This is a genomic window from Arenibacter sp. S6351L (assembly GCF_023016025.1).
GTDB classification, from domain to species: domain Bacteria; phylum Bacteroidota; class Bacteroidia; order Flavobacteriales; family Flavobacteriaceae; genus Arenibacter; species Arenibacter algicola_B.
Genome location: NZ_JALKBB010000006.1, coordinates 1 through 57,671, shown reverse-complemented (window position 1 = coordinate 57,671; position 57,671 = coordinate 1). Strand labels below are relative to the sequence as shown.

General features: G+C 39.3%; 57 protein-coding genes and 1 tRNA gene (1 of these 58 running past the window's edge). 47 read left to right on the top strand and 11 right to left on the bottom strand.

Features of this window, described 5'->3' with window-relative positions:
• The 29 genes from MWU82_RS06700 to MWU82_RS06560 all read left to right on the top strand — a co-directional run.
• Positions 1-502, top strand: partial view of a lipid A biosynthesis acyltransferase gene (locus MWU82_RS06700; RefSeq protein WP_215946440.1) — the 3' portion only. 380 nt of this gene lie to the left of the window's left edge; only the last 502 of its 882 coding nucleotides appear in the window; its start codon lies off the left edge, out of view; its stop codon occupies positions 500-502.
• Positions 503-667: 165 nt separating this feature from the next.
• Positions 668-1,594, top strand: a complete 927-nt coding sequence (locus tag MWU82_RS06695) for a dialkylrecorsinol condensing enzyme DarA (protein ID WP_247095771.1) — start codon at positions 668-670, stop codon at positions 1,592-1,594.
• Positions 1,594-2,724, top strand: coding sequence for a beta-ketoacyl-ACP synthase III (locus MWU82_RS06690; protein WP_215946438.1), 1,131 nt, complete (start codon positions 1,594-1,596; stop codon positions 2,722-2,724). The genes MWU82_RS06695 and MWU82_RS06690 overlap by 1 nt, the downstream gene beginning before the upstream one ends.
• Positions 2,725-3,162 carry a hypothetical protein gene (locus MWU82_RS06685; RefSeq protein ID WP_215946437.1) on the top strand — a complete coding sequence of 146 codons (438 nt, stop codon included), beginning with the start codon at positions 2,725-2,727 and terminating at the stop codon, positions 3,160-3,162.
• 5 nt (positions 3,163-3,167) lie between these two features.
• Positions 3,168-3,623 (top strand): ABC transporter permease, encoded by a 456-nt coding sequence (locus MWU82_RS06680; RefSeq protein ID WP_247095769.1) that lies wholly within the window; start codon positions 3,168-3,170, stop codon positions 3,621-3,623.
• Between the two features lie 84 nt (positions 3,624-3,707).
• Positions 3,708-4,109 carry a hypothetical protein gene (locus MWU82_RS06675; protein WP_215946435.1) on the top strand — a complete coding sequence of 134 codons (402 nt, stop codon included), beginning with the start codon at positions 3,708-3,710 and terminating at the stop codon, positions 4,107-4,109.
• A gap of 3 nt (positions 4,110-4,112) precedes the next feature.
• Complete coding sequence (locus tag MWU82_RS06670) at positions 4,113-5,114, top strand: BtrH N-terminal domain-containing protein (RefSeq protein WP_215946434.1); 1,002 nt, start codon at positions 4,113-4,115, stop codon at positions 5,112-5,114.
• A gap of 8 nt (positions 5,115-5,122) precedes the next feature.
• Positions 5,123-5,866, top strand: a complete 744-nt coding sequence (locus MWU82_RS06665) for an ABC transporter ATP-binding protein (RefSeq protein WP_215946433.1) — start codon at positions 5,123-5,125, stop codon at positions 5,864-5,866.
• Positions 5,859-7,127 carry an ABC transporter permease gene (locus tag MWU82_RS06660; RefSeq protein ID WP_215946432.1) on the top strand — a complete coding sequence of 423 codons (1,269 nt, stop codon included), beginning with the start codon at positions 5,859-5,861 and terminating at the stop codon, positions 7,125-7,127. Before MWU82_RS06665 ends, MWU82_RS06660 begins: the two co-directional genes overlap by 8 nt.
• Positions 7,117-7,554, top strand: coding sequence for a thioesterase family protein (locus MWU82_RS06655; RefSeq protein WP_247095768.1), 438 nt, complete (start codon positions 7,117-7,119; stop codon positions 7,552-7,554). The genes MWU82_RS06660 and MWU82_RS06655 overlap by 11 nt, the downstream gene beginning before the upstream one ends.
• On the top strand, positions 7,547-8,695 hold the full coding sequence (locus MWU82_RS06650) for a beta-ketoacyl synthase N-terminal-like domain-containing protein (protein ID WP_247095766.1): 1,149 nt from the start codon (positions 7,547-7,549) through the stop codon (positions 8,693-8,695). The genes MWU82_RS06655 and MWU82_RS06650 overlap by 8 nt, the downstream gene beginning before the upstream one ends.
• Positions 8,692-9,315, top strand: coding sequence for a 3-oxoacyl-ACP synthase (locus MWU82_RS06645; protein ID WP_215946429.1), 624 nt, complete (start codon positions 8,692-8,694; stop codon positions 9,313-9,315). The genes MWU82_RS06650 and MWU82_RS06645 overlap by 4 nt, the downstream gene beginning before the upstream one ends.
• Positions 9,312-9,569: a phosphopantetheine-binding protein gene (locus MWU82_RS06640; RefSeq protein WP_215946428.1), complete on the top strand. Its 258-nt coding sequence runs from the start codon at positions 9,312-9,314 to the stop codon at positions 9,567-9,569. Before MWU82_RS06645 ends, MWU82_RS06640 begins: the two co-directional genes overlap by 4 nt.
• Before the next feature lie 97 nt (positions 9,570-9,666).
• Positions 9,667-10,863, top strand: a complete 1,197-nt coding sequence (locus tag MWU82_RS06635) for a beta-ketoacyl-[acyl-carrier-protein] synthase family protein (RefSeq protein ID WP_215946427.1) — start codon at positions 9,667-9,669, stop codon at positions 10,861-10,863.
• An 84-nt stretch (positions 10,864-10,947) separates the two neighbouring features.
• Positions 10,948-12,012 carry a beta-ketoacyl synthase N-terminal-like domain-containing protein gene (locus tag MWU82_RS06630; RefSeq protein WP_247095764.1) on the top strand — a complete coding sequence of 355 codons (1,065 nt, stop codon included), beginning with the start codon at positions 10,948-10,950 and terminating at the stop codon, positions 12,010-12,012.
• Positions 12,006-12,782, top strand: coding sequence for a polysaccharide deacetylase family protein (locus tag MWU82_RS06625; RefSeq protein ID WP_215946426.1), 777 nt, complete (start codon positions 12,006-12,008; stop codon positions 12,780-12,782). The genes MWU82_RS06630 and MWU82_RS06625 overlap by 7 nt, the downstream gene beginning before the upstream one ends.
• Positions 12,775-13,404: an outer membrane lipoprotein carrier protein LolA gene (locus tag MWU82_RS06620; protein ID WP_247095763.1), complete on the top strand. Its 630-nt coding sequence runs from the start codon at positions 12,775-12,777 to the stop codon at positions 13,402-13,404. Before MWU82_RS06625 ends, MWU82_RS06620 begins: the two co-directional genes overlap by 8 nt.
• Entirely contained in the window at positions 13,385-13,993 is a 609-nt protein-coding gene (locus MWU82_RS06615; protein WP_247095761.1) for a hypothetical protein, read from the top strand. Before MWU82_RS06620 ends, MWU82_RS06615 begins: the two co-directional genes overlap by 20 nt.
• Before the next feature lie 2 nt (positions 13,994-13,995).
• A complete protein-coding gene (locus tag MWU82_RS06610) occupies positions 13,996-14,589 on the top strand; it encodes a porin family protein (protein WP_247095759.1) in 594 nt (197 codons plus the stop codon).
• A 5-nt stretch (positions 14,590-14,594) separates the two neighbouring features.
• On the top strand, positions 14,595-14,963 hold the full coding sequence (locus MWU82_RS06605; RefSeq protein ID WP_247095758.1) for a 3-hydroxyacyl-ACP dehydratase: 369 nt from the start codon (positions 14,595-14,597) through the stop codon (positions 14,961-14,963).
• Positions 14,964-15,452 carry a hypothetical protein gene (locus MWU82_RS06600; protein ID WP_215946422.1) on the top strand — a complete coding sequence of 163 codons (489 nt, stop codon included), beginning with the start codon at positions 14,964-14,966 and terminating at the stop codon, positions 15,450-15,452.
• Positions 15,453-15,561: 109 nt separating this feature from the next.
• Positions 15,562-16,731 carry a DUF2062 domain-containing protein gene (locus tag MWU82_RS06595; protein ID WP_247095756.1) on the top strand — a complete coding sequence of 390 codons (1,170 nt, stop codon included), beginning with the start codon at positions 15,562-15,564 and terminating at the stop codon, positions 16,729-16,731.
• Positions 16,724-20,419: an MMPL family transporter gene (locus MWU82_RS06590; protein WP_247095755.1), complete on the top strand. Its 3,696-nt coding sequence runs from the start codon at positions 16,724-16,726 to the stop codon at positions 20,417-20,419. Before MWU82_RS06595 ends, MWU82_RS06590 begins: the two co-directional genes overlap by 8 nt.
• 130 nt (positions 20,420-20,549) lie before the next feature.
• Complete coding sequence (locus MWU82_RS06585; protein ID WP_215946420.1) at positions 20,550-22,085, top strand: NAD(P)/FAD-dependent oxidoreductase; 1,536 nt, start codon at positions 20,550-20,552, stop codon at positions 22,083-22,085.
• Position 22,086: 1 nt separating this feature from the next.
• Positions 22,087-22,959 (top strand): cupin-like domain-containing protein, encoded by an 873-nt coding sequence (locus tag MWU82_RS06580; protein ID WP_215946419.1) that lies wholly within the window; start codon positions 22,087-22,089, stop codon positions 22,957-22,959.
• 14 nt (positions 22,960-22,973) lie between these two features.
• Complete coding sequence (locus MWU82_RS06575) at positions 22,974-24,644, top strand: C45 family peptidase (protein ID WP_247095754.1); 1,671 nt, start codon at positions 22,974-22,976, stop codon at positions 24,642-24,644.
• The gene (locus tag MWU82_RS06570) at positions 24,644-25,933 is read left to right on the top strand and encodes an AMP-binding protein (protein WP_215946417.1); all 1,290 of its coding nucleotides are present in this window, start codon (positions 24,644-24,646) and stop codon (positions 25,931-25,933) included. Before MWU82_RS06575 ends, MWU82_RS06570 begins: the two co-directional genes overlap by 1 nt.
• Before the next feature lie 221 nt (positions 25,934-26,154).
• Positions 26,155-29,061 (top strand): PEP/pyruvate-binding domain-containing protein, encoded by a 2,907-nt coding sequence (locus MWU82_RS06565; RefSeq protein WP_247095752.1) that lies wholly within the window; start codon positions 26,155-26,157, stop codon positions 29,059-29,061.
• A gap of 1 nt (position 29,062) precedes the next feature.
• Entirely contained in the window at positions 29,063-30,322 is a 1,260-nt protein-coding gene (locus tag MWU82_RS06560) for a serine hydrolase (RefSeq protein ID WP_215946415.1), read from the top strand.
• Here the strand turns inward: MWU82_RS06560 and MWU82_RS06555 are convergent.
• Both MWU82_RS06555 and MWU82_RS06550 read right to left on the bottom strand, forming a co-directional pair.
• The gene (locus MWU82_RS06555; RefSeq protein ID WP_247095750.1) at positions 30,312-33,167 is read right to left on the bottom strand and encodes an Npt1/Npt2 family nucleotide transporter; all 2,856 of its coding nucleotides are present in this window, start codon (positions 33,165-33,167) and stop codon (positions 30,312-30,314) included. The genes MWU82_RS06560 and MWU82_RS06555 overlap by 11 nt on opposite strands.
• Before the next feature lie 126 nt (positions 33,168-33,293).
• A complete protein-coding gene (locus MWU82_RS06550) occupies positions 33,294-34,238 on the bottom strand; it encodes a serine hydrolase (protein WP_247095748.1) in 945 nt (314 codons plus the stop codon).
• Between the two features lie 369 nt (positions 34,239-34,607).
• On the opposite strand from MWU82_RS06550, the gene udk reads away from it, so the two are divergent.
• From udk to MWU82_RS06485, 13 genes are all read left to right on the top strand, one after another.
• Positions 34,608-35,216, top strand: a complete 609-nt coding sequence (udk, locus tag MWU82_RS06545; protein ID WP_247095746.1) for a uridine kinase — start codon at positions 34,608-34,610, stop codon at positions 35,214-35,216.
• Between the two features lie 6 nt (positions 35,217-35,222).
• Positions 35,223-35,555: a septum formation initiator family protein gene (locus tag MWU82_RS06540; RefSeq protein WP_215946413.1), complete on the top strand. Its 333-nt coding sequence runs from the start codon at positions 35,223-35,225 to the stop codon at positions 35,553-35,555.
• Positions 35,548-36,930, top strand: a complete 1,383-nt coding sequence (locus tag MWU82_RS06535) for a methylmalonyl-CoA mutase subunit beta (RefSeq protein WP_247095744.1) — start codon at positions 35,548-35,550, stop codon at positions 36,928-36,930. The genes MWU82_RS06540 and MWU82_RS06535 overlap by 8 nt, the downstream gene beginning before the upstream one ends.
• A gap of 77 nt (positions 36,931-37,007) precedes the next feature.
• On the top strand, positions 37,008-39,182 hold the full coding sequence (scpA, locus tag MWU82_RS06530; protein WP_247095742.1) for a methylmalonyl-CoA mutase: 2,175 nt from the start codon (positions 37,008-37,010) through the stop codon (positions 39,180-39,182).
• Positions 39,183-39,536: 354 nt separating this feature from the next.
• Positions 39,537-40,310 carry an AAA family ATPase gene (locus tag MWU82_RS06525; protein ID WP_215946410.1) on the top strand — a complete coding sequence of 258 codons (774 nt, stop codon included), beginning with the start codon at positions 39,537-39,539 and terminating at the stop codon, positions 40,308-40,310.
• On the top strand, positions 40,310-41,236 hold the full coding sequence (locus MWU82_RS06520; protein ID WP_247095741.1) for a ParB/RepB/Spo0J family partition protein: 927 nt from the start codon (positions 40,310-40,312) through the stop codon (positions 41,234-41,236). Before MWU82_RS06525 ends, MWU82_RS06520 begins: the two co-directional genes overlap by 1 nt.
• A complete protein-coding gene (locus MWU82_RS06515) occupies positions 41,229-41,876 on the top strand; it encodes a DUF5683 domain-containing protein (RefSeq protein ID WP_247095739.1) in 648 nt (215 codons plus the stop codon). The genes MWU82_RS06520 and MWU82_RS06515 overlap by 8 nt, the downstream gene beginning before the upstream one ends.
• Positions 41,877-41,879: 3 nt before the next feature.
• Positions 41,880-42,581: a 4-hydroxy-tetrahydrodipicolinate reductase gene (dapB, locus tag MWU82_RS06510; protein WP_215946408.1), complete on the top strand. Its 702-nt coding sequence runs from the start codon at positions 41,880-41,882 to the stop codon at positions 42,579-42,581.
• Positions 42,582-42,666: 85 nt separating this feature from the next.
• The gene (gene lepB, locus MWU82_RS06505) at positions 42,667-44,397 is read left to right on the top strand and encodes a signal peptidase I (RefSeq protein WP_215946407.1); all 1,731 of its coding nucleotides are present in this window, start codon (positions 42,667-42,669) and stop codon (positions 44,395-44,397) included.
• 104 nt (positions 44,398-44,501) lie between these two features.
• Positions 44,502-45,134 (top strand): WbqC family protein, encoded by a 633-nt coding sequence (locus MWU82_RS06500; protein WP_247095738.1) that lies wholly within the window; start codon positions 44,502-44,504, stop codon positions 45,132-45,134.
• Positions 45,127-45,435, top strand: coding sequence for a DUF6122 family protein (locus MWU82_RS06495; RefSeq protein WP_247095737.1), 309 nt, complete (start codon positions 45,127-45,129; stop codon positions 45,433-45,435). Before MWU82_RS06500 ends, MWU82_RS06495 begins: the two co-directional genes overlap by 8 nt.
• A gap of 222 nt (positions 45,436-45,657) precedes the next feature.
• Complete coding sequence (locus tag MWU82_RS06490; protein ID WP_247095735.1) at positions 45,658-46,971, top strand: Gfo/Idh/MocA family oxidoreductase; 1,314 nt, start codon at positions 45,658-45,660, stop codon at positions 46,969-46,971.
• A gap of 90 nt (positions 46,972-47,061) precedes the next feature.
• Positions 47,062-47,811 (top strand): DUF1080 domain-containing protein, encoded by a 750-nt coding sequence (locus MWU82_RS06485; protein ID WP_215946404.1) that lies wholly within the window; start codon positions 47,062-47,064, stop codon positions 47,809-47,811.
• 95 nt (positions 47,812-47,906) lie between these two features.
• Here MWU82_RS06485 and MWU82_RS06480 read toward each other — a convergent pair whose 3' ends face one another.
• From MWU82_RS06480 to MWU82_RS06450, 7 genes are all read right to left on the bottom strand, one after another.
• The gene (locus MWU82_RS06480) at positions 47,907-48,941 is read right to left on the bottom strand and encodes an endonuclease/exonuclease/phosphatase family protein (protein ID WP_247095733.1); all 1,035 of its coding nucleotides are present in this window, start codon (positions 48,939-48,941) and stop codon (positions 47,907-47,909) included.
• A 3-nt stretch (positions 48,942-48,944) separates the two neighbouring features.
• The gene (locus tag MWU82_RS06475; RefSeq protein ID WP_215946402.1) at positions 48,945-49,817 is read right to left on the bottom strand and encodes a rhomboid family intramembrane serine protease; all 873 of its coding nucleotides are present in this window, start codon (positions 49,815-49,817) and stop codon (positions 48,945-48,947) included.
• Positions 49,817-50,563 (bottom strand): rhomboid family intramembrane serine protease, encoded by a 747-nt coding sequence (locus MWU82_RS06470; RefSeq protein WP_215946401.1) that lies wholly within the window; start codon positions 50,561-50,563, stop codon positions 49,817-49,819. Before MWU82_RS06470 ends, MWU82_RS06475 begins: the two co-directional genes overlap by 1 nt.
• Positions 50,564-52,417: a DNA mismatch repair endonuclease MutL gene (mutL, locus tag MWU82_RS06465; protein WP_247095732.1), complete on the bottom strand. Its 1,854-nt coding sequence runs from the start codon at positions 52,415-52,417 to the stop codon at positions 50,564-50,566.
• Positions 52,417-52,707 carry a riboflavin synthase subunit beta gene (locus MWU82_RS06460; protein WP_215946399.1) on the bottom strand — a complete coding sequence of 97 codons (291 nt, stop codon included), beginning with the start codon at positions 52,705-52,707 and terminating at the stop codon, positions 52,417-52,419. The genes mutL and MWU82_RS06460 overlap by 1 nt, the downstream gene beginning before the upstream one ends.
• Before the next feature lie 135 nt (positions 52,708-52,842).
• Positions 52,843-53,322, bottom strand: coding sequence for a 6,7-dimethyl-8-ribityllumazine synthase (gene ribH, locus MWU82_RS06455; protein ID WP_215946398.1), 480 nt, complete (start codon positions 53,320-53,322; stop codon positions 52,843-52,845).
• Position 53,323: 1 nt separating this feature from the next.
• A complete protein-coding gene (locus tag MWU82_RS06450) occupies positions 53,324-54,088 on the bottom strand; it encodes a tetratricopeptide repeat protein (protein ID WP_215946397.1) in 765 nt (254 codons plus the stop codon).
• Positions 54,089-54,212: 124 nt separating this feature from the next.
• On the opposite strand from MWU82_RS06450, the gene MWU82_RS06445 reads away from it, so the two are divergent.
• From MWU82_RS06445 to MWU82_RS06435, 3 genes are read left to right on the top strand one after another with little or no spacing between them, the layout of a single operon-like run.
• A complete protein-coding gene (locus tag MWU82_RS06445; RefSeq protein WP_215946396.1) occupies positions 54,213-55,292 on the top strand; it encodes a DNA replication/repair protein RecF in 1,080 nt (359 codons plus the stop codon).
• A 1-nt stretch (position 55,293) separates the two neighbouring features.
• Positions 55,294-55,710 (top strand): lipocalin family protein, encoded by a 417-nt coding sequence (locus tag MWU82_RS06440; protein WP_215946395.1) that lies wholly within the window; start codon positions 55,294-55,296, stop codon positions 55,708-55,710.
• 2 nt (positions 55,711-55,712) lie between these two features.
• Positions 55,713-56,009 (top strand): DUF721 domain-containing protein, encoded by a 297-nt coding sequence (locus MWU82_RS06435; RefSeq protein WP_215946394.1) that lies wholly within the window; start codon positions 55,713-55,715, stop codon positions 56,007-56,009.
• A 71-nt stretch (positions 56,010-56,080) separates the two neighbouring features.
• On the opposite strand, the gene MWU82_RS06430 is transcribed toward MWU82_RS06435, so the two are convergent.
• Positions 56,081-56,500 carry a nucleoside-diphosphate kinase gene (locus tag MWU82_RS06430; protein ID WP_031442810.1) on the bottom strand — a complete coding sequence of 140 codons (420 nt, stop codon included), beginning with the start codon at positions 56,498-56,500 and terminating at the stop codon, positions 56,081-56,083.
• 226 nt (positions 56,501-56,726) lie between these two features.
• On the opposite strand from MWU82_RS06430, the gene MWU82_RS06425 reads away from it, so the two are divergent.
• The gene (locus MWU82_RS06425; protein ID WP_247095730.1) at positions 56,727-56,879 is read left to right on the top strand and encodes an SsrA-binding protein; all 153 of its coding nucleotides are present in this window, start codon (positions 56,727-56,729) and stop codon (positions 56,877-56,879) included.
• Here MWU82_RS06425 and MWU82_RS06420 read toward each other — a convergent pair.
• The gene (locus MWU82_RS06420; RefSeq protein WP_247095729.1) at positions 56,876-57,388 is read right to left on the bottom strand and encodes an adenine phosphoribosyltransferase; all 513 of its coding nucleotides are present in this window, start codon (positions 57,386-57,388) and stop codon (positions 56,876-56,878) included. The genes MWU82_RS06425 and MWU82_RS06420 overlap by 4 nt on opposite strands.
• Before the next feature lie 85 nt (positions 57,389-57,473).
• Between MWU82_RS06420 and MWU82_RS06415 the strand changes: the two genes are divergently transcribed.
• Positions 57,474-57,550: transfer RNA gene (locus MWU82_RS06415), tRNA-Arg, on the top strand.
• Positions 57,551-57,671: the final 121 nt, after the last annotated feature.

Genomic DNA, 57,671 nt, shown 5'->3' with positions numbered 1-57,671 from the left:
CGAAATAGCTGAGTTTTTCCTGGACGAACTGGAAGGGAATGCCACTATTAATCTACTTACCACGGATGCCGAACATAAAGCAATAAAGGAATACCTCGATCGATATATTAAGAAATCGGCAACCAAATTTATTATCCTCCAGGAAGATCTTTCCCATATCTTTGAAATGAATGCGGCCCTGGCAAAAAATGAGATAATTTGCATGACCGGAGATAGATATGCAACAACGGCCAAGTTGATGACCGCACCTATTTTAGGTGAAAAAGCACAATTTCCTTCCGGTCCTTTTTTGATGGGATCTAGATTAAACGTACCGGTCCTCTTTGTATATGTAATGAAGGAAACCAATAAACACTATCATCTTTACGCCAGAAAAGCAGATTTTAAGAAAAGGGATGCCGAAGGATTATTAGCCAATTATATTAAAAGCATGGAATGGATAATAGAACAATATCCATTACAGTGGTTTAACTATTTTGATTTTTGGGGCTCAAAAAACTAATTTCGGTTAGGATAACACTAAGTTTTGGTTACATTTTCCAAATCTGGTGCCGATCTCTAAATTAAAATTAAATTTGAACCAATTTAAAAGTCATAGGAAAGACCATTTAATTATTAATAAAATGGTAATCTTGGCGGTATTATAAAGAAGATTAATAGCTTACCCATGAAAGAAGTTCTTATAATTTATTACTCCCAATCCGGGCAGTTGTTGGATATTGTTCAAAATTTGGCAACTTCCATAGACGGGGAGAACGTAAACATTACTTATTATAGGATAGAACCCGAAAATGATTATAAATTTCCTTGGAAACAAGATGATTTTTATGATGCGTTTCCTGAATCCTTTTTACAAATCCCATGTAAGCTAAAGCCGCCAAAGGCCGAAATCCTTGAAAAGAAATATGATCTCATAATTCTAGGGTACCAAGTCTGGTACCTAACTCCCTCTATACCCATCAATTCTTTTCTAAAATCTGATGTTGCCAAGAAAATCCTGGACAAGACACCCGTAGTAACAGTTATTGCCTGTAGAAACATGTGGCTAATGGCACAGGAAAAAATGAAACGCCTACTAGTTTCCTGTAATGCCCGGTTAGTGGGCAATATAGCTTTGGTAGACCGTCACATAAATCACATAAGCGTTATTACCATAGTGCATTGGATGTTAGGAGGAAAAAAAACAAAGTACCTTGGCATTTTTCCAAAACCGGGGGTTTCCGACGAAGATATCAAAGCGTCTGAAAAATTTGGAACACCTATCAGAAAGGCGCTATTAACCAATGAATTCGGCAACTTACAAGATGATTTATTAAAACTCGATGCCGTTAAAGTAAAACCCTTGCTGATACAGACAGACATTAGAGGCAATGTTTTGTTTACTAAATGGGCAAACCTTATTATAAAGAAAGGACCTACAGGTAATCCAAAACGAAAGAAATTGCTGGTTTTGTTCAAATATTATTTGTTATTTGCAATTTGGGCTATAGCTCCAATAGTTTTTATTGTATTTTTGGCGACTTACATACCCCGGTACAATAAAATTAAAAGGGATAAAGCATACTATTCATCCGTTAGATTAAAGAACAATTAATGAAAGACGTTTATATTACCAGGATTGCCAAGTTCTTACCTAATGAACCTATTGACAATGAACAAATGGAAGAAAAATTGGGCATTATCAATGGTAAGAATTCTAAGGCTAGACGTATAGTCCTGCGAAACAATCAAATTAAGACCAGATATTACGCCATAGACGATAATGGAAACATTACCCATAACAATGCCCAACTAACCAAGGAGGCCATTGAGCTATTATGTGATGACACTTTTACCACCAAGGATATTGAACTTCTTTCATGTGGCACCAGTAGTCCGGACCAAATATTGCCATCACACGCCTCTATGGTGCACGGCTTTTTAAAAAACGGAAATTTAGAGGTTAATTCCCCTTCTGGGGCCTGTTGTTCTGGGATGAACGCCCTGAAATACGGTTTCTTGGCCATAAAGGCGGGACAGGTATCCAATGCAGTATGCACGGGGTCGGAAAGAACCTCAACTTGGATGAAATCCGATATTTTTGAAAATGAGGTAGAACACCTGAAAGAGTTGGAAGACAACCCTATATTGGCCTTTAACAAAGAATTTTTGCGCTGGATGCTTTCCGATGGCTCCGGAGCCGTTTTACTGGAAAGCGAACCTAAAGGCATTGCTTTAAAAATTGAATGGATGGAAGGGTATTCCTATGCCTTTGAAATGGAAACATGTATGTATGCCGGTGCCGATAAATTGGAAAATGGCCATTTAAAACCTTGGAGCGAATATCCTGCCGAAGATTGGGCAAAAAAATCACTTTTCGCCATGAAACAAGATGTTAAACTCTTGGGTGAAAATATATTGGGAAAAGGAGTGGATAGTCTAAAAATGGCTATGGCAAAACACAATATTACTACAGCCGATTTTGACTATTATTTACCACATATCTCCTCCTATTATTTTAAGGAAAATTTATATGAGGAATTGAAACGACAGGGCGTGGAAGTACCTTGGGAGAAATGGTTTATGAATTTGAGCAAGGTTGGTAATGTTGGTGCAGCTTCAATTTTTGTTATGCTTGAAGAATTGGTAAGTTCAGGACAATTAAAAAAGGGAGAAAAGATATTGTTGCACGTACCGGAAAGTGCTAGGTTTTCCTATTCCTATGCCTACCTAACGGTCTGTTAAATGAATTTATTGAAACAAACAATAGACGATAAAGGGCTAATTGAAAATCTGATCCCCCAAAAAGCGCCTTTTGTAATGGTGGACAAGTTACTTTACTTTTCCGAAGAAAAGGTGGTTGCTGGTTTTACACCGCCACCAACCAATTTGTTTGTGTACAATAATAAATTTATGGCTGCCGGATTAATTGAACACATGGCACAGTCCGTGGCCCTTCATACCGGGTACCAATATTTCCTAAAGAATGAGCCTGCGCCCACGGGATATATTGGGGCCATTAAATTGGCTGAAATACTTGAGTTGCCAACCGTAGATCAGGAATTAATAACAACAGTTACCATTCTACATGAGATCTTAGGTGTTACCTTAGTAAAGATTCAAGTAACCTGCAATGACAAAATTATGGCAAACAGTGAAATGAAAACCGTATTGGCAAACTAAACTAATTGAATACAGCGCGTTCACATATAAATATACACAAATTTTTGCCCCATAGAGCGCCAATGCTCTTGGTCACGAAAATAATTGATCTTAACAAAGAAACGGTAACCACTGAATTCAAAGTAACCGAAGATTGTATCTTTGTAAAGGACAATAGGTTTAGTGAATCGGGCATTATAGAAAATGCAGCCCAATCCTGTTCTGCAATTGTTGGCCAAGATTTCTTTGCAGCGGATGATCTTGAAGGTGAAGGAAATAGTGTTATTGGTTTTATTAGCGGTATTAAAAAGGCTAACATTTTTTTGTTACCCAAGACAGGAGACACCTTAACCACCAAGGCCAATCTCGTATCCAATTACAATTCGGGAAATTTTAGTATATGCACTATGGAATGCAAAATATATACAGAGAAAGAATTAGTGGCAGATTGTATCCTGAATTTTCTGATACAGGAAGTTTAGCTACATCTGCGGATCGAATATGAAATTGTATTAATAACTTTATAAGCCAGCAACCTTGGCCTATAATGTATAATGACCTTAGGCATGAAAAAGAATGAAGTACCACAGGACAAAAGCAATCTTGAATCTGCCAATTTTAAAGAACTGTGTTATGCCGTTGATGAAAACGGGGAATACACCACAGAATTAAGTACAGGATGGAACCCTAAGACCATTGCCCTGAACAATGCCATAGAGGCTTTAAATGAGCGTATTTCAGCTTCAAAACAAAGGGTTAAGGATCTTAAGGTGAGCCCCTTGGAATACTATATGGAACTCCATAAAATGGATCTCCCCATCTTAGCGAGCTACGTGGGAATTTGGAAGTGGAGGGTTAAAAGACATTTTCGACCTGCCGTATTTAAAAATCTAAATAACAAAACATTACAAAAATATGCAGATGTCTTCGATATTACGATCGAAGAGCTACAGCGTACCGATCTCTAAACAATGGAAATAGATTTTAAACACAAGCAAGCTGCACACTGCGAGAACGGTGTAGTAGCCAACTTAATGACGTATAACGGGTTTACCGTAAGTGAGCCTATGGTTTTTGGAATAGGCTCTGGGCTCTTGTTTACCTATATTCCCTTTTTAAAGGTCAATCATGCACCTGTAGTATCCTATAGGGCAATGCCAGGAATTATCTTTACCCGATTTGCCACACGGGTCGGAATTAAAATAAAACGTGAAAAATTTCGAAATGCCCAAACCGCCAAGGCCAGGTTGGATGAAAACCTACAAAGAAATAATCCGGTAGGACTTCAGGTAGGCGTGTACAATCTACCTTACTTTCCTGATGAATATCGCTTCCATTTCAACGCCCACAACATGGTGGTCTATGGTAAAAAAGATGGTATTTATCTAATAAGTGACCCCGTAATGGAAACCGTTACCTCGCTTACCGAAAAGGAACTGGAAAAAGTAAGATTTGCCAAAGGCGCCTTTGCCCCCAAAGGACATATTTATTATCCTACCGCTTTCCCGGAACAGCTACAGCTCGAAAAAGCCATTATTAAGGGCATAAAGCACACCTGTAGGGATATGTTGGCGCCCGTCCCGGTTGTTGGGGTAAAGGGAATACGGAAAATTGCCAAACTTATTCGCAAATGGCCAAAGGCCAAAGGCATTAAAATTGCCAATCATTATTTGGGGCAAATTGTGCGTATGCAAGAAGAAATAGGTACCGGAGGTGGTGGTTTCCGATATATTTATGCCGCATTTTTACAAGAAGCGGGAAAATTATTGACCAACAATCAACTCTTGGAGCTTTCCAAAGAAATGACCTTGATAGGTGACCAGTGGCGCGATTTTGCAGTGGAGGCATCACGCATATACAAAAACAGGAGCAATGCCGTAGCCGTTGACCAATACGATCATGTAGCCACCCTTCTTGAAGATATCGCCAACAAAGAGGAAGTTTTTTTTAAAAAACTGAAAAAGGCAATATAAAGTAGCCCATGATCCAAATATCCCATCTCTCCAAAAAATATAAAAATAACGCGGATTATTCGGTGGTGGACCTCGATCTAAAAATAGACGAAGGGGAAATTTTTGGGCTTTTAGGACCCAACGGAGCTGGAAAAACAACACTGATCTCCATGTTAAGTTCTTTGATAAAACCCACCTCTGGCAGTTTTTCCATCAACGGACTAACCTTTCAGAAGAATGCTAACCAACTTAAACAACTAATTGGTATAGTACCCCAAGAATATGCCCTTTACCCTACCCTAACCGCATATGAAAATTTGTATTACCTGGGCAGCATGTACGGTCTAAAAGGGAAGCTTTTAAAGGAAAAGATCAATTTTCATTTGGAAGTTTTAGGGTTGGAAAAATTTTCCAACAAAAAATTGGATACTTTTTCTGGCGGAATGAAAAGACGTGTCAACTTAATTGCCAGTATCCTGCACAACCCAAAAGTTCTGTTCTTGGACGAACCCACAGTTGGTGTGGACGTACAATCCAAAAATGTAATTATTGAAAATTTAAAAAAATTGAACGCCCAGGGAACCACCATTATCTATACGTCCCATCATTTGAACGAAGCAGAACAATTTTGTACAAAAGTGGCTATTATTGACCACGGAAGGATCATCATTGAAGGAGCTCCTAAAAATCTTATTTCCCAATACCCGGAATCACACAATCTGGAAGACGTCTTCTTAACCTTGACCGGAAAAGCCCTAAGAGATCATGCATAAACTTTGGGCTTCAACATATAAGGAATTACTACTCCTATCCAGAGATATAGGTGGATTGGCCATCTTATTTGTAATGCCTTTGGTATTGGTGGTCACCATTACCCTAATTCAGGATAGCACTTTTAGGTCTATCAATGACAACAAAATACCTATCCTTTGGGTGGATTATGACAAGGGTGAGGTTTCCAAAAATATTTACGATGGGCTGGCCGAGTCCAAATCCTTTAATATTATTGGGAAAGAATCGGACAGCGAAGCCAAGGAACTGGTTTTCAAAGGCAAGTATCAACTGGCCATTGTAATTCCGGCCAACCTTAGTTCGGAACTGGAAAAAAAAGTGAATCTTAATGTGGAAGGTCTGCTTTCCAAATTTGGTTTGGAAGAAGAAACGCCTCAATCCGAAAAAGCGGATTTAGAAAAAAAAGAGGTCATACTTTATTTCGACCCCGCTACACAGATGGCCTTTAAAAACTCCATTAAGAATGGGATAGACAAGATGATCTTTAAAATAGAGACCCAAACTATTTACAAGGCATTCCAATCCCAAATAACGGATGATGAAACCGAAGCAATATTTGACACCGAAAGTTTTATCACCTTTAAGGAAGTTACTCCTAGTATTGGCAAAAATGAAATAATCCCCAATTCGGTACAGCACAATGTACCCGCCTGGACCTTGTTCGCTATATTTTTTATCATTGTTCCCTTGTCCATCAATATGGTCAAGGAAAAAAGCCAGGGCACCTTTGTTCGTCTAAGGACAAATCCCGTTTCCTATCTAACGGTTTTAGGAGGAAAAACTGTGATTTACCTTGCTGTATGTCTCATACAGTTTGGACTAATGTTGGGAATAGGGGTTTATCTATTCCCTATCTTAGGCCTTCCCAGCCTTGACGTCTCGGGAAAAATACCACTATTGTTCCTTGTAGCTTTATTTGCGGGACTTGCGGCCATTGGCCTTGGACTGCTATTGGGAACCGTGGCAAAGACCCAGGAACAATCTGCCCCCTTCGGCGCTACTTTTGTGGTTATATTGGCAGCATTGGGAGGTGTTTGGGTGCCCGTATTTATAATGCCTAAGTTTATGCAGACACTTTCAAATTTATCGCCCATGAATTGGGGCTTAAATGCCTTTTATGATGTTTTTTTAAGAGATGTGGGGCTAATGGATCTTGTACCTGAACTAACCCTATTATTTTTATTTTTTGTAATAACTACCGCCATTTCCATTGTGTATAATGAAAGAAAAAATGCCGTCTAAGAACAAATCAGAGATTAGCTTTACCAGTGAAATTAGGGTTCGCTTTGCTGAAACAGACCCTTTGGGCATTGTGTGGCACGGAAATTATATCCAATATTTTGAGGATGGCAGGGAAGCCTTTGGCAGGCACCATGGGATTGCCTATCTAGATCACAAAGCAGCCGGCTACACCACCCCGATTGTTAAATCGTCCTGTGAACACAAACTTCCGTTACGCTATGGCGATGTTGCCACTATTAAAACAATTTTTGTAGATTCACCAGCAGCTAAAATGGTTTTTAAATACGAAATTTATGATCCACAAAACAAATTGGTATGCACCGGGGAAACCATACAGGTTTTTGTGGAAGACGAAGGCGGTTTATCCCTGACCATGCCAACATTTTTTTTGGATTGGAAACTAAAAGTTGGATTATTGAATGAATAAGACCTATCTCTCATATAACAATATTGTGTCTTCCATAGGCTTTGATAGTCCTACGGTGGTGAAAAATATTCATGAGGGCTTATCGGGGATAACATTAATTGAAGATGAAAACCTATTTCCCAACCCATTTTATGCTTCTGTTATCGATTCCGATTACCTAGGAAAGGCCTTCGAAAAATTACACCCGAATGGCGACTATACCCGCTTGGAGAAAATGATGATCCTATCCCTGGATAAAATCATTAAAGCATCCGGAGTAGAATTAACGGATAGGGTAGGCTTAATTCTGTCCACAACCAAAGGAAATATAGATACCTTGGATCCCAGGAGCCCTATGCCAACAGAAAGGGCCTATTTGGGAACTTTAGGGCATATTATCAAAAACTATTTTGGGTTTACCACAGAACCTATTGTGCTTTCCAACGCCTGTGTTTCAGGAATATTGGCTATTTCAATAGCTAAAAGATTTATTTCCCAGGGCACCTTCGATCAGGTATTTATAGTTGGAGGCGATATTGTTTCCAATTTTATTCTTTCTGGCTTCAATTCCTTCCAAGCCATGAGTTCCCAGCCCTGCAAACCCTATTGCAAGCAGAGATCAGGTATTAATATAGGGGAGGTGGCCGCCAGTGTATTGGTAAACAAGGACCAGAACAATTTAGTCCCCGAGGCCGCGGAAGTATTGGGCGAAGCTTCCTGTAATGATGCCAATCATATTTCCGGCCCATCAAGAACAGGGGAAGGCCTTTATCGCAGTATACTTTCGGCTTTTAAAGAAGCCAATGTAGGCCCTCAGGATATAGACTATATTTCCGCCCATGGCACTGCAACCAATTTCAATGACGAAATGGAATCAATAGCCCTGAACAGATTAGGCCTGGGCACGGTGCCATTAAACAGCCTCAAAGGCTATTTTGGACATACCCTTGGGGCATCGGGCCTTTTGGAAACTATTGTTGGTATGCATTCCCTTTACCACAATACCTTATATACCTCCAAAGGGTTCACCGAATTGGGCGTATCACAACCCCTCAATATAATTACTGCACCTACGGTCAAGAATTTAAATTACTTCTTAAAGACTGCCTCTGGCTTTGGAGGCTGCAATACAGCTGCCGTATTTAAAAAGGTTCAATCATGAAGGCCCAAGATCTTAAAATAAAGGAATATTGTAGAATATCCAACAACAGGGTACTGTTGAATGCTCAGTTGCTCTTTGAAGACCTAGGGGGCGATTTCACCACTTTTATAAAAATGGCCTATAAAAAGATGGACACCAATTATCCCAAGTTTTTTAAAATGGATGACCTAAGCAAACTTGGGTTTCTGGCCTCCGATATTTTACTAAAGCCAATAACCCAAGATTCAGAAAAACCCAAAAACATTGCCTTGGTGTTTTCAAATAGTGCTTCGAGCCTGAAAACTGACAGAAAGCACCAAGAGTCTATAGTGGACAAAGAAAACTACTTTCCGAGTCCCGCTGTTTTCGTCTATACCTTGCCCAATATTTGCCTTGGAGAGATAAGTATTAAGCATAGGCTATATTCTGAAAATAGTTTTTTTATCTTTAACCACTTTAATGCAGGTTATCTGCACGACTACGCAAGCAGTTTAATTAAGACTGAAAAAGCGGACGAAGTGTTGTGCGGGTGGATAAACTGTGACGTAGAGGACTATGAAGCATTTTTATACCTAGTTTCTACGGAAGGAAGCATTGCACACAATAAAGAAGAAATAATAAAATTGTACACAACCAAATGAGCGATTTAAAACAAGAACTTAAGGAAAAAATTATTACTCAATTAAACTTGGAGGATATTGCAATTGATGAAATTGCAGATAACGATTCCTTGTTTGGTGATGGTCTTGGACTGGACTCCATAGACGCATTGGAACTCATAGTAATGTTGGACAAGGATTATGGAATTAAACTTACCGACCCAAAAGAGGGAAAAAAAATATTTGAATCCATTGAAGTAATGGCAAATTATATTGCTCAGCATCGCACAAAATAATTCGGTTACATTCAACAGTACAAAACCAAGGTGTTTATTCACTGAATGAACACCTTGGTTATATCCAAGGAAATCTATACCTTAAAATAAAAAATTCATGTCCACAGGAGTAGCTATAACGGGAATGGGTATAATTTCGGCTATTGGAAACAATGTGGCCGAGAATTACAGTTCACTTTTGGAGGGTAGAACAGGAATTTCCCATATTTCCAAAATAGATACCGTGCACAAAGGCAGTATTATGGTAGGTGAAATTGAATTCACCAACGCGGAATTGGAAGCAAAATTGGGTTTAAGCACTAACAACAATTACTCCAGAACGGCCTTATTGGGAGCCATTGCAGCTAAGGAAGCCATTGCTGATGCCAAAATAACCAACATAAAAGCCTACAGGACGGGCCTTATTTCATCCACCAGTGTTGGCGGCATGGATATGACCGAAAAATTTTATTACGATTACTTGGAAAGTGAGGACAATAGAAGGTACATTGAAGGCCACCATGCCGGAGACTCTACGGAAAAAATAGCGGAACAATTGGGCATTGACCAAAGTTTGGTCACGACCATCAGTACTGCCTGTTCCTCTGCTGCGAATGCAATAATGTTCGGGGCCAGATTAATTAAAACAGGAAAATTGGATAGGGTAATTGTGGGTGGTGCCGACTGTTTGTCCAAATTCACTATTAATGGTTTTAAAACCTTAATGATCTTGTCCGACTCCTACAATACACCTTTTGACGAAAATAGAAAAGGACTCAATTTAGGGGAAGCTGCTGCTTATTTAGTGTTGGAATCTGAATTCCTAGTAAAAAAGGAAAAGAAAAAAGTGTTGGGATATGTGGTTGGATATGGTAATGCCAACGATGCATATCACCAAACGGCCTCTTCCGAAAATGGGGATGGTGCCACTTTGGCCATGGAGAAGGCTCTTGCCGTTGCAGGATTGGAGCCAAAGGACATAGATTACATCAATGCCCATGGGACCGCCACCGGCAACAACGATCTATCCGAGGGACGGGCCCTTATCCGTGTTTTTGGTGAAGATGTACCAGAATTTAGTTCCACGAAAGCCTATACCGGGCATACCTTGGCCGCAGCAGGCGCAATTGAAGCGGTGTATGCAATACTATCACTTCAAAACAACATTATCTACCCCAATTTAAATTTTAAAACTCCAATGAAAGAGTTTTCCCTTATCCCGCAAACCACCTTAAAAGAAAAAGCATTAAACACCGTTCTGTCCAACTCCCTAGGGTTTGGAGGAAATTGCTCCACACTTATTTTTTCAAAATAGGCTTAAGAAGGAATTGTTATATTTACATTTGGACCATTTGATCCTTTTAGATATTATATTAGAAATCGGCATTCCCAACAACTAATGGAAAAAGTTTATATTAACAGTATCGGTTCCATATCTGCCCAAAAAACATTTGACAACAATGATTTTTTGGAGGAAATAACTACCTATGAAGACAACATCATACCGGTAATAGAGCCCAACTATAAGGATTTTATTCCGCCGGCAGCAGCTAGAAGAATGGCAAAGGGTATAAAAATGGGGGTAGTTGCCTCTAAAATAGCCTTGGAGGAAGCAAATCTAACAGATATAGATGCCATTATTACCGGAACGGGAATGGGATGCGTTCGGGATTCCGAAAAATTTGTAACCGCCATTTTGGACAACAATGAGCAGTTCCTTACCCCTACTTCGTTTATACAGTCTACCCATAATACAGTTGCAGGCCAGATAGCATTGGGCATTGGGTGCAAGGGATATAATTTCACCTACGTACATAGCAGTGTTTCCTTTGAATCGGCCCTCATCGATGCCTTAATGCAATTAGAACTTAAGGAAGCGGAAAACATACTTGTAGGTGGAGTTGATGAATCCGGGGAACACACCAACGCCATACATAAACTAATACAACATATAAAACCGGAAAAAATAAATTCCAACGAGTTGCTGAATTCCAAAACCGCTGGCGCCGTATTTGGGGAAGGTGCCAATTTCTTTGTGTTGTCCAACAAAAAACAAGATTCCAGTTATGCCCAGGTATTGGGAGTAAAGACCTTTAATACCCTTGCTATATCAGATCTATTGGCCAATCTTGAGGCATATTTAAAGGAAAATAATCTATCCGCAACCGACATTGATATGCTGATCAGTGGAAATAATGGAGACATTGACTACGACAATTATTATACTGAGCTTACCAATGGACCTTTTAAAAACACCCAGCAAGTGGTTTACAAACATCTAAGTGGTGAATTTAACACAGCTTCGGCATTTGGATTTTGGCTGGGAGCCAAAATTCTTAAGACCCAGCAGATACCAAGTGCCGTTGCCATAAACACAATTAAAACCAAGGGCTTTGAAATTGTTTTACTGTACAATCAATACAGAGGTAAAAACCATAATTTCACCCTTCTTCGCCGATGTTGAAGTATCCTATAATAAATAGCCTTTTTAGCATTGCTTTGGCCGCCCTTCTTGTATTGGATGTTTTTTGGGAAATCAAGTGGTGGGCCTATATACTATTGGGTGCTGTTTGGGTTACTTTTACTATTATTGGCTCCTTCCACATCCGCTGGAATTATCATCTCCCTGCCCTGCATTTCAACAATAAAATTCCCGATAATCTGGTTGCCATTACCTTTGATGATGGTCCCCACCCCAACTTTACGCCCAAAGTTTTGGAACTACTTCAAAAATATAATGCCAGAGCATCTTTTTTTTGTGTGGGACAACAAGTAAACTTATTTGGTGGAATTGCACAGAAAATAGTGGATAACGGGCATACTATTGGGAACCATACCTACACACATTCCAACAAATTTGGATTCTTTGGGACACAAAAAGTAATATTGGAACTCCAAAAAACAAATGCTACCATAAAAGAAGTAACCGGTCTTAACCCCAAATTATATAGACCGGCCTTTGGGGTAACAAATCCCAGTATAAGAAGAGCAGTTAAAAAATTGGAACTAAAAACGGTGGGCTGGAACATTCGATCTTTGGACACTACCAAAAGATCAAAAAAAGTAATCCTGAAACGCATCACCAATAAAATAAAGAAAGGCGACATTATACTACTACATGACAGTAGTGAAAAAACAGTTGAAGTATTGGAACAGTTATTGCTATTTTTACAGCAGCACAAAATGCAATCTGTAACTGTAGACCAATTGTTAGATATTGAAGCCTATGCGTAACCTATTATTTTTAATTGTCCTAATTGCCCGTACAACCCTATTGTTCGCCCAAGAAAGCAATATGAACAATGCCGAAATTGCAGAGCTCAAGGCCATGATAAACGAGACGTCCAAGGCCACGAACACTATACAAAGCAATTTTACACAGTATAAGCATCTGGACTTTTTATCCAATGATATTACTACACAGGGCAGAATGGCTTTTAAGGCTCCCAACATGGTAAAATGGGAGTATACAGAACCCTTTAAATACAGTATCATTTTTAAGGACGACAAATTAACAATAAACGATTCCGGAACCAAAAGCAATATGGATCTGGGAAATAGTGCCCTGTTTAAAAAGCTAAATCAATTAATTGTCAATAGTGTAAAGGGCAACTTGTTCCAAGATTCGGATTTCACTATGAGCTACTTTAAAAGCCCAAATTATTACAAGGTCATCTTTATCCCTAAAGACGAAAAAATAAAAAGTTATATCGCCTCTTTTATTTTGTTTTTCGATAAGAAAAAGGCCGATGTTATGGAGGTTAAAATGGTGGAACCCACCAATGATTTCACTAGAATTGTCTTTAACGACCGACTGATCAACAAACCATTGTACAATGAGGTATTTACTAATTAGCTTGACCCTCTTGCTGTTTGCCTGTGCTTCCTTTCCAAAAAAAAATAATCTAGAAAGAATAAACGGCAATAGGCCAACTGTAATCAATCCTTACTTTTCCGACCTTTCCAAGGATTATATCTACAAGGCCAAAATTAATTTCGCTGAGAAATCCTTTGGCGGAATATTTGCTATAAAAAAGCTGGGACAAGAACACTATAGGGTTGTATTCACAACCGAAATGGGAAATAAACTATTTGATTTTTCGTTCATCAAAAACGAATTCAAAATTAATTTTATTCTTAGTGAAATGAATAAAAAGATTCTTATTAACCTGCTTAAGAAGGATTTATTTGTTCTGACCAGTGAAAATCCCAACATTTTGAACCATTACCACAAAATGGGAGATAGCATGTTCTTTGAGACCAAGATAAAGAATAACACTTACTTTTACATCACGGCAGATGAACGCCTACATAAAATACTGGAAACAAAAGGAAACAAAGAGAAATCGGACTATATTTTTACAGAAATAGAAAACGATCATGCAAGGGAAATTAAAATACGGCACAAAAACATTAAGCTAACTATTGATTTAAAAGCCATTTAAAAATGAAAAAATTACTATTTACCAGCCTTTTCCTCACAATTTCCTACACCTTGTTTGCACAAAGCAAGTCGCAACTAGGGGTAAGATTGGGATTGAACAACGCCAAGATCCTGAATTCCGAACTGGATAACAAATCCGGATTATACACAGGGTTGTTTTTGGCGGTCAAATTTACGGATAGTTACACTATGCAACCAGAAATAATATATTCCAACCAGGGAGGTAATGCCAGCTATAGAAATGGGGAAGACATAAATATTAATTATGTATCCATTGCCCTGGCAAATAAATTTTTTGTCAGTAAAAATCAGGGGTTCCACTTTATTTTGGGCCCTAGTATAGACATTAATTTTGATGACAATTTTATAAACCTTATCAATGACAACGGTGAAAATCTAGAAATAACGCCTATAGATCTGGCCGTGTTTGGAGGGATTGGATATGAGTTTGATTTTGGATTGGCATTGGAATTGAGATATAAACAAGGATTGATAGATCTGGATTTCAATGACTCCGGAGACTATGGAGTCAATTCTGAGGAGAATCAATTGAACAGGGTATTCCAAATTGGACTCGCCTACAAATTTAATATGTGAGCAAAATGTTAATAGAAGGACTATATACTACAGAAACTTTTAATAAAAACGAGGAAGGCATATCGGCCCAAATCAAGTTGAACCCCAAGCATGAAATTTTTAAAGGCCATTTCCCAGGAAAGCCTATTATGCCAGGGGTATGTATGATTCAAATCATAAAGGAATTAACGGAAAAAAGTCTTGGGCATGATTTATTTCTATCTGTCGCCACCAATGTAAAATTCATGGCCATTATAAATCCTGAAACGGATCCGACACTTTTAATAGACATCAACCTTTCTGAAATAGACGGTCTGATCAAGGTAAAAAGTACAACCACCTTTGGGGAAACAGTTGCCCTAAAACTAAGTGCAACCTTTAAAAGCGCGGTGTAAATGAAACTTATCTGTTTTCTTCTATTCGTGATTTCCATTTCTCCTTTCACACCCGATCTAGACCAGGTTCGAAAAGATTTTAGCCTGGCCACAAACGACCGTGAATCGGCCCTGGCCTTAAGGGATAAACTGGAAACTGTTTCCAAGGAAGATAACACTGTATTGGTAGCTTACAAGGGTGCAGTTTCTGCATTGACGGCAAAATACACAAAGGATAATGCGGAAAGGAAAGACCTTTTTAAAAGTGGGGTTTTACTACTGGAATTTGCGGTATCCCAAAAACCGGAAAACATAGAAATTAGGTGCCTAAGATTGAGTATACAGGAAAATTCCCCAAAGTTTTTGAAATACAGATCCAACATCGCAGAGGACAAAACTTTCATTTTAAACCACTACGAAAAGACCAATTCTAAAGCGGTCAAGGATTTTGTGAAATCGTATATATTACAATCCACAGGATTTAATACTGAAGAAAAGCAACGGTTTTAACTTCAGTAATTGCTATTTTTGCGAACCATATCTTGTATTTTTCTACAAGATGGAACAACCAAATTACGTTAAAACCGTGTCACAACATACTACATCCACAACTAAAGCTATGGATCAGCTTAAATGCTGTGTGATAATACCTACCTACAACAATCATAAAACCCTAAAAAAAGTCCTTGAAGGGGTGCTGCTATACACCCAAAATGTTATAGTAGTAAATGATGGTTCAACCGATACCACTTCGGATATATTGGATAAATTTTCCAATATCCGTACTATTTCCCTTCCACATAACATAGGCAAAGGATATGCTCTGAGAAAAGGTTTTGAATTGGCTCTGGAACTAGGTTTCCACTTTGCCATCACTATTGATTCCGACGGTCAACACTTTCCGGATGATATACCTGTACTTATTGGCAACCTAAGCCAGGAAACGTCCAAAGACGTACTGTATATAGGAGCGAGAAATATGGGACAAAAAGGCGTTCCTAAAAAAAGTAGTTTTGGCAACAAATTTTCCAATTTCTGGTTTTGGGTCGAAACTGGAATTAAACTACAGGACACCCAATCCGGATATAGACTATATCCCATACTGGCTTTAAAGGATATCAAATTCTTTACAAAAAAATTCGAGTTTGAAATCGAAGCAATCGTGAAGGCTGCATGGAACGGAATAGAAGTGAAGAATATTCCCATAAAAGTAACCTATGATGTTACCGAAAGGGTATCCCATTTTAGACCCTTTACCGATTTTTCAAGAATTAGCCTGTTAAACACCTACTTGGTAATTCTGACCCTTCTCTATATTTTTCCACGTGATTTAATTCGAAAAATAAAAAAAAAAGGAATTAAAAGATTTTTCCATGAAGACTTTCTAGGCAGTAATGATTCCCATGAAAAAAAGGCGCTTTCCATAGCATTGGGAGTGCTTATTGGTCTATCGCCTTTATGGGGCTTCCAGACCTTGATAGTTATTTTCTTGGCGGTTTTATTTAAACTGAACAAGACCATTGCCTTCGCTTTTTCCAACGTAAGCTTCGCTCCTTTTATACCCTTTGTGCTATTTATCAGCCTTAAAATTGGCCACTGGGTCCTGGGTACCGAGTTCAATTTTACGTTTGAGGAGGCAGGCGCCAATTTTGAAGTAATAAAACATCTAAAATCCTATATAATCGGTAGCATAACCCTTTCCCTTATTGGATCTTTTACCGCAGGAATATGCGGTTATATTATTTTGAATATTTTTGATAGGAAAAAAATTGCACTTAAAAATGGGTAGTTTTTTATATAGGGTTTATCAATATGTGGCCAAGAAAAGACTGCTTAGCGGCATTGGTCTCTTGGTTCTTTTTTTAATCCTTATATATTTTGCTTTCAAAATTGAATTCGAGGAAGACATAACCAAGCTTATCCCCAGTAATAGCAAGACAGAAGAAGTTCAAAAAGTATTAAAATCGGTAAATTTTTCAGATAAGATCATCGTCAATATTGTGCGCCAACCAGGGGCGCCTATTGAAGAACTAACAAGGTATGCAAATGATTTCCTGGATAGTATAGCCAAAAAATCTTCTTCACATATAAAAAAAATCCAGGGCAAAATAGATGACGGAGATCTGGGAAACACCATGGGGTTTGTCTATGACAATGCTCCTCTGCTTTTGGACAGGGAGGATTACAATACCATTTCAAAAAAACTTGACAAGGACAGCATTGCCAAAATCACACAAAAAAACTACAGAACATTAATTTCCCCTTCCGGAATCGTTGCCAAGGAAATGATTCTGAAAGACCCCCTCGGCATTTCTTTTATCGCCTTAAAAAAATTAAGTCGCTTGGGCATAGGGGATCAGTTTACCCTAAAGGATGGTTTTCTTCTGAGCAAGGATCTTCAAAATATATTATTATTTATTACTCCTGCCCACCCTTCCAGCGAAACCGTGGAAAACACCAAATTTGTGACGGAACTTTATGAAACCCAGGATCAATTGGACCAGTTGTTTCAAGACAGGGTTAAAAGTGAATATTATGGGGCCACCCTAATAGCTGTTGCCAACGCACAACAGATCAAAAAGGATATTCGCCTTACGGTCACTATTGCCTTATCTATTTTAATGGGAATCCTTATCCTATTTTACAGAAAATTAACCATTCCCATTATACTATTCGCCCCTACCCTTTTTGGTGCAACACTATCCGTTGCCGTACTGTATTTGACCAGGGGGAAGATTTCTGCCATTTCCTTGGGGATAGGTTCCGTACTGCTAGGGGTTACCTTGGATTATTCCTTGCACATACTAACCCAAATAAGAAATAACCCCTCTATAAAGACACTCTACTCAGATGTGGCCCAGCCCGTTATTATGAGTAGTATTACCACTGCCCTAGCCTTTTTGTGCCTTCTTTTCCTAGACTCGCAAGCCCTACAGGACCTTGGTATATTTGCTGCTGTCAGCGTAATTGGCTCCTGTATTTTCGCACTCCTTATCATACCCCATGTCTATAGGAATACTGACAATCTTAAAGTAAAGTACACCCTCTTGGATAAAATAGCCTCCTACAACCTTCATAAAAACAAATGGAGCATATCTATCCTTGTAGGTCTCTTGATTGCCAGTATATTTTTTCATGATAAGGTGATTTTCAATAAGGATATTGCCAAACTCAACTATGAGCCTGCAGCCTTGGTACAAGCTAGGGAAAGACTGGATGCCCTTACCAATATGTCTTCCAAATCCATTTATTTGGCCTCCTATGGAGAAGATGGCGAAAAGGTCCTTCAAAACAACAATACTATATCCCATGAATTGGACAGCCTAAAAAATAATGGAGAAATACTAAGTTTTAGCTCTATAGGTAACCTAGTCCTGTCCCAAAAAAATCAGCAAGAAAAAATTGAGCTTTGGAAGGAATTTTGGAACAAGGAAATCATTGAAAATACTAAGAAAAATCTTGTGGAAAGTGGCACTGAATTAGGATTTAAGCCCAGCTCTTTCGATCAATTCTATTCCTTTCTCAACAAAGATTTTAGACTGTTGAATATTGAAGATTACAGTAGTGTAGCTGCCTTGCCAATTGATGACTACCTGGTTACCGACAATAATTTTACCACTGTTACCTCACTGATTAAATTAAAGGAGGGAAATGAGGAAAAATTAAAGCAAATTTTTAGAGCTTACCCCAAAACATTGGTAATAGACAGGCAGGAAATGAACGAGATGTTTTTAGGCAATCTCAAAAATGATTTCAATAAACTAATTGGTTACTCCCTTGGTATAGTAGTACTGATCCTGTTCTTTTTCTTTAGGAGCTTTTCCCTGGTTTTGGTTACCAGCATCCCCATACTGCTGACCTGGTGGCTGACCATTGGCATTATGGGGATGTTCCATATAGAATTCAACATCTTTAACATCATTATCTCAACCTTTATATTTGGCTTGGGAATAGATTACAGCATATTCATAACAACCGGACTGCTCAAGGAGTATGGTAAAGGGGAAAAAGTACTCAGAACACACAGAACCTCTATTCTTCTTTCGGCCATTACTACAGTGTTGGGAATTGGCGTGCTAATTTTTGCCAAACACCCTGCCTTACATTCCATTAGCCTCGTATCCCTCATAGGTATCCTATCTGCGGTTTTTGTAGCTTTCACCATACAACCACTGTTATTTTTACTCTTTATTGGGAGTAAGGAAAAACGTCCTATTAGCCTTCGTTTACTTATTCATTCCGTCCTTTCCTTTGGTTATTATGGTTCCGGCGGACTACTCTTGTCCATATGGAGTGTTACCTTTATGAAAATACTGCCCTTTAAGAAAAAAGTCAAAATGAAATGGTTCCATAGGACCATTTCTAAATTCATGAAATCGGTACTGTATACCAATCCCTTTGTTAGTAAAAAAATTATCAATACATCAGGGGAGGATTTTAATAAACCTGCCATAATCATAGCAAACCACACCTCCTTTTTAGATATTTTGGCCGTAGGTATGTTGTATCCGAAGATTATTTATTTGGTAAACGACTGGGTGTATAAATCACCCATTTTTGGAAAGGCCGTGCAACTGGCCGGATTTTATCCGGTGTCCGAAGGGATAGATAATGGCCTTGAACATTTAAGAAACAAGGTTGCCCAAGGATACTCATTAATGGCTTTCCCTGAAGGCACAAGGTCTCGGACCAACAAAATAAGACGATTCCATAAAGGAGCCTTTTATTTGGCGGAGAAGTTTAACATGGATATTGTTCCTGTTTTGATACACGGAAATTCGGAAGTGCTTCCCAAAGGAAGTTTTGTTATAAAAAATGGCAGTATAACCGTAAAGATCTTGGATAGAATTTCACCCGAGCAACTAGACTACGGCAAAACTTACAGGGAGCGCAATAAAAAAATCGCAGCCCATTTCAGGTCCGAATTCCAGACACTAAGGAATGATGTGGAAGGGGATACCTATTTCATGAGAACAATTCTTGAGGATTATCGATACAAAGGGGATAATATCTACCGTGCAGTAAAAAAAGATTTAAAAATAAACTCAAAAATTTACGCCCTCCTCTCAAAACGTATTGGAACCTCTGATTCTATAATTCATCTTTCAAAAGATTACGGGCAACTGGATTTTCTATTATCTTTAAATGCCGTAGATCGCAAAATTTACGCCTATTTGGAGGATGAGGAGATAAGGCCTATTGTAGAGAACAGTTTTATTTACCAACAAATAGCCAAGTTAAACCTGGCAGAATCCATTGATGAGGCTGTGGCACAGCCAGCGGATATAATGATCATTGATTTGGAAATACAGGACCCGGATAGCCTGGCACCAACAATAAAAAATAATATCAGGCTACTGATATTGGTAAAGGACGGAGCAAAATTGTTGGAAAGAATTATATTGTCCACAGACTTTAAAAATGTCTTTGAAAATGATAATCTTATTATCTTAGAAAAAAACAAGGACCTGGAATAAGCTGTATTTGGAGGATTCCAAAAAAATCCCCGTATTGAATCAGGGAGTTATATTAATTATTATATGGGTGTAACACCCAACAAAACCAAGTATTGAACATTGGTTTTGAAAATTGTAAAGAATACCATTTATGAAAGAACATTACGACATTGTAATTGTTGGAAGCGGATTAGGGGGATTGGTTTCTGCCCTAATAATGGCCAAAGAAGGTTATAGTGTCTGTGTCTTGGAAAAAAACAATCAATTTGGAGGCAACCTACAAACCTTTGTCCGGGACAAAACCATCTTTGATACAGGGGTGCATTATATTGGCGGACTTTCGGAAGGACAAAACCTGAACCAATATTTTAAGTATCTGGGTATAATGGACCAATTGAAGCTTAAAAAATTGGATGAAGACGGTTTTGATGTAATCACGTTTGAAGGGGACCCAAAGGAGTACAAACACGCCCAAGGCTATGAGCGTTTTGAAAAAAGTCTACTGAGCCAATTTCCGGAAGAGGAAAAGGCGATAAAAACATACAGTAAAAAATTAAGGGAAACTTGTTCCAAGTTCCCCCTTTACAATTTGAACAAGGGCAATCCTTCCTATGGACAAGATGAGGTTTTTAAGCTGAATGCCAAAACCTATATCAATTCCCTTACCAACAATAAGAAATTACAAGCCGTGTTTGCGGGGACCAATTTTCTCTATGCCGGCGACGGGGAACGTTCCCCTTTTTATGTTCATGCCCTTTCCGTAAATTCCTATATAGAAAGTGCCTACAGATGTGTTAACGGGGGAAGTCAGATAACCAAAGTACTTATTAGACAATTAAAGAAATTTGGGGGCGACACCTTCAAACATCATGAGGTTTCCAAATTTAATGTCGAAAATGGTGAAATCACTTCGGTGGAAACAAAAAATGGAAAGCAGATAAACGGTGATATATTCATTTCGAATATAGAACCCAAGCTTACTTTAAAAATGGTCGGTGAGGAAAATTTTAGAAAATCCTACACCAACAGAATAAATAACATTGAAAGTGTTATTTCGGCCTTTAGCGTTTACATTGTCCTAAAACCCAAATCCTTTAAATATCACAATAAGAATTTTTATCATTTTAAATATGGAGATCGTGTTTGGGATGCACAGAATTATACTCAGGAAAGTTGGCCAGAGGGGTATATGGTCTCTATGGGTATTAATAAAAAGGATGATGGATGGGGAGATAGTTTAATAGCTATGACCTATATGAATTTTGATGAGGTTAAGTACTGGGAGAACACTTTTAATACAGTTGCCTCCAAAAATGATAGAGGACAAACATATGAAGAGTTCAAGGCATACAAAACAGAAATTTTTATTGCGGAATTGGAAAAAAAATTCCCCAACCTAAGAGATTGCATTCAAACCGTATATGCCTCCACCCCATTGTCCTACAGGGATTATATAGGGTCCCATAATGGATCTATGTACGGTTATGTTAAAGACGTAAACAATCCCCTACACTCATTTGTTTCTCCCAGAACAAAAATCAAAAACCTGCTATTTACGGGCCAAAGTTTAAATATGCACGGAATCTTGGGAGTGACCATTGGTGCAATTATTACCTGTTCCGAGTTAGTAGGAAAGGATTATTTATTGGAAAAAATTTTGGAAGTCAATAAAGCTCAAGAAGTTTAATATGGGACAGATTAAAACAATTCCTATTACAAGGGTCAGTTCTATTAGCAAAGAGGATTTTATTAATCAGTATTACAAAACCCAACGCCCAGTTTTAATTGAAAACCTCACCTCGGATTGGCCTGCACGCAAGAAATGGAATATAGATTACATACAGAAAAAGGCGGGCGACCAAGTGGTTCCACTGTACAACAATGAACCTACCAAAGGGAAACAAAACTCCGCTGCCCCGGTAACGGAAATGAAACTGTACGACTACCTGGAAATCCTTAAAACCAAACCAACGGACCTTCGTATTTTTTTCTATAATATCCTGGATAAAATGCCAGAACTAATTAAGGATATTAGTTACCCGGATATTGGATTAAAATTTTTTAAACGTCTGCCTGTCATGTTTTTTGGGGGTGAAGGTTCTGTAGTACTGCCCCATTATGACATGGATTTATCAGACCTACTTCATTTTCATTTTCACGGACACAAAAGTGTGCTTTTATTCCCACCCGAACAGACGAAATACCTGTACAAGGTTCCCTTTTCCGTACATAATTTAGAATCCATAAATATGGATGATCCCGATTTTGATCGCTATCCGGCCTTAAAAAAAGCAGAAGGATTATATGTAGAAATGAAACATGGGGAAGCCCTCTACATGCCCAGTGGATACTGGCACTATATTAAATATCTGGATGGGGGGTTTTCCATTACCTTAAGGGCCCTGCCAAAACATCCTGTATTGTTGTCCAAAATGTTTGGAAATCTATTTTTTATGAGACCTTTTGAGAATACCATGAGGAAAATTTGGGGTCAGAAGTGGGTAGACTTTAAAGAAAAAAGGATGCTGGTTAAAACCAATAATAGGTTTGGAAAAGAATAAATTAAACAATTAGGATGTACCGGATAAAATGGATTGTATGTGTTGTTGTTTTGCTTGGACTTTTTGGTTCTTGTGGAGTTTCAAAATCCCTAAAGGATAGGCCTAATTTAAGTAACTACAACCATCAAATTCCAGAAATAACAAAAACCTCTGATACTTCCTATATTTATTCCAATAACTCCCTGACCAAAAACAAACAAGGGCTTTGGGAACTTTATGTATCAGGAGACCCATTGCAAAGGGGTTTAATAACCGGAGCCCTTACGGAAGACCTGTTTCAAAAACAGGAAGCAATATTTTTATCCAAGGTAGAGGAATTGGTCCCTTCCAAAACAAAGAGATATTTCCTGAGAAAATTCTTGGCCTGGTATAATAGAAAAATGTACAAAAACATTCCCGAGGAAATTAAAGCAGAAATTTGGGGGCTTTCCCGTTACGCGTCCCAAAACTTTAACGACATAGCAGATCCATATTCAAGAGTACTTTACCTTCATGGCGCCCACGATATAGGGCATGCTCTTCAAGATCTGGCCCTTGTTGGCTGTTCTTCCTTTGCTGTATGGGGCAATAAATCCGAAGACGGAAGTTTGATAATTGGCAGGAATTTTGACTTTTACGCCGGGGATGATTTTGCCAAAAACAAAATAATTTCCTTCCTGGACCCTACAGAGGGCCACAAATTTATGTCCGTGACCTGGGCTGGAATGACGGGAGTGGTCTCTGGAATGAACGAGCATGGATTAACGGTTACCATCAATGCAGGAAAATCCAAAATTCCCTTGGTTGCAAAAACGCCCATCAGTATCCTTACCAGAGAAATTTTACAGTATGCATCTACTTTGGAGGAGGCCGTTACCATCGCAAAAAAACGACAGGTTTTTGTATCCGAATCTATTCTGGTTGGCAGTGCCAGGGATAAAAAGGCGATCGTAATCGAAGTCTCTCCCGATAATTTTGGGGTATATGAAGTTCCCAATTCCAATGAATTGATCTGCTCCAATCACTTTCAAAGTAATGCCTATACCGAAGACAAAAACAACCAAAAACACATATTTGAAAGTCATTCCAAATACAGATATGAGCGTATGGAAGAACTTTTGGGAGATCATAATAAAATAACCCCAACGATTGCAGTGGACATACTTAGAAATAAGCAAGGTCTTGAGGATAACGACATTGGTTACGGCAATGAAAAGGCGTTAAACCAATTATTGGCACATCACGGCATTGTTTTTAAGCCAGAGCAGCGATTGGTTTGGGTTTCTTCAAATCCGTACCAATTAGGAGAATTTGTGGCCTATGATCTAAACAAAATTTTCAAGGACAGTTTAAATCATAGCATTGGATCAACGCTTTCCATCCCTAGTAAAAATATTGAAAAGGATAGTTTTCTTTATACCCAAGCCTATCACAACTATGAAAAGTACCGTGTAGAAATTCATCAAATAAAACAAGCCGTTGCAGATAATAAGCACTTGAATCCCGAATTTCTTGAGGAATTTAAAAGATTGAATCCCGAATTTTGGGAAACGCATTATTGGCTAGGCCTTTACAACTACAATAGAAAATATTATAGAGCAGCCTTAAACAACTTTATAGAAGCAAGCACAAAAGAAATTACCACAGTTCCCGAGAAAGCTGTGGTACATTCGTATATTCGAAGACTAAAACGTAAATTAAAATAATGATCCCTGAAATCGAAAAAGCATCGGCAGAGGCAATTCAACAGTTACAAGAACAGCGTTTAAGGGAGATTATAGAATATACTACCCAAAACTCTGCCTATTATAAAAGAATTTTCAAGGAAAATAATCTACAGGCCAGTGATATAAAGACCTTGGACGACCTGACCAAACTCCCCACAACCTCCAAAGAGGATCTACAACAATATAATGATGATTTCTTATGCGTAGATAGGAAAAAGATAATAGATTACGTAACTACCTCCGGTACCTTGGGTGAACCTGTAACCTTTGCCCTTACAGATAATGACCTTGATCGTTTGGCATATAACGAGGCCATCTCCTTTGACTGTGCCGGTGTTACCGCAGACGATATTTTACAATTAACGACCACTATAGATAGACGGTTTATGGCCGGTTTGGCCTATTTTCTGGGAGCCCGAAAACTGGGTGCTGGAATTATAAGGGTTGGTGCCGGAATTCCTGAACTTCAATGGGATTCCATCCTTAAGTTTAAACCAACTTACCTTATTGTGGTTCCGTCTTTTTTATTAAAACTCATAGAATACGCCCATCAACATGGAATAGACCCCAATAAAGCCGGGATAAAAGGGGCTATTTGCATAGGGGAATCACTGCGGAACGAAGATTTTTCATTGAACACCCTCGCTGCCAAAATAAAGAAGGATTGGAACATTCCCCTTTATTCCACCTATGCCTCCACAGAAATGAGTACGGCCTTTACCGAATGTGCCGCAAGGCAAGGCGGTCACCATCACCCCGAATTGATCATCATCGAAATTCTGGACGATGAGGAAAAACAAGTTGAAGATGGAATGCCGGGAGAACTTACCATTACTACTTTGGGTGTTGAAGGTATGCCACTGCTGAGATTTAAAACCGGTGATATTGTCCAGGCACATACCTCCAAATGTTCCTGTGGAAGAAATACCCCGCGCTTAGGCCCTGTTATTGGTAGGAAGAAACAAATGATAAAATACAAGGGCACTACCCTATATCCTCCGGCCATGTACAACGTACTTAACTATTTTAATGAAATAGACGCCTTTGTAATCGAAATTGACCATAACGACATAGGTACCGATGAAATATGTATTAAAATAGCTACTTCCAACCCTACAAATGACTTATTGCAGACCATCAAGGATCACTTTAGGGCAAAACTAAGGGTACTCCCTAAAATTGAATTCCACGATGTTAAAACCCTTCAGGAATTGCGATTTCCCAAAATGAGCAGAAAACCCGTTATTGTGATAGACCACCGACTCTAAACTGATACTTGGACACAGTAACCCCAAAAAATGCATTTGTAAATCTTCCTTCAATTGCTTACATTCTAAGGCCATACAGGCTATATTGCCAGGGCAGTTACCATTTCCCGCCTTTATAGCAAGGTTTTTATGATTATGCCATCGAAACTAGGCTTAAATATATATTTGCATTAAAATTGGTATTACATTTGATTACACTTTGGAACTACCATTACAACCCTATGAAAAAACATATATTTATATATATCCTAATATTTTTCTTTCCATTAATAAGTCCTGGACAAAAATTAAGCAATCAGGAAATAAAGGATTTGATCAACTCCTACAAAAAGGATATCCGCGGACCTTACAAAGAAATTCGCTGGTTCTGTACGGATGGAAGCATACGCCAACCCAAAGATCCTTGTCCCGATAATATTGGTCCTGGAGTACAGCATGCTACCTATAAAAGCTCTGTTATAGATTTAGGAAAGAGCAACCACCTCTTTTTGGGTCAAATTTTGTCTTACACCTCCAAAGAGGAATTATGGGACGCCGAAAACAATCATTCCCGTCTTAAACAGTACCAATTGGACAAATATTTAAGAACTGTTGATAATGGCTGGATCCTTGAAAGGGGGCAGTACTATCGTGGGGCTACACAGGCAGAGGACGAAGAGGCCTGGGGCGTAGATTTTTATAAATGGCTGTTATCCAACACCGAAAATTTAACCAAAAACTTTTACCTCATTAGACAGTCCTTAAAGGATATTCCACATAATGGCGATGACAATCTGGCCCAAAAAATAAGGAGCGATTCTAAGGTAATATCGGACATGGTCCCAGAATTCATGGATTTAAGGGTTAAAATCCATAGTCAGCCAGATGCCGGGGATATTAATAAAGTAAAGGACTTTAAGTCTAAAAACAGTAACAAACTGACCAACGAGGCAAAAGCAAAAATAGATGCCTTGGTGTCTACCATGGCCAATTTCTACAAACCGGTTGATATTGCTCAAATACAAAAAAATACACCTCTTGTACAGGATAGCCCTATAGGGGTTTCCATAAAAGCCTTTGCGGCCAGTTACAGTGGAGAAACAAATGCAGCAGTGCTTATTCCCGCTACGGCCGAATTGCTTTTGGAGATAAGGCAGGCCGTCCTAAAGGAGGAAAATGCAACCGCCCGTCTTCAGCTATTGGACGCCTCCCTAAAGTTGGAAGAAGTAATATTTAAAAATTCTCCCCAATGGCAGCCGGAAGATCTAAACGGCTTGTTGGACAAGGTTTGCTATTTAGGAATGGCGAATGCCGGTGCAGGATATATAGAGCTGGCAGAATGGGAACAACTTAATCTATCGTTAAAGGGATCCAACAGCCATGCCATGTCCCTTGGTCAACTTACCACAGTATTGGAAAATGCACGCAGGGAAGTGGAATGGAGCTCTTCCATGGTAAAGGCCAACTATCAGGAGATCGTGGACATTTATACCGGTTTTGAACCTAAGGCATATGGATTTATAGATGATAAAATTCGAGGTTCCATTGCCCTCTATTTAGGCCAAACCGTGGGAGAGCTAGGCGATATCATCGCCCAGGAATCTGCCTTGACCAATAAGGTCATGGACATAGACAATCAAAGTGGCCTGCGGGGTCTAAATCCTGGTTATGCCCTTGGCGAATTGGTTGTCATCGGTGGCTCCCCTGATGAAATAGAGGTATCCTCCGACAAGATTTATATTTTTCAGCGCCCCCCGTCCGATCTTAAACCGGTTGCAGGTATTGCGACGGTATCCGAAGGAAATATGGTGTCTCACGTACAATTGCTGGCACGGAATATGGGCATCCCCAATGCTGCCCTAGGCGATGAAAATCTTAAAAGTCTTCAAAAATATAATGGGGAAAAAGTATTCTATGCGGTGTCCAACAAGGGCAACGTTATTATGAAGTTGGAAAAAGACATGTCCGAGGAGGAACGCAATTTATTTATTAAGATAGAACGTAAAGAAGAAAGAATTGAAGTGCCAATAGAAAATATACGTTTGGACGAAAATGCCATATTAAATTTAAGGGCAGTGGACGCCGAAGATTCAGGAAAACTTTGTGGTCCAAAGGCGGCCAATTTGGGACAGTTAAAAAAAATGTTCCCGGATATGGTGGTCGAAGGTCTGGTGATTCCCTTCGGAATCTTTAGGGACCATATGGACCAACGTATGCCCGATCAGCAGGGCAGCTATTGGGAATTTTTAAATTCCACCTTCAAGGAGGCAGAGACTATGCGCGCCCAAGGTATTGCGGAAGGCGAGGTAGAAAACTACCAATTGAGGCAATTGGAAATCTTAAGGGAGGCCATAAAGAAAATGCCAATGAAACCCCAATTCATTACACAATTGGAAAAAGGGTTCAAAGATGTACTAGGGAAGGAAATTGGCGAAATCCCGGTTTTTCTAAGAAGTGACACCAACATGGAAGATTTGAAGAATTTCACAGGGGCCGGATTAAACCTCACTATATTCAATGTTGCCGCCAAGGAAAAAATTATATCAGGAATTAAGGATGTTTGGGCTTCCCCCTATTCCGAACGCAGTTTTAAGTGGCGTCAAAAGTACCTCCTAAACCCCGAAAATGTATTCCCCTCCATTTTGGTAATCCCCAGTGTGGATGTGGATTATTCCGGGGTATTGATCACCAAGGGCATCAGTTCCGGCAATCCGGCTGATCTTACCATTGCCTTTAGCAGGGGTGCCGGCGGCGCTGTAGATGGCCAATCGGCAGAAACTTATCTGGTTAAGGATATTGGTGGCATTCAACTTTTGGCACCCGCCAGGGAAATGTACCACAATCGACTTCCGGCTGCTGGGGGAACAGAAAAAAGAATGTCCACCTTTGAGAATTTCATCCTAAACCAAAAAAACATTGATGAAATAAGGGCATTTGCCAAAACAATTCGTGAAACTATGGCTACCGAAACCAAATCGGATTACGAAGGGGCCTATGATGTGGAATTGGGATTCCAAAACAACAAGTTGTGGCTGTTTCAAATACGCCCTTTTGTAGAGAATAAAAAAGCCTTGAGTTCCAATTATTTGGAATCTATTACGCCAAAAATCGATTTGGACAAAAGCATTCCCCTTTCTAAAAAAATATAAGATGCGAAAGAATATTAAATATATTGTTTTATTACTAATATGTTCGGCCTTTACCACCATGAGCTATTACCCCATTGATGGTTATTTGCATACAGGGATTAAACGGCTGAAGTATCTGGAGCTCGTTAAAAGCGGGGAACTTAAGTCGACCACTGTTATCCCTCCAGGGGCACAAAAGTCCTACATGGATATTGAACTGAACCTAATATCAAAAAAAGAGGACAGCACTAGCGCCTTCCTAAGTGTGGATGAGCAATTCCAAAAGGACATCAACGCTCTTTTTAGAGGGTTGGACAAGAGTTACTCCATAGCCGTATTGGATATTTCGGATATTGACAGTGTTAGATATGCCAAGCGAAACGAAACCGCTGGTTATCAACCTGGAAGTGTAGGCAAGCTGGCCGTAATGGCAGCTTTGTTTACCCAATTGAAAAATATATATCCGGATTCCTTTGAAAAGCGTTTGGAGCTTTTACGATCCAAATCCGTGAAATCGGGCGTTTGGGGATTGACAGATGAACACACTGTTCCCATTTTCAATCTGGAAACGAATAAATTGCTTAAAAGGCAAGTTATAGCCAGTGATGTTTTTACCTTGTTTGAATGGGCAGACCATATGCTATCCGTTAGTAACAACGGAGCAGCGAGTATTGTATGGCGGGAAGCCTTATTGATGGCCGCCTTCGGAGAATCCTACCCCACCTTGACCCAGGAGGAAGCGGATACCTACTTCACCACAACCCCAAAAAAGGAATTGACAGATTTGGCCAATGACGTGGTAAACCTGCCCCTACGGGAACTGGGAATTACAACAGACGAATGGCGCTTAGGGAGCTTTTTTACTTCAGGTCCCAACCGCTATGTAGGCGATAAAGGGGGCAGTATAGGGTCTCCATTAGGACTGATGAAATTCTTGATACAGTTGGAGCAGGGCAAGGTGGTGGATGAAGCCTCCAGCTTGGAAATGAAGCGACTTATGTATATGACGGACCGAAGGATAAGATATGCACAATCCCCGGCCCTGAAGCCGGCTGCCGTTTATTTTAAATCGGGGAGTTTGTATAAATGTGATAGAAGTACAGGTGAAGCCTGTGGAAAATATATGGGCAATGTTACCAACTATATGAATTCTGTGGCCATTGTAGAACATCCGGACAATTGCAAATATATGGTGGTACTTATGACCAATGTACTGCGAAAGAATTCCGCAACGGACCACATGACCTTGGCCAGCAGTATCGACAAAATTATTAAACGCTAAATTTTTTAAAGTTACTCAAGATTTCGGCCGCCTTTGTTCTGGCCTTCTCATTGGAATCCTCCAAAACCATTTCCAAAAGGGGGGTAAATTTGGGATCCTTTGTTTTCTCAATTAAGTAAAGTACCGCCAGTTTCAGCTTAATATCCTTTCGTTTTAATAGGGCCAAATAACTTTCGGATTCACTAAGGACCTTTACGTTCAGATTTTTTAGATTTTCTTCGGAAATAACACCAACTTGTATAATGGATTCGGCAACAGGAATCAATTCCTTTTTGAGTTGAATGTCCAGAATATTATCCAAAAATTCAATGGCATGTATACGTTGCTCCTCCTGACCTTTAAGTATGGCATTTAAGATAGGATCCACATCCTGGGGCGGGTATTTTACCCCCAAAAATTGAAAAATTCGTTTTAATTGCCTGTCCAGCCTCAGTTCCAGCAAATGGATTAGGCCATTTCTGGCTTCATTTTCCTCCTTGGTCTCCAGTTTCTCGGGGTTCTTTTTATACTGCAGTACTATTTGGGTATGGATTACGGACAGGGTACTTTGGTACAGGTGACACTCGTCCAAGATCTTATCCACAATAAACTGATCCCTAATTTTAAGGTGGGGATACTTCCACTTGAGGTGTTTTAAAGCTTCAATAGCTTCAATTTTCACCGTATGTTCCATATCCTCTGTAAGTTTCATCAAGATATTGATGGCCTTTTGCGAATCGAACTTTCCAATAACCATAACCACGTAGGCGCTATCGTCCGGGTCAATGTTTTCACTTCTTAATCCCTCAAACAAAATATCAATAATGGGCTCCCCATAAAAGTAGAGGGCCTCCATTGCCGATTTTCTGGTATCCTTACCGGATAGCCTGGAAACAATTAGATCTATAAACTGTTTGTCCAATGTTTTTGATGCCGCCAAAATAGCCATATTTGTAATTAGAACATTATCGGAATATATATGTGTCTTTATTACAGGGTAAAAGGTTTCAACCTTGGCATTCCCAATGGTTTCAAGAATTGCAAGTATCTTATTGGTCCTTTCCTGCTCTGTATTGGTTTGCGATAATTGGGCAAGGGAATTATCAATTCTTTGTTCCAAACTAAATCGGTCCTGCATTACCCTATTATTTCGCAATTCCATGGACAAGCCAATCAGGGTCGCATTAGCAATGGTATTGTCCTCTACCGATAAATACTTGTCCAAAAGTTCCACAGGGTTTTGTTGATAGCGCTTCAACAAATACCGAAAGGCAGAGGTGGTCACTTGTTGATCCTTATCATAGATCATGGGCTCTACAGCTGGACATAAATTTTCCGTATTCAAAAAATAGAGATTTTCGATGGCCAAAGCCCTCACCTTGGCAGACGGATTGTTCAACAAGCCTTTAATGGCAAAAAAGAAACGCTCATCCTTTACTTCCAATGTTTTGTTCAACATATGCAATATCTGATTCTCGTTCCCTGTTTCAAATACCCTGATTACCGTTTCTATAATGGATGTGACCTTTATTTCCGATTTGGTGGCCTTCTCTTTTCTTGTGGGGTTATTTTCCAACAAGCTCTTAAAGGAAATTATATATTCATTCCTCAAATGATATATAAAGTACAACCAGATCAAAATTAGCCCTATAATAATTATACTAATGTAGGTAGATGATATATCCAGTCCATTAATAAAAAAGATCAGAATAAAACCCGCCATCCCTGTAGCTATGCTGTCTACGACCACATCCGTAAATGTCTTGGTCTTCTTTTTAATCTCTATGGGGATAGGTATGGAAAGTAATTCCGTGGCTGCCTTATTAACCGATTGCTTTAAACTTCCGTCCACAATTTTAATAAATACCACCACCCAAAGTTGCGGCACTATCAATAACAGAAAAGACCCCAACAATATGCCCGAAGGCAACCATAATAAGGATTTACCAACACCAAAAGTACCTACTATACGTTTGGTAAGGAACAACTGAATCAAAAGTGAAATAACGCTCAAGGTAGAAAACCAAAAGCCGAAAAAGGATGTTAATTCATCCTGATCTTTAATGAACCTAGAGGCGTAATCACTATACTGGTAATCGACCAATTTGGCCACCAAAACGCTTATTCCGATGACTACCGCAATTAGGCTAAGCAATTTGGATTGTTTTATCAACCTAAAAGGGGACTCGGCTTTGGGATTGGAGCGACTGGAAACTTGAAAAGGGTTGAGTTTCAACACTTCGTTCTTCCAGATATAACGGGTAATGGGCAAACAGCACATTAAGAGAGTTGCAGCAACAAACAATAAATCCTCAGTGTTAAGAATAGTGGTCAATAAAGAGGTTAAGTACCCCCCAAATATTCCCCCGCCAATGGCACCGGCACCAATAAACCCAAATACGCGTTTGGCTTCCCTAACATTATAGACCAGATTTGCCATTACCCAAAATTGAGAAGCGGTCAACAACCCAAAAATAGCCACCCAGACGTAGGGTATATACAATGCAAATCCATACCCAAGGTTAAAATTTAAGGCTACTCCAAATATTACCAAAGAAATAACAGATCCGATCAAGGTGCGATCCACAATAATATTCAAAGGATACTTTTCTAAGGCCCTGTCGTAAAAAAACGAGCCCAATACGGCCATTATAGCAGTTAAAACATAGCCCAATGGCAGTGCATCCGAAGAAAGTTCAGAAAGAAAAAGTGAGTTTATAGTAGGTTTTACTATCAATAAAACCGTTATAATGAGGAATATATTTAATTGAAGTAGAAGTGTTTTGGTCAGTTCCTCCTCTTTTAAATCAAATGCCTTTAGTATGTAGGTTTGGAACGTTTTAATAAATGAAATAAGGTAGTTCAATTTTCATACGTTTTAGTAATATCCAACAGCACTCCTATCAAAAACCAATCCATAGAAGATTAGGGCCAAAATTAATTCATTGGCAAACGTTATACGAATAAACAAAAGGAAATATACTAAATGGACCTAGTTAACGGCAAAATGTACCCGCTCTGCCTTCAGCACCTTTTCTACAGGCCTTACCAAGTCCCTAATGATTTGCTCACCTCCTGCATCATCTATCAAGGCGACCAAAATATATCGGCGATTGGGATTATTTCCCCAAACCAAAATAGAATCGGAATGAAAAGTTCTCCAAGAGCCCGACTTTCTATATAATCTGGCATCGGGAGCAATATTATCCAAGGTATTTACAAATTTATGATGTAATTCGGGATCTCCCATGATATCCAACATTTGTTTGGACCTACCCTTATTCACCAATTTACCATTGGCCAATAGATAATAATACCTACATACTTGGTTCACTGTGGCAGCATGAGACAAATTCTTTAAGGGTTCCCTATTCGTGTCCCCACCACTTCCATATCTTTTACCAACCCATAATCCGCCGCCCCGACTTTCATCATAGAACATATATTTTGGATCGGTCATAACGGACTGTATTTTATTATATCCCAAACGATCGATCATACGGGTAGTTGCTTCATTGTTGGATTTGCTGATCATAGATCGCATATCCTTCTTTATTTCCGGAGTTTCCTTTAGCTCCCCTTTTTCAATGGCATCCATAGAGGATAAGAGCACCGCTATTTTTGGCAAACTGGCAGCATACATCATATAATCACCATTTATACTAGCGTATTTTGCATTTTCAGGATTTGACAGGTCTACGATCCCAACAGCCATCTTGTTGTTGTTCATTAATGATTTCCAATTGGGGTTGGACATGAGCTCCTTTTCCAAACTTTTTTGTAAGTCGCTATTTACCAAACTGGGAAGGGGCCTTATTTTGGCATCGTCTATACTAATGGGTAAGTCCTTTTGCGCCAAAGCGAAATTAGAACAAAAAACAACACATAATATTCCAATAATACGTGCCTGCAATTGAGAATAAGTTTTACCCATCATATAAATACTATAATACTGTTTGTTAAGAAAAAAATACGAATCACTAGAAAAAGAACTACCCAAAAAAAACAATCAAATATATTTCATATTTGTGTTGGGTATTTGTTAATTTTTTAAACTTCAAAAAATTAAATTACACCCAAAGAATATAACGCTAAATTTATCATTATCTGATTTTTATCTGTTAAATTAATCACAGAATATCAAAAAATTATTCCAATAGTCTAAAGAAAAAATATTGACATCACTAGCACTTCTAATACTTACGTTGGAGGTGGATAAAAAGTTTACGTGCATATGGGCAAGCCATCTATTTTAATCATTACGGTTTGCTTGCAAATTGTTATTTTTGGAACAAATTAGAAATACATGTTGGTTATTGGGATTGCCGGTGGAACAGGTTGTGGAAAAACTACGGTTGTAAATCAAATTATAAATGAATTGCCGTATGAGGAAGTTGGGGTTATTTCCCAAGATTCCTATTATTGCAATCTTTCCCATTTATCTTATGACGAGCGTACACAGGTAAATTTTGACCATCCCCGTGCCATAGATTTTGAATTGTTGGGCAACCACTTGCAAGATTTGAAGAAGGGTATCCCTATTCACCAACCCGTTTATTCTTTTGTTAAACACAACCGCACCAACGATACCATTCTAACCCATCCAAGAAAGGTGATGATCGTAGAGGGTATCCTTATCATGACAAATCCCCAGATCAGGGAGATGTTCGACATTAAAATCTTTGTACATGCCGATTCGGACGAAAGATTGATTAGGCGTTTAAAAAGGGACATCACCGAACGTGGCAGGGATTTGGATGAAGTTTTAACTCGTTATCAAAATACGCTAAAGCCTATGCACAATCAGTTTATTGAGCCTACCAAGGAATATGCGGACATTATAATTCCAAACAATAAGTACAATACCGTGGCGATAGACATTGTAAGGACCATAATCAACGAAAAGTTAAGTTAATCACCAATGGGAATAAAAGGGATAAGAAAGAAAAAATGGTTTGGGGTGGTCACCAATATGTATGTATTGGTATTGACGGTTTTTGTGGTTTGGATGGTTTTTTTTGACACCAACTCCCTTCTCATACATTGGGAGCTTAAAAAACAAATAAACAATCTGGAAAAGCAGAAAGAATTTCTGCATGAAGAGATAGCCAAGGATAAAAAAATTATAGAGAAGCTATCGGACCCCGAGGAATTGGAAAAATTTGCGAGGGAACAATACTATCTAAAAAAGAAAAATGAAGAAATTTATTTAATTGAATATGAGGATAGTGTAAAAACCAAGGAAGATGAGTAACTCCGAACTCTTTAGCGATTTTCATGAGATTTCTTCCAAGGCTTGGAAGCAAAAGATCCAGTACGAGTTGCAAGGTGAGGATTACAACAATAAATTGGTTTGGGAATCTCCCGAAGGCATTAAGGTAAAACCGTTCTACAACTCCGAAGACCTAAAGTCGCTCGAGATATCCGTTTTACCAAGAGATAATGGCTGGAACATTGCACAGGGCATATACGCTGGGAATGCCCAAATGGCCAACAAAAAAGCCTTGGATGCCATAAGTAGGGGCGCTGAATGCATCTATTTAACCATACCTTCCACGGAAATAAATATTCATGAACTTCTTAATGAAATAGACCTCGGCCAAACCTTTATCCATTTTAACCTTCAATTTCTATCCTTCACTTTTGTTGAAACGCTTTTGGCGGCTACCGTAAACCATCATCATAAGATCTTTACCAACATCGACATTATTGGTCATTTGGCCAGAAATGGAAACTGGCAATACAACCTTGATCAAGATCACAAAATATTAGGGGAAATTCTAAATTTAAATCACGACCAAACCCTGGGAGTGGATGTGACACTCTATGGTAATGCCGGAGCCAATATGGTACAGCAATTGGCTTATGCCCTTTCACATGCCAATGAATACCTGAATCACTTAAACGACCACCATAAGGACAAACTAAAAAGTGCATTTATAACCTTTAAAGTCCCGGTTGGGAGCAACTATTTCTTTGAAATAGCAAAGTTGAGGGCCCTACGGATTTTGTTCGCGACCCTTGCAAGTGAATATGGAGCTTTGGAGCATTGCCATATTATAGCGACGCCCACTCTAAGAAATAAAACCTTGTACGATTACAATACCAATATGCTGCGCTCTGCAACGGAATGTATGTCGGCCATTTTAGGGGAAGCCGACACGATATTGAATACGCCATATGACGCCATTTACCATAAGGACAATGAATTTGCGGAGCGAATGGCCAGAAATCAACTGTTGATCTTAAAAAATGAAAGTTATTTGGACAAGGTGAACAATGCGGCCGACGGGGCCTATTATATTGAGTCCGTAACACAGCAACTCTCGTCCAAAGCATTGGAATTATTTAAACAAATTGAAGCAGGTGGTGGATTTCTTGTACAATTGAAGGAACATCTAATTCAGAAAAAAATAAAGGAAAGCGCCACCAAAGAACAAGAAAGTTTTAACAGTCGCGATAAAATCCTCGTAGGCACCAATAAATATGCATCCAGATTGGATAAAATGAAGGAGGAATTGGAATTATACCCCTTTGTAAAAACCAATACCCGCAAAACTTTGATAGAACCAATATTAGAAAAAAGATTGGCCGAAGAATGGGAACAGGAGCGATTGAAAACTGAATAAAGCTGTTAAGACTATTTTCAAAGGACTATTTTATTTCCAAACAGACAAGTATAGATTAGGACAAGACGAACAAAAACATGGCAAGAAAAAATCTTCAACATATTCAACTGAAGTCCGTTCCAGAAAAGAATATTCTGGATCAAGACTCCGTTTTGCCATATGAGACCGCGGAAGGAATAATACTGAAAAAAAAATATACCAAGGAAGACATTGAGGGTATGGAACATTTAAATTTCGCCGCGGGCATACCTCCTTTTCTCCGCGGACCCTATTCCACCATGTATGTCAGTAGACCTTGGACTATAAGGCAGTATGCAGGATTCTCAACAGCAGAGGAAAGCAATGCATTTTACAGACGAAATCTTAAGGCTGGTCAAAAAGGATTATCCGTAGCTTTTGATCTACCAACCCATAGAGGATATGATAGTGATCACCCCCGAGTGGTGGGCGATGTTGGTAAAGCCGGCGTTGCCATTGATTCCGTGGAGGATATGAAAATTTTATTCCAGGATATTCCATTGAATGAGATGTCTGTTTCCATGACCATGAACGGAGCAGTGTTGCCTATTATGGCTTTTTATATCGTAGCTGCAGAGGAACAGGGAGTTTTACCAAAAGATCTCTCGGGAACCATACAGAACGACATTCTTAAGGAATTTATGGTAAGGAACACCTACATCTACCCTCCTGCCCCATCTATGCAGATCGTTGCCGATATTTTTGAATATTCCAGTAAGTTCATGCCCCAATTCAATAGCATAAGTATATCCGGTTATCACATGCACGAGGCCGGGGCCACTGCCGACATTGAATTGGCCTATACCTTGGCCGATGGCCTGGAATATATCAGAACCGGCTTAAAAGCAGGATTGAGTATTGATGATTTTGCCCCAAGATTATCCTTCTTTTGGGGAATTGGGATGAATCATTTTATGGAAATTGCCAAAATGAGGGCCGGCAGAATGCTCTGGGCCAAATTGGTAAAACAATTTAATCCAAAAAATGAAAAGTCGCTCACCCTAAGGACCCATTGCCAAACCAGCGGATGGAGCCTTACCGAACAAGACCCGTTCAACAATATCACCAGAACGACCATTGAGGCGGCCGCTGCAGTTTTTGGCGGCACACAGAGCCTACATACCAATGCCTTGGATGAGGCCATAGCCCTCCCGACGGATTTTTCTGCGCGTATTGCCAGAAACACTCAATTATATTTGCAAAAGGAGACCGAAATCACTAAAACTGTAGACCCTTGGGCCGGAAGTTATTATGTAGAGAAATTAACGGACGAAATTGTACAAAAGGCATGGACCCTTATAGAAGAAGTGGAAGAATTGGGGGGAATGACCAAGGCAATCGACGCTGGAATTCCAAAATTGAGGATAGAAGAAGCCGCTGCAAAAAAACAAGCCCGTATAGATAGCGGTAGGGATATCATTGTTGGTGTTAACAAATACTTGTCCAAAACAGAAGATGTCCTTCAAATATTGGAGGTGGATAATGCCGAGGTCAGAAAACAGCAATTGGCACGTTTAGAAATGGTCAAGGCTAATAGAAATGAACATGAAGTGCAACTATCACTTTTGGCACTTACCAATGTTGCAAAAGAAAGAATGAAGCCCAATTCATCCAAAACTACCAACATAAATGCTCTGGAAGAGGAAAATTTACTAGCTTTAGCTATAAAGGCCGCCAGGGCAAGAGCTACACTGGGTGAGATCAGCACAGCTTTGGAAAATGCCTTTGGGAGGCACAAGGCAATTATAAATTCGTTTACCGGGGTGTATTCAAAAGAAATAAAAGGGGATGACAGCTTTGGCAAAGCTAGGGAAATGGCCGACAGTTTTGCCGAGCAGGAAGGCCGTAGGCCTAGAATAATGATTGCCAAAATGGGGCAGGACGGTCACGACCGTGGTGCTAAAGTTGTGGCAACGGGATATGCCGATCTAGGTTTTGATGTGGATATTGGCCCCTTGTTCCAGACTCCAGCGGAAGCGGCAAAACAAGCCGTGGAAAACGACGTCCATGTTCTGGGAATCTCTTCCTTGGCCGGCGGACATAAGACCCTCGTACCACAGGTACTACAGGAATTAAAAGCCTATGGGCGAGACGATATTATGGTAATTGTGGGCGGGGTAATACCCAAACAGGATTACGACTTTTTGTATGAAGCAGGTGCCGCGGCAATTTTTGGTCCGGGCACAAAAATAAGCGATACGGCCATCGAAATTTTGAAAATCCTAAGCACATAATATCTGTAGTCCTTGAACGGATAAAACGGGTTTAAACTTCAAAGTTAAGCTTGGACCACAATTAGGAAATAAGCTCAAGAGTTGGGTTATTCCACCAATGTCCCTGCCTTTTTGGGGCCTAGTTCTACAATTTTCCTACAAGGTGACCCACGATTTTAATTATTGGGTCCCATTAACAAGTTGTGTATAAGTGAATCATGAAAAAACAATAAACCTCTAATGGCCTGACAACAAATCCCATACAACTTTAACGTACTTTAACTTTAAAGACTACAGTTATTCACCCAGTGTTAACAAAATACATTTTATAACAACTTAAATAATCGTATTTTTACCCCCTAACTTACTATGATAATGGGCAAAATAATTGCTATTGCTAATCAAAAGGGTGGTGTAGGAAAAACTACTACTTCGGTAAATTTAGCCGCCTCTTTGGGTGTATTGGAAAAAAAAGTATTACTAATAGACGCTGACCCCCAAGCTAATGCAACTTCCGGACTAGGATTGGATGTGGATAGTATTGAATTGGGAACCTACCAACTATTGGAACACACCAAAACAGCCGAAGAAACCATCGTTAAGACCTCCTCCCCAAATGTAGATCTTATCCCGGCACATATAGATCTTGTGGCCATCGAAATTGAATTGGTAGACAAGGACGACAGGGAATATATGATGAAAAATGCCATTCGCCATCTTAAGGACAAGTACGATTATATTCTTATAGATTGTGCGCCTTCCCTAGGTCTTTTAACATTAAACGCCCTTACTGCGGCCGATTCTGTTATGATTCCTATACAATGTGAATATTTTGCATTGGAAGGATTGGGCAAATTATTGAACACTATTAAAAGTGTTCAAAAAATACACAATCCTGAATTGGATATAGAAGGTATGGTACTTACCATGTACGATTCCAGATTAAGGCTTTCCAACCAAGTAGTGGAAGAGGTAAAAAAGCACTTTTCCGAAATGGTCTTCGATACCATAATTCAAAGAAATGTAAGGTTGAGCGAAGCCCCTAGTTATGGGGAAAGCATTATTAAATATGATGCCAGTAGCAAAGGAGCTGCCAATTATTTAAATTTGGCAAATGAAGTAGTTGTGAAAAACAAGGAGACAGTATAATGGCGAAAGCAATAAAAAAACAAGCGTTGGGCCGCGGATTATCAGCCCTATTGAAAGACCCGGAAAACGATATTCAGTCGGCCACCGACAAGAATGCCGATAAGGTTGTGGGCAATATTGTGGAATTGGATATGGACTCCATAGATGTGAATCCATTTCAGCCCCGTTCCAATTTCAATGATGAAGCACTGCAGGAATTGGCCTCTTCCATCAAAGAATTGGGAGTAATACAGCCAATAACGGTAAGAAAGCTGGATTTCAACAAATATCAATTAGTTTCAGGGGAACGTAGGTACAGGGCATCCAAATTAATTGGACTGGAAACCATACCCGCCTATATCCGTATTGCCAACGACCAGGAATCCCTGGAAATGGCCTTGGTTGAAAACATTCAACGACAGGATTTAGATCCCATTGAAATTGCACTATCCTACCAAAGATTGATCGATGAAATACAATTGACCCAGGAAAAGATGAGCGAAAGGGTTGGCAAAAAACGCTCTACGATTACCAACTATTTGCGCTTGTTACGATTGGATCCCATTATACAAACCGGTATACGTGACGGTTTTGTTAGCATGGGCCATGGACGGGCATTGGTCAATGTGGAAAAAAAACAGGACCAAATTGCCCTTTACGAAAAAATTGTAGGCGAAAATCTATCGGTGAGGGATACGGAAAAAGCTGTAAAGGATTATCAGGAAGGCAACACCAACGTAGCACCGGTAGCGGCCCCATCTGGCAAAGATTCAAAGAAAGCTGCCATAAGCCCTGATTTTATTAGCAAAAACCTTGGTACGTTCTCGGATTATTTATCCGTAAAAGTAGACATTAAGGCCTCTGAAAAAGGTAAAGGCAAAATCACCATCCCCTTTCACTCCAAGGAAGAATTCAATCGGTTAAAAAAATTGATTACGGGTGAGTAAATATCTTGTATCACTGGCTATATATTTTCTTTTTATCACCTTTGGACTAGGGCAGGAGGAAGAAAACAATACCCAGGTATCCGATTCTATTAGAACCTCTCTTAAAAAAGAGGGGGTTACCGTGGTCGACACCCTTAAAGTCAAAAAAAAAGCCATTAATCCTTTGGCACCAAGTAAGGCTGCCTTCTACTCCGCTGTGTTCCCCGGACTTGGCCAAATATATAACAAACGTTATTGGAAAGCCCCCATTGTTTATGCCATTATTGGTGGTGGAATATATGGCTATATATACAACGACGACCTCTATGACCGTTTTAGAACGGCATTCAAACGCCGCCAGGCCGGTTTTACGGATGATGAATTTTATGATCTGGGAACACCCAATGCCCCTGGGGCAGATCCTGATTTTTCGGAAGCAGCGTTGGAAAGTGCACAGGAAAGATATCAGGAAGACCGGGATTTATGGCTTCTTGTCACCATTGGGATGTACGCCCTGAATATTGTGGATGCCAATGTGGATTCGCATTTAAAACAATTTAACGTGGATGATGACCTTAGTATGGATTTTAAACCATTTTTGGACATGGACGCTATTACCGCCAAACCAGTTTATGGTATGGCATTAACCATTAAGTTTTAATTTATGAATATTGCCTTGTTCGGATATGGTAAAATGGGTAAAATGATTGAAAAGATCGCCCTAAAAAGAAACCATCATATTGTAGCTAAAATTGATTTGGACGCTACTGATATAAATTTTTCCGAAATAGACGTTGCTATCGATTTTAGCATGCCCAACGCCGCTTATGGAAACATTAAAAACTGTCTGGAACACAATGTTCCCATAATTTCCGGAACTACGGGTTGGCTTCAGGATTACCAAAAAGCCGTGGAATTATGTAAAAAAAATAATGGAGCATTCATTTACGCCTCCAATTTTAGTCTGGGTGTCAACCTTTTTTTTGAGCTAAACTCCTATTTGGCAAAATTGATGGCATCCCAAGAGCAATATCAGATTGCCATGGAAGAAATCCACCATACCCAAAAATTGGATGCCCCTAGCGGAACGGCCATTACTCTCGCCGAAGGTGTTATTGACAACACTAATTACACCAATTGGAAATTGGACAGTGCGGGGGACAAGGAAATTCCCATAACGGCCAAGCGTATCGCCGATACTCCCGGAACCCACACCGTTTCATATGAAAGCGAAGTGGATGGCATTGAAATTAAACATACCGCCCACAATAGGGAAGGTTTTGCTCTAGGAGCAGTGATTGCTGCGGAGTGGATCGTTGGAAAAACAGGGGTTTTCACAATGAAGGACGTGTTAAACCTTAGTTAAATAACGTAACAAAGAACGACTTAAAATGACCTAACGATTGATCAATACTTTTACAATTATCAATCTTTAGATAATAATTACCAATATGAACGGCACTCAGTGGATTATATTTATTTTAATTATTCAGGTGATACATTTTTTAGGTACCTGGAAATTATATGTAAAAGCAGGAAGAAAAGCATGGGAAGCTGCAATCCCAGTTTACAACGCCATTGTGCTGATGCAGATTATCAATAGGCCGAAATGGTGGGTTATTTTACTTTTTATCCCGATCATTAATTTATTGATGTTTCCCGTGGTCTGGGTCGAAACCCTTAGAAGTTTTGGGAAAAATAGTTTGCTGGATACCTGGCTGGCCATATTAACTTTAGGACTGTATATCTATTACGTAAACTATTTTGAGGACGTAAAATATATTGAAAACAGGGACATTCATCCCAAAACCGCACTCGGTGAATGGGTTAGCTCTATTGTATTTGCAATTGTAGCCGCTACTTTGGTCCACACCTATTTGATACAGCCCTTTGTTATCCCCACCAGTTCCTTGGAAAAAACCCTGCTCGTCGGTGATTTCCTTTTTGTAAGTAAATTTCATTATGGGGCAAGGATACCAATGACCACTGTTGCCGCACCCATGGTCCACGATACGCTTCCCGTACTAAAGACCAGATCCTATGTTGCGGATGTTGACCCTGCTACCTACAAAACTTCTATTTGGAATAAATTACAATTACCATATTTAAGACTTCCCGGGTTTAAAAAAGTAAAACGAAACGATATTGTTGTATTTAGCTGGCCGGCAGATACCGTATACCAGTTCTTTAAAAAACAGCAAGGGGTACGCAAACCCATCGACAAAAAATCCAACTATGTAAAACGTTGTGTTGGGGTACCTGGAGATTCGTTGACCATTAAAGATGGCTATGTTTACATCAACGGGGAAAAAACCGTTTTACCTTATAGGGCAAAGCCAGAATTCTTGCATACGGTTACCGTAGACGGACAATTTTCGAATGCCGCTATAGAACTTTTGGGCAGGGAGAACCTATCCGGAAATGTAATACGCGTTCCCAACAGCTCTCTCCAACAGGAACGGGCTACCGAGGTAATACAAGCCATGAATTTGGAAAAAATAAAATCCGATTCATCCTATACCTATTACGCGGGCAATGTGGGCAACCAAAAGGTGAAGGACTATTTAAAGTCCGAGGACATGAAGAATATGGCGCTCTTTAATTTAACCGAGGCAGAGGCCAAAAGCTATACAGGTAAGGATGGAATTACCTCTATCAACAAATTTTCCTATAAAAATCCCGATACCTCCGTATTTCCACAAAATGCAGCGCATGCAGGTACTGTGGACAATATGGGTGCGATATATATTCCCGAAAAAGGAAAAACGGTTCCCATTAACATAGAGGTACTCCCCATTTATGAAAAGATAATTAAGGAATACGAAGGAAATGACATTAAAGTGAATGGAAATCAAATCCTCATTAACGGCGAAGTTGCCGATTCCTACACTTTTAAACAGAATTACTATTGGATGATGGGAGATAACAGACATAGATCCGAAGACAGTAGATTCTGGGGCTATGTCCCTGAAGACCACATTGTAGGTACCCCTATTTTTATATGGATGAGTATTGATGGCATCAACGATGGCATGAGTAACTGGAAGGTAAGATGGGACAGGGTATTTACTACTGTAAACGGAGATGGTGAGCCTACCTCCTACTTTAAGTATTTCTTGATCCTGTTGGCCGCCTGGTTCATATTTGATTTCTTTAGGAAAAAGAAGAAAGTGGATGGTTAAAGCATCCATTAAAAATAATTAAATGTACCAATTGTTCAATTCAAACTTATCATATATCCCATTGATACATTAAACAATTATTACATTGATCAATCATAGAAACTATGACACTTCTGCTTCATCCTGGTTATTTTCCCAATATCGCCAATTTTGCCGCTATTGTTCAAAATGATATTTGTTGGGAAGTAATGGACAATTTTCAAAAACAAACTTTTCGAAACAGGTGTTATATTTGTACGGACCTAGGGATGCACATGCTCACAATACCCATAAAACACGTTGGTAACAAAAAAGGGAAGCAAAGGTACAGTGATGTACAAATGGACAACGATTATCCCTGGCAGAGACAACATTGGCGAACCCTGGAAACAGCGTATAGAACCTCTCCCTTCTTCGAGTTCTATGAAGATGATATTGCCCCATTGTACCACAATACATTCCACTCTTTAATGGATTTTAATTTGAAAACAATCGAGACCATATGCGAATGTTTGCAAATTAAAATGCCCTTGGACAGGACCAAAGTATTTGAGGTTGATGTTACCGACAAAATTGACGGGAGGACTTTAATCAATTCCAAAACAAAGCTTCAATTTCAACAGGCACAATATGTACAAGTATTTGAGGACAGAAATGACTTTATTCCTAATCTAAGTATTTTGGACCTTTTGTTCAATGAAGGTACCAACGCCTTGACCCATCTAAAAAACTTGAACCTAAACCTATCCAATGCTTAGGTTTTGTTTGCATTATGGAATTCATTTTATACTTCCAATTATTATTGGTCTGGTTTTCTTTAAGGAACACCGCCTAAAAATAATCTTGATACTGTTGGCTGGAATTCTTTTGGATTTAGATCACCTATTGGCAGACCCCATTTTTGACCCAGGCCGATGCAGTATCAACTTTCACCCCTTACATATGTATTGGGCCATTGCCGGTTACTTCCTATTACTTTTTTTTACAAAAACCAGGATCTTCGGAATTGCCTTTTTAATACACATATTGGCAGACACCGTAGACTGCTACTTAATGTAAGGTCCTTTCATGACACCCATTTACGGTTGGCAAACTACACCTGCCTCCTGTTTTATCCATATATCGTTAATTGGCCTCACTACCCATTACCACTCAATATTCTTCCTAATAATAAGACTACCACAATAAAAAACCGGGAAAAGACCATTTTAAGGACTTAAGAAAATTATTGCTATTTTGTATGAACTTTAAACAAGAGTAAATCTAATTGACAACAATAAAATGAAAGACCATACATCTACGCACTCTCCTACCCCAGGAAGAAGGGATTTTATAAAAAAATCGGGGATAGCAATTATAGGGAGTTCGCTGACATATCCTGCTATTTCTTTTGGAGCTACAACTGCATATAAGGACTCCCCTCTAAAAGTAGGCCTCATCGGTTGTGGCGGACGGGGAACCGGAGCTGCCGCCCAAGCCTTGGAAGCCGACCCCAATGTAGTTCTCTATGCCATGGGCGATGTTTTTGAAGATCGACTGGAGGAAGCGCATTCCGCGCTGTTGAAGATTGCAGGCGACAAAATAAAAGTGGACAAGCAGAAGAAGTTTATAGGTTTCGATGCCTATCTAAAAGTAATTGAATCTGGCGTAGATGTGGTCTTATTAACTACACCACCCGCATTTAGACCAGACCATCTAACCGCAGCTGTTAATGCTGGAAAACATGTTTTCTGTGAAAAACCGGTGGCAGTGGATGCTCCCGGCGTGCACAAAGTGCTTGCTGCAGCAAAAATGGCCAAAGAAAAAAAACTATCCCTGGTATCCGGCTTCTGTTTTAGGTATGACTATCCCAATAGGGCAGTATATGGCCGCGTTTTGGATGGAGCTATTGGAGATATTAGAACCGTTACCACTTTCCGCCATGGAGGGGAAGCTTGGTACAAGGAACGACAACCAGACTGGACCGATATGACATACAACATGCGCAACTGGTATTATTACAATTGGTTATCGGGGGATTTTGTCGTGGAACAGGCCGTTCATAGTTTAGACATGATGTCTTGGGTGATGGGAGATAAAATGCCCATAAGTGCCACTGGAACTGGGGGAAGACAAGTTAGGGTAGACAAAAAATACGGTAATATATTTGATCATTTTGCCGTGGAATTCGAATACGACAACGGGGCTAAAGGGTACCACTTTACTAGACAACAAAGTGATACGTCCCACAAAAATAGTGTTGAAGTATTTGGCAGTGAGGGTAGTGCCATAGTACATATTGGTCGTAAGTACGAAATAACAGGAAAGAACAAATGGACATATGACGGTGAAAGAAATAATATGTTCCAGACAGAGCACGATGAGCTTTTCGCTTCCATCAGAAATGGAAATCCGATCAACAATGGCGAATGGATGGCCACAAGTACCATGCTGGCCATATGGGCACGTATGGTTGGCTATACCGGCCAGACCATTAGCTGGGAACAGGCCTTTAATTCACAGGAAAGCCTAGGTCCCAAAGTGGATGAATATAATTGGGATTTAAAATGGCCAACACAACCCGTGGCCGTTCCCGGCAAAACTAAATTTATATAATTTACCCAAACGTACTTAAGACGCTACATCCTGTCAAAATAGTATTATGAGCCAAGGCATTCAATCAATTAACATAAACCAAACAACCCAATGAAGATATTTACAAACCTTTGCCTGTTGTTTACCTTGGCAACAAGTTTAAATGCCTTGGCCCAAAGCAAACCAATAAGCTTTGGTACCGAAACCACTTTGGAACAATTGGCCAGCAAGGAAAAGGTAAAAGAGAAACCCATTAACTGGATCAATGTAAATACAGATCCGGAAACTTGGCGAAAAGAAAAGGACATACTTATTTGTTCTGGTCTGCCCATTGGCGTTATGCGTTCAGAAAAGCAATATGAGAACTTTATCATGCTTGTGGAATGGCGACATATGGAAGCAGGTGGAAATTCTGGAGTATTTGTGTGGAGCGATGCCATACCAGGCGAAAAAGATCGCTTACCGGGAGGCGTGGAAGTGCAAATGCTGGAACTGGATTGGGTAAACCAAAATATACGTGATGGGGTAAAGCCTCCCATAGCATACGTACACGGCGAACTTTTTGGCGTTGGCGGAGTTAAAACAACACCCGACAACCCTAGGGGCACCAGAAGTAAATCCATCGAAAATAGGGCACTTGGCAAGGAGCAATGGAACAGTTACAAAGTGGTATGTGTAGATGGAACCATAAAACTCTCCGTAAATGGTAAATTTGTAAATGGCATAAGCAAATCGTCCATCAAAAAAGGTTACTTATGCCTGGAGTCCGAAGGTGCAGAAATCCAGTTTAAAAATTTTAAAATAATAGAATTACCACCCGGTGTTACATCGGAGGAACAAACTGCCAAGAAAGTATTTTAACGGCTCGTTGACGATTGGAACAGTTCCTAGCGCTTATAATAAGTAGGAACCGTAAAGGGTAAAAAAGTTAGGGTTCTTATTTTGTGGGAAACAAACTAATTGGAGTCTATTTTAATCGATGCCATTACCGGGAAATGATCCGATAATTTTATGTCGAAATTTCTATGGGCCTTAATTTCAAAAGCTTCATCGGCCAAAATAAAATCTATTCTAACAGGGTAATATCTAAAATTAAAGGTCCGGCCATAACCTGTTCCCTGTTCGGTAAAGGAATCGTTCATATCCCCTTTGATTACCTTGTAGACATTGGAAAATTGGGTGTTGTTAAAATCCCCACATACAATTTTCTTATAGGGCGCGGCTTCCATATGCTTCTCCACCAATTGCGCCTGCTCTCCCTGTTTTGCAAAGGATTTGCTCAACCTTTTCAGCAACCTCGCCTTGGGTTCATTTGATAATCGCCTTACACTAGGTATGATCCTATGAGACTCCAAATGAAGGTTATATAGCCTTAAGGTGTCCTTGTTAACAACGATATCGGCAAAAATGGCATTATTTCCACTATCGGGAAAATCCAAGGATCCACTATTGATTATTACGAATTTTGAATAAATGGCTTGAACGGATCTCTTTTCACTAGATTTATAGCCGGTAATAAATTTAAAGGGATACATCTTCTTTAGCTGCCTATCCTTAATACGGCTAAACTCCTGAATACATAATATATCAGGGGCTTCAGAGGTAATAAATTCCATTATACGCCCTTCAGCCGACGGGTCATTAAGCAAGTCGTACTTATTGAATCCCCTAACATTGTAACTCATGATACTCAGGTCCTTTTCCTTGATTTCCTCTTCGGCCAATTTAAACTTGAAAAAATTTCCCAAGAAGAAATAACCAAGCACCAATACAAAGGCAGATAGCCATAATTGCCTCTTTCTTTTAAACAGCCAGTAGGTCAAAAAAAGTAAATTGAAAAGAACCAATACAGGTACCGTAAGGCTCAGAATAGAAAAATAAGCAAAATGTGTCACAGAAATTTGTGGCACAAAACAAGAAATAAACAACAGAAGTGCAAAAATCGCATTTATGAAGAACAAGAATTTATCAATAAAATTAAGGTTCTTCACGTTTTATTCTTTTCCTGCCTTAAATAAAAAATCCTTTTCAGCTTTGGAAAGACTTTCGTAACCAGACTTGCTAATCTTATCCAAAATAGCATCTATTTTACGTTGCCGACTTTCTTTATCATAATTTTCTGTACTGGCCCCTCCTCGGTTCTCTTTGCGATAAACCGTTTTTAAGGGTGCTTTTCGTTCACTTCGCTTAAATAAATTGGCAATGGCATCCAAAAACTTGGCAAAACCGCTACCTATATCGTTGCCGTTAATAAGCTGGCGTGCATAAAAATAACCCAATGCGGCACCGCCCAAATGGGCCAAACGGCCTCCTACATTACCTCCCATTGAAATTTGAATAAGATCCAACAGCACAACAAAGACCCCTATATGCCACAGTTTTACATTAAAAAAAATAACTCTCACCTCCTGATTGGGCAAATAGGAACAAACAAATATTAGTACAGCAGTAACCCCGGCAGAGGCACCTATCAAGGATGTATTTATACCCAATAGGGCGGGAAATATATTATAACTCAATAAGAATATCATTCCCCCAAGAATTACCCCTAAAAAGTACACATTGAGAAACCTGCGATTATCAAAGAGGTTCATAAATATTCTACCCGCATAATACAGCATCAACATGTTCCAAAAAATATGGCCCAACCCGGAATGAAAAAAAGAATAGGTGACAATGGACCATGGCTGGGTTAGAAAATGAAAAAAGTCCTTTGGAAGTTCAAACCATCCAATAATGCTATCCCCAGAAAAACCAAACAATATCTTTAGCAATCCACTAAGAATAAATACCGCCACATTAATGACTATAAGCCTTTCAGCAATATTTAACCTGTTGTAATAATACCTAATATTCTGATTGCCCATTACCTGTCCCAGCGATTGTTGTTAAACTGATTTTTTTTCCAATACCACATCATTATAAACCCAAATAACGCACCGCCGACATGGGCAAAATGAGCTATTCCGTTTCCAAAAATTGAATACCCCGTTACCCCTGAAAACAAATCAAGCCCAATTAATACAGGGATAAAATATTTGGCCTTTACAGGGACTGGAATAAACATTAAAAAAAGTTCACTATTGGGATAAGACATTCCAAAGGCCACCAAAACACCATATATGGCACCGGAAGCTCCTACCGCAGGAGTATTATAAGCACCCAAAAAATTATCTATGGTACTCTTGGAGGCTACATCGTACCAACTGGGACTGTATTTGCCACCAGTAATAATTTCCATTATCTGTTCTTTGGGAATTCCTGAACTTACTAGAGCGTCCAACCCTTGATTAAAATAATAGTAGTTCACGCCTGTGTGGATCAAGGCAGCCCCGATTCCTGCCGAGAAATAAAAGAAGAAAAATTTATTTCTTCCCCACATACGCTCCAGTGGTGAACCAAAGGCCCATAGAGCATACATATTGAACAAAATATGCATAAATCCACCATGCATAAACATGTGCGATATAACCTGCCAAAACCCAAAATTTTCATTTTTCGGAAACCAAAGGGAAAACCATTGGTACATTTGATCACCGTATAATTGAGTTGCCACAAAAAACAACACATTTATAATTATCAAATGCTTTACTGCGTCCGTAATCCTACCCATTTATATAAATTTTTTATCAATATCGTCCTCGGTAATGGTGACGTATATTGGTTTATTAAAAGGACTTACCCCAGATTCCTTACAGGCAAACAAATCGTTTACCAGAGCCAACTGGGAATCGCTGTCCAATATCTCTCCTGTTTTTACCGATAAGGATTTGGCCAAGGTTTTTGCCAATATATCGGTCTGCGAAAAGCCATCAACCACAAAATCCTGCTGATAGTCCGATATCAATTGATCTAGAATAATCCCTACCTCACTTTCCGGGACGGACAGGGGCACCCCTGTTACCGTTACCTCTTCCCCACTAATACTATCAAAAACAAACCCTACCGTGGTTAAACTATCCTGAATTTCTTCAATAATAGCGCAATCGGATTTGGAAAACGTCAAAGATAAGGGAAATAACAGTTGTTGGCTAACTGCCTCCTTGATGGTTATATTTTTCAAAAACTTTTCATAGAGTACCCTTTGATGCGCCCTACTCTGATCTATGACCACCATGCCGGATTTAATTGTGGTCACAATGTATTTTCTCCTTAATTGCAAAGTGGTCGTACCAGTGTCAATGGTCTCTTTTTTATTCTCAAAAATAGAACCTGTAATAGTATCGGATTCGAAGCTTACACTACTAAACCCAGAATTCTTCCCTATATTGGATTCCATTCCAACATATAAGCTATCCCAACTTTTTGTATTCTGTTTTTGAAAGCTTGGCCGTTGTGCCGTTCCGGTTCCTGAGCCTTCCTTAAAAGGATTAAAACTCGAATCCACGTTAATTCTGGGCAATTCCGCAGATTTATTCTTGTAGTCATATGGCGTTTCCAGATTTTGATCCTGCTCAAAATCCAAGGACGGGATTACGTTGAATTGTCCCAAACTATGTTTCACGGTAGACCTTAAAATGGCATAAAGGGTATGCTCATCATCAAACTTAATTTCCGTTTTGGTAGGATGGATATTGATATCGATAGAACCCGGATCCACGGTTAAATACAAGAAATACCCCGGATGGTTTTCCTTTTTGATAAGTCCATCAAAAGCTCCCAAAATAGCGTGATGCAGGTATGGGCTTTTTATAAACCTATTGTTTACAAAAAAAAACTGCTCTCCCCTACTCTTTTTTGCGTATTCCGGCTTACTTATATAACCGCTTATCTGTACTACTTGTGTATCCTCATTTACCGGGACCAACTTTTCATTGGTCTTGGCACCAAAAATATTCACAATTCGCTGCCTACTATTGGAATTGGGCAGGTTGAACAATTCACTTCCGTTATTATAAAAATGAAAATTGATAGATGAATGGGCCAGGGCTACTCTGTGAAATTCATCCAAAATATGACGCAGTTCCACATTGTTGGATTTAAGGAAATTTCGTCTGGCGGGAATATTAAAAAACAAATTCTTCACCATCATAGAGGTCCCCTTCGGAGCCACGGTCACTTCTTGTGATATAATCTTACTGCCCTCAATCTTAATATGCGTAGCCACCTCATCATCAGCCGTTCTTGTCTGCATTTCCACATGGGCAATAGCGGCAATGGAGGCCAAGGCCTCTCCCCTAAAACCCTTGGTATTCAGCTGAAAAAGATCTTCCGCTTTTTGAATCTTGGATGTTGCGTGCCGCTCAAAACTTAGTCGGGCATCGGTAACGCTCATTCCTACGCCATCATCAATTACTTGGATAAGTGTTTTTCCACCGTCCTTCACCACTAATTTTATGGTAGAAGCCCCTGCATCTATAGCATTTTCCATAAGCTCCTTCACTACCGAGGCCGGACGTTGAACTACTTCCCCTGCGGCAATCTGGTTGGCAACATGGTCTGGCAAAAGCTTAATAATATCTGCCATTATCGAGTTATAAAGATAGATAGATCGAAATCTATGATGTAAAGAAAAATAAGAATCAGGACGGCAATTATTATAAGGGTTCTAATTTTTTGATTTCGGCTTCCGGATTGTTTCAGATCGTCCATAGCCCTACCGAACTTGCCTTTAAGCCCGCTACGACCGTCCATAGTAGGTCTAAATTTGTCTAGTTTATGTTCTATTTTGTACGGACTTCCCTCACCTTTATCGTTGAAGTAGCGAGGTGTATAATTGAACTTTTTATTTTTGCGTAATTTCGAAAACTTTCCCATAATCCTTATTGTTTCAAAGTTACTCAAAAACAAAAAACATGCCTTAAATCCCTTGCCAAAAAATGTTAACAATTACAGGAAATACGCCTATTTTTCATCAAAACCAACAAGCTCAATAAAGAAAATTTTTGGAAACTAGCGAAGGCTTGCCATTTTTATGGCCGCTATAGCCGCCTCGGCTCCTTTATTACCATGTTTACCCCCACTACGGTCTATAGCCTGCTGCATATTGTTATCCGTTAGAACACAAAAAATAACAGGAACTTGGGTCCTTACGTTCAAATCCATTATCCCCTGTGCAGTAGCGCTACATACAAAATCGAAATGTTTGGTCTCCCCCTGAATTACACTTCCTATGGCAATAACAGCGTCCACCTTCTTGGATTCTATCATTTTCTTGGCGCCAAAGGTAAGTTCAAAACTCCCAGGAACGTTCCATCGAATAATATTTTCCGCATTGGCACCGCAATCCAAAAGCGCCTCCATAGCCCCATCGTAAAGTCCTTCGGTAATTGTCTCATTCCACTCTGAAACAACAATCCCAAACCGAAGATCCTTCGCGTTTGGGATTGTTGTTTTATCGTAAGCCGATAAATTTTTATTAGCCGTAGCCATACTAGTTGTTTTTTGCCTTACCTATAAATGCATCAATAGTCCTAGCTTCATCCGAGCTTGGGTATTCATCCTTTATTCTTTGGAAATATTTTAGCGCCTTACTATTTTCCTTCAATTCCAAAGCGGTAACACCAGCTTTATACAAAAATTTAGGAGTTGTAAAGTCATTGGCACTATGGGCAAAAGCCTGCTCATAATATCCCAAGGCATCACTAGGCTGGTTCAATTGAAGAAAAGCATCACCCAAACCACCTTTTGCCAAGGCACCCAAAATTAAATCATCGGATGAAAATCCTTCCAAATACTTTATGGCTTCGTCATATTTCTGCATATTCAAATAAGCCATCCCAGCCGAATATTTGGCCAAATTGGCTGCAGGAGTACCATTGTACTCTTCAATTATATCCAAATATCCATACTTACCTTCTGCCCCGTTCAAGGCTAGGGTAAATAGGGAATCCTTTTCAGCGGTAGCCGCTAATGCTTGATCAAAATATTGTTGTGGATATAACATTTCATTGGCAGCACTTGCTTCCTTTGGCTTCTCCACAAATTGAAAATACGCCATATAACCCAAAACAGCCACGGCAATCACCCCAATTACACCAAGAATATAATTTTGATTTCTGGAAACCCATTCCTCCGATCTGGAAGCTCCTTCATCCAACGAACTAAATACCTCTGCAGTTGTACTTTCCTGCTCATCCAACAAAATCTCCTCTTCTTTATTTTTAGGTTTAAAACCTCTTTTCTTGTATGTTGCCATTTTTGAATTTTATTAATCGCGCAAAAATAAAGTTTTTATCCAAAACCGAACGGGTATTTATTCGTTATTTTTGGATATTTTATAGTTTCCGGGAGGAATAAAATTAAATATTTTACAAGTCAGAATGTTTCTAAAGAAATTATCACTTATTAATTATAAAAACTTTGCGTCCGAAAATTTCGAATTCGATGCCAAAATAAATTGTTTCGTGGGCGATAATGGGGTTGGTAAAACCAATGTTTTGGATGCCATTTACCACCTTTCCTTTGGAAAAAGTTATTTTAATCCAGTTGCTACCCAAAATATAAAGCACGAAGAGGATTTTTTCGTGATCGATGGGGAATTTCAAAAAAATGACAGGGAAGAAAGGATTCTCTGCAGCCTAAAAAAGGGGATGAAGAAAATCATCAAACGCAATGGCAAGGCTTACGATAAATTCTCTGACCATATTGGCTTTCTGCCCTTGGTCATTATTTCGCCGGCAGACCGTGACCTGATCATTGAAGGCAGTGAAACCAGAAGAAAGTTTATGGATGGTGTAATCTCACAGTCCGATAAGGACTACCTACAAAATCTGATCAAGTATAACAAAACCCTAAGTCAGAGAAATTCCCTTCTAAAGTATTTTGCCGTTAACCAGACTTTTGACAAAACCACTTTGGCCATCTATAATGAACAGCTTCAGGAATACGGAAGTACAATTTTTTCAAAAAGGGCCAAATTCTTGGAAGAGTTCATACCTATATTCAAGGAACAGTATCTTGCCATTTCGGGCGGAAAAGAGCCCGTAAACTTAACGTATGATAGCAAGTTATTGGACAACGATCTCTTAACTTTATTGGAACGGAGTCTGGAAAAGGATAAAGCCCTTCAATACACAAGTGTTGGCACACATAAAGATGACCTCAACTTTGAGATAGATGGTCACCCAATAAAAAAATTTGGTAGCCAAGGGCAGCAGAAATCATTCTTGATCGCCTTAAAACTGGCACAATTTTACTTTATAAAAAAACAGGCCGGAACTACGCCCTTGTTACTTTTAGATGATATTTTTGACAAATTGGACGAAAACCGGGTGGCCCATATCATTAATTTGGTAGATGAAGAAAATTTTGGACAAATATTCCTTAGTGACACCCATGCCGATAGAACGGAGGAAGTTGTAAAAAAAATACATCAATCCTATAAAATATTTAAATTGTAGTATGCGATATGTTTATATTATAGTTATCTTAATTGGCCTTGCTGGCTGCCAAAATAAAGTGGATAAACTGGATTTACCCTATTTGAACGGCTACTGGGAGATAGAAAAAGTTTCTTTCCCGGATGGCAGCGAAAAGGAATACACAGTTAATACCAGTATAGACTACATTGAAATAAACGACCTAAAGGGATATCGAAAAAAGGTACAACCAAAATTTAACGGAACCTACGATACTTCCAATGATGCGGAATTGTTTACTATTTATGAGAAAGACGGTGTTTTTACCATAAACTACGCAACAGATCTGAGCGAATGGCATGAAAAAATTGTGAATCTATCGGAGAATAACTTTACAGTTCTAAGTGAGGAAAACATAAAATACCACTACAAAAGATTTGAACCCATTAATATTGAGTAAAAATGGCTAAGAGAAAAAACGACAACCTTAGGCTTGGTGAAGCCCTGCAGGAATTTATTTCTGAAAATAAATTACAAAAGGGAATGGACCGTGTAAATGCTCGTGAAGCTTGGATAAATCTCATGGGCAATGGTGTTAACAACTATACTACGGCCATAGAATTACGGAGCGACACCCTTTTTGTTTCACTATCTTCATCCGTACTTAGAGAGGAGCTAAGCTTGGGCAAATCCAAGATCATAAAATTATTGAACGAGGAATTGGGAAAGGATCTAATCACAAAAATTGTTCTGAGATAAGTTTCCGATTTACATTAACACAAAAAAAACACGCCTTTGGGCGTGTTTTTTAATAATATGAAAATAGGTTCTTAGAAAATTTCCCTTCCAGCAAAATGAAATGCACCTTCTATGGCAGCATTTTCGTCACTATCAGAACCATGTACCGCATTTTCAGCTATTGAGGTAGCGAACAATTTTCGTATAGTCCCTTCTGCAGCATCTGCAGGGTTTGTTGCACCGATCAAGGCGCGAAAATCTTCAACCGCATTATCCTTTTCCAGGATAGCGGATACAATTGGCCCTCTGGTCATAAAATCAACCAATTCCCCAAAAAAAGGACGTTCCTTATGTATTGCATAAAACGCTTGTGCATCCCTTCTGCTCAATTGCGTATATTTCATTGCCACGATCTTGAATCCGGCCGAAGTTATTTTGTCCAAAATTCCACCGATGTGTCCATTCTCAACGGCATCGGGCTTAATCATGGTAAATGTTCTATTTGTGCTCATTACTCTTAAATTTTGCGCAAAAATACGTTTTATTCTAAAACTCACAATATTTGGGGTACATCTTATGATCTATAATACACTTTATCGATGATGACACCCTTTTCAAGGTGCATTTGAACCTACAAATCAAAACCATATACCTTTTTTCCACTTAGTCCCTATATTTGTACCAATATGAACATAAGCCACTAACTTTAGGATCCAATCCCAAAAACAATTGTAACGGATGAAAAAAAAATTCTTTAAACTTCTGGCAAAATTAAATAAGTTGGTATTGCCGTCCTATTCAAAAAAACAGCTAGACCTTTCAAAGGCCACAAAAATACAAATGGCCATTATAGGTTGGCGTTACTTAGTAACCACGAATGCCTTGGATTAATATTGTATAAGGGCCTCAATGGGGTAATCGGACAACTTGTCCCTGCCCTTTAAAAACTTTAGTTCCAACAAAAAGTTGCACTGCACTACTTCTCCACCCAACTTTTCTATAAGTTTACAAACAGCTTTTGCTGTCCCTCCGGTAGCCAGTACATCATCATGAATAAGTACCTTCTCCCCTTTTATTATACTATCCACATGAATTTCCAGAACATCCGTACCATATTCCAGGGCATAGGGCTCACTAATTGTTTGATGCGGCAACTTTCCGCGCTTTCTAACGGGGACAAAGCCGGCATTGAGTCGGGTTGCCAATAGGGGTGCGAAGAAAAACCCGCGACTCTCCATACCCACTACTTTATCTACCTTTTTATTTTTGATCATTTCAAACAGGGCTTCGGCTGCGATCGCCAAGGCGTTAGCATCCTGTAATAAGGGCGTAATATCCTTAAAGGAGATTCCTTTTTCTGGGAAATCCGGGATATCCCGAATATATTTCTTTAAATCCATTTATTTTGGTTGCTGTAATTTTGTGGTAAATTTAAAAAGAAATATATTTGCAGCCCGTTAAACGGGAAAAATGAATTTTTACAATGGCCTCGTGGCGCAACTGAATAGCGCATCTGATTACGGCTCAGAAGGTTACTGGTTTGAATCCAGTCGAGGTCACCACAAGCAAGAAACCACGTCTTTTTAGTCGTGGTTCTTTTTTTTGCGGAAAAAGCCAAACGCAGTTTGAGGTTTTGAAGTAAAACAAAGAACCAGCAGCGATAACTGCGGGGTTTCTTATTTG

Coding starts and splice junctions, on each gene's coding strand:
- MWU82_RS06695 (WP_247095771.1), top strand. CDS start 668: ATGAAAGAAGTTCTTATAATTTATTACTCCCAATCCGGGCAGTTGTTG.
- MWU82_RS06690 (WP_215946438.1), top strand. CDS start 1,594: ATGAAAGACGTTTATATTACCAGGATTGCCAAGTTCTTACCTAATGAA.
- MWU82_RS06685 (WP_215946437.1), top strand. CDS start 2,725: ATGAATTTATTGAAACAAACAATAGACGATAAAGGGCTAATTGAAAAT.
- MWU82_RS06675 (WP_215946435.1), top strand. CDS start 3,708: ATGAAAAAGAATGAAGTACCACAGGACAAAAGCAATCTTGAATCTGCC.
- MWU82_RS06670 (WP_215946434.1), top strand. CDS start 4,113: ATGGAAATAGATTTTAAACACAAGCAAGCTGCACACTGCGAGAACGGT.
- MWU82_RS06665 (WP_215946433.1), top strand. CDS start 5,123: ATGATCCAAATATCCCATCTCTCCAAAAAATATAAAAATAACGCGGAT.
- MWU82_RS06660 (WP_215946432.1), top strand. CDS start 5,859: ATGCATAAACTTTGGGCTTCAACATATAAGGAATTACTACTCCTATCC.
- MWU82_RS06655 (WP_247095768.1), top strand. CDS start 7,117: ATGCCGTCTAAGAACAAATCAGAGATTAGCTTTACCAGTGAAATTAGG.
- MWU82_RS06650 (WP_247095766.1), top strand. CDS start 7,547: ATGAATAAGACCTATCTCTCATATAACAATATTGTGTCTTCCATAGGC.
- MWU82_RS06645 (WP_215946429.1), top strand. CDS start 8,692: ATGAAGGCCCAAGATCTTAAAATAAAGGAATATTGTAGAATATCCAAC.
- MWU82_RS06640 (WP_215946428.1), top strand. CDS start 9,312: ATGAGCGATTTAAAACAAGAACTTAAGGAAAAAATTATTACTCAATTA.
- MWU82_RS06635 (WP_215946427.1), top strand. CDS start 9,667: ATGTCCACAGGAGTAGCTATAACGGGAATGGGTATAATTTCGGCTATT.
- MWU82_RS06630 (WP_247095764.1), top strand. CDS start 10,948: ATGGAAAAAGTTTATATTAACAGTATCGGTTCCATATCTGCCCAAAAA.
- MWU82_RS06625 (WP_215946426.1), top strand. CDS start 12,006: ATGTTGAAGTATCCTATAATAAATAGCCTTTTTAGCATTGCTTTGGCC.
- MWU82_RS06620 (WP_247095763.1), top strand. CDS start 12,775: ATGCGTAACCTATTATTTTTAATTGTCCTAATTGCCCGTACAACCCTA.
- MWU82_RS06615 (WP_247095761.1), top strand. CDS start 13,385: ATGAGGTATTTACTAATTAGCTTGACCCTCTTGCTGTTTGCCTGTGCT.
- MWU82_RS06610 (WP_247095759.1), top strand. CDS start 13,996: ATGAAAAAATTACTATTTACCAGCCTTTTCCTCACAATTTCCTACACC.
- MWU82_RS06605 (WP_247095758.1), top strand. CDS start 14,595: ATGTTAATAGAAGGACTATATACTACAGAAACTTTTAATAAAAACGAG.
- MWU82_RS06600 (WP_215946422.1), top strand. CDS start 14,964: ATGAAACTTATCTGTTTTCTTCTATTCGTGATTTCCATTTCTCCTTTC.
- MWU82_RS06595 (WP_247095756.1), top strand. CDS start 15,562: ATGGATCAGCTTAAATGCTGTGTGATAATACCTACCTACAACAATCAT.
- MWU82_RS06590 (WP_247095755.1), top strand. CDS start 16,724: ATGGGTAGTTTTTTATATAGGGTTTATCAATATGTGGCCAAGAAAAGA.
- MWU82_RS06585 (WP_215946420.1), top strand. CDS start 20,550: ATGAAAGAACATTACGACATTGTAATTGTTGGAAGCGGATTAGGGGGA.
- MWU82_RS06580 (WP_215946419.1), top strand. CDS start 22,087: ATGGGACAGATTAAAACAATTCCTATTACAAGGGTCAGTTCTATTAGC.
- MWU82_RS06575 (WP_247095754.1), top strand. CDS start 22,974: ATGTACCGGATAAAATGGATTGTATGTGTTGTTGTTTTGCTTGGACTT.
- MWU82_RS06570 (WP_215946417.1), top strand. CDS start 24,644: ATGATCCCTGAAATCGAAAAAGCATCGGCAGAGGCAATTCAACAGTTA.
- MWU82_RS06565 (WP_247095752.1), top strand. CDS start 26,155: ATGAAAAAACATATATTTATATATATCCTAATATTTTTCTTTCCATTA.
- MWU82_RS06560 (WP_215946415.1), top strand. CDS start 29,063: ATGCGAAAGAATATTAAATATATTGTTTTATTACTAATATGTTCGGCC.
- MWU82_RS06550 (WP_247095748.1), bottom strand. CDS start 34,238: ATGATGGGTAAAACTTATTCTCAATTGCAGGCACGTATTATTGGAATA.
- udk (WP_247095746.1), top strand. CDS start 34,608: ATGTTGGTTATTGGGATTGCCGGTGGAACAGGTTGTGGAAAAACTACG.
- MWU82_RS06540 (WP_215946413.1), top strand. CDS start 35,223: ATGGGAATAAAAGGGATAAGAAAGAAAAAATGGTTTGGGGTGGTCACC.
- MWU82_RS06535 (WP_247095744.1), top strand. CDS start 35,548: ATGAGTAACTCCGAACTCTTTAGCGATTTTCATGAGATTTCTTCCAAG.
- scpA (WP_247095742.1), top strand. CDS start 37,008: ATGGCAAGAAAAAATCTTCAACATATTCAACTGAAGTCCGTTCCAGAA.
- MWU82_RS06525 (WP_215946410.1), top strand. CDS start 39,537: ATGGGCAAAATAATTGCTATTGCTAATCAAAAGGGTGGTGTAGGAAAA.
- MWU82_RS06520 (WP_247095741.1), top strand. CDS start 40,310: ATGGCGAAAGCAATAAAAAAACAAGCGTTGGGCCGCGGATTATCAGCC.
- dapB (WP_215946408.1), top strand. CDS start 41,880: ATGAATATTGCCTTGTTCGGATATGGTAAAATGGGTAAAATGATTGAA.
- lepB (WP_215946407.1), top strand. CDS start 42,667: ATGAACGGCACTCAGTGGATTATATTTATTTTAATTATTCAGGTGATA.
- MWU82_RS06500 (WP_247095738.1), top strand. CDS start 44,502: ATGACACTTCTGCTTCATCCTGGTTATTTTCCCAATATCGCCAATTTT.
- MWU82_RS06495 (WP_247095737.1), top strand. CDS start 45,127: ATGCTTAGGTTTTGTTTGCATTATGGAATTCATTTTATACTTCCAATT.
- MWU82_RS06490 (WP_247095735.1), top strand. CDS start 45,658: ATGAAAGACCATACATCTACGCACTCTCCTACCCCAGGAAGAAGGGAT.
- MWU82_RS06485 (WP_215946404.1), top strand. CDS start 47,062: ATGAAGATATTTACAAACCTTTGCCTGTTGTTTACCTTGGCAACAAGT.
- MWU82_RS06475 (WP_215946402.1), bottom strand. CDS start 49,817: ATGGGCAATCAGAATATTAGGTATTATTACAACAGGTTAAATATTGCT.
- MWU82_RS06470 (WP_215946401.1), bottom strand. CDS start 50,563: ATGGGTAGGATTACGGACGCAGTAAAGCATTTGATAATTATAAATGTG.
- mutL (WP_247095732.1), bottom strand. CDS start 52,417: ATGGCAGATATTATTAAGCTTTTGCCAGACCATGTTGCCAACCAGATT.
- MWU82_RS06460 (WP_215946399.1), bottom strand. CDS start 52,707: ATGGGAAAGTTTTCGAAATTACGCAAAAATAAAAAGTTCAATTATACA.
- ribH (WP_215946398.1), bottom strand. CDS start 53,322: ATGGCTACGGCTAATAAAAATTTATCGGCTTACGATAAAACAACAATC.
- MWU82_RS06450 (WP_215946397.1), bottom strand. CDS start 54,088: ATGGCAACATACAAGAAAAGAGGTTTTAAACCTAAAAATAAAGAAGAG.
- MWU82_RS06445 (WP_215946396.1), top strand. CDS start 54,213: ATGTTTCTAAAGAAATTATCACTTATTAATTATAAAAACTTTGCGTCC.
- MWU82_RS06440 (WP_215946395.1), top strand. CDS start 55,294: ATGCGATATGTTTATATTATAGTTATCTTAATTGGCCTTGCTGGCTGC.
- MWU82_RS06435 (WP_215946394.1), top strand. CDS start 55,713: ATGGCTAAGAGAAAAAACGACAACCTTAGGCTTGGTGAAGCCCTGCAG.
- MWU82_RS06430 (WP_031442810.1), bottom strand. CDS start 56,500: ATGAGCACAAATAGAACATTTACCATGATTAAGCCCGATGCCGTTGAG.
- MWU82_RS06425 (WP_247095730.1), top strand. CDS start 56,727: ATGAAAAAAAAATTCTTTAAACTTCTGGCAAAATTAAATAAGTTGGTA.
- MWU82_RS06420 (WP_247095729.1), bottom strand. CDS start 57,388: ATGGATTTAAAGAAATATATTCGGGATATCCCGGATTTCCCAGAAAAA.